The following is a 57,671-nucleotide window of genomic DNA, read 5'->3' as shown; positions in this document are numbered from 1 at the left end:
GATGGCCAATAAACTCAGCTTCTCCCTCAACCCGGAGGCAAACCCGACTTACAATGTAAACGGATTTGAATTCGGATTCGGTGACGAGGCAGTACTCAGTGCATCATCAGGAAATACCGTTTCAGTAACAATTTCTGCCGGCCTCGACAAGACAAACATTGCTCCGGAAGTCGTTCGCGTATGGATGAAAACTTACGTCCAGAAACCGACAGACCAGGCTGCCGTCAAGAGTGATTTGATTACCCTTGGAAAAGAAGTTGTAAAATTTGAAAAATACAATGATGACTTTGCCGGATTTATGGATAAGCTTCACGAAACTCCTGAAAATCCTGCAACTACAATAACAACCGGCGGTGCAAACTGGGTTCTTATCTATGATTATTCACTCAACAACTCAAGAAGCAGCTCTGTAAGCACAAAAACATTCAGCGTAACCCTTCCTGACGGAATCGAACTTTCAAAATACTACATCCTCGGCGTAACAGGTTGCGATATCGAAGACCTTGAATTCGCACAGAACACAGTTTACGGATTTGAGGGAAATACAGCCGGCGTTCCTCCGACAATCGACATCGAAACTCCAGACAACCTTTCAGTCTGGGCTAACTTTGCCGCTCCTTCATTCTCAGGAACAGCAAGTCTTTCAACAAAATCTCTTTACGTCTCAGAACTTACAGCAAGCCTCAGCATCATCGAAGACGGCTCAACAAAGAAAAATATCGGAGAATTTACCGATACAATCACATGCAAAATCGAAAATGATGAAAAGGTCTGGTCTACTTCTGCTGCCCAGGCCCTCACATATGATAAAACAGAAGACAAATGGCATCTTGATGCATCAAAACTTCCGGGGCTGCTTGAAGTCTACGGGAAGGAAGCTCCTAAAGGCGTCTTGTGGCTTGCAACACTTAAAGTCTCTGGAAAATCTTCTTCCGGCCATACAGGCGAAAAAACTCTGAGCGTCAAGATTGATACAGTCGCACCTGTAGTCAGCATTTCTTCTGTAACACCGACAGTTCTCGGCTCTGAATACTTCGGTGACAGCGACACGAACACTTACCTCAACGGCGAAATTTCAATCAAGGGCAATATTTCTGATACAAACCTTCTTGAAACTGAAGCTGCCGTAACTTATGACGTTCTTGCAAGCATTGGTGACGAGGAACCTGTTTCAATTCTCGCTGATTTGATTGCAAACAAAGAAGATGTGGGAGCTGATTTCGACGGCAAACTCGGCAGCGTCTATTCTATAAACGAAAGCTTTGACACAAGGGCGATTTCAAAATTCTTCCATGATTTTAAAGAAAAAGGCGAAGATGAAAAGATTAAGATTGAAGTCGTTGTAACCGCAACCGACAAGGCCGGCAACAAGGGCAGCTATTCTTCAAGCCTTCTCAATGGCGGCAAGAATTTCGTAATTTACCAGGAAACTGACCGCCCGAAGATTGAACTGGGTAACGCAGAACTGTCAATTACAAAGGCTGAAAATGTAAAAGTCAACCACAACCTCTTCGGCACAACAAGCAACAACAAACTCACGGTAAATTTCTCTGATGATGACAGCATCGCTGAATATGAAGTTTATGTTTACGATGAAAAAGGCGAGCTGGTCAAAGAAACAGAAGTTTCTGCCCAGACAGACAACGTAAAGGCAAATCCATACAAATACTATCCAGGAAAGACAACAGCCGCTTTGAGCTACGTCCTTCCTTCAAAAGAAGCAAAATATCAGGTTGAAATCAAAGCCCGCGATTACCTTACAACAGGCCTGAACACAAATCCTTATGGAGAAAAATCAGTCGGCAAATTCTTCGTCGCCGTTGATTCTGGTGCACCGGAGGTAGAGATTTCAAAACCGGATTTGAACAGTTTCCAGAGCGGTTCAATTCAAGTCAGCGGAAGTGTTTCAAAAGCAGTTGATTTGAAAGGAACTCTGGTAGAAAACAGCCAGAATGCAGCTGCTCCAAAGACTTTTGAAATTAAGTCTTCTGAAATGACAAAAGATGGAGACTCATACACTTGGAAATGGGAGAATACGGTCGCAAATGACGGCGCATATTCTATTAAAGTAGATGTAACGGATATTTACGGTCAGACAGCCGCAAAAACACGCGCATTCAAAGTTGATACAAAGTCTCCTGAAATTAAAGCGACAACAACATCAGTTGATAATAATAATAGACTCGTTCCTCTCGATGAAATGGAATACATCACCCTTAAAGCTGATGTTACGGATGGTGCGGATTCTTCAAGCGTTGCAGGCATTTCAGTTGTAAAATATCTCCTTACAAAAGATAAATTCTCAGCAGATGCCCTCAAAGATGAAAACATCGCCCAGATAAAATCAGCCTTTGAAGGCAATGACTGGACTCAGATGAACCAGGGTGGCACTGTTGAGGCAACAAACGTCACAAGCTTCAATGCCAGCGTGCCAGTCAAAACATTTGCAACAGATAAAAATTATTTCGACGGCGAAGCATATGTCTATGTAGCAACAGAAGATAACGTAGGAAACTTCAAGATTTCGGAAGATCCGGTCGTGCTTAATTTTGATGAAAAGGCTCCAAAAATCGTAGTAGTTGATTTTGACGGTTCAACAGAAATCGAAACAAACGGAATCGGAAAAGCAACAACTCCAGATCAGAAACTCACTGTAAAAGTTGAAGATACAAACGTAGATAAATTAGAGTCTGGTGATGTCAAACTCGCGGTTGGCGGTGCAACAGAACTTGCAGGCGGCAAGGGCAAGTCATTCGTTGTAACTCCGGCATGGGAAGGATTCCTGGTCAACGGTGAGACAAAATACGAAGATACAAAGACTGCCACATTCACTGCAACTGACACACATTCTCGAAAATCAACAAAAACCGTTATTTTGAAGTGTGATACTTATGCACCTCGCGTAGTCCTCACACGAAAAACTGGTGATACATTCTCAAATTCAAGTTCAATTGAATTGACGGGAACAATCGAAGATAAAAACATTTCCGGCACTTCTGAATACTTTAAGCTTTATCTCGTTCCGCCGGCTTCAACATCATTTGATGTAAAAGAAGGTCTCGTAACATTCGTAAAAAATGGTGAAAAATACGAATTTACGGCAAACATCACAGGCCTCAACGACACAGAGTACAACATCGCAATTATTGCCAAGGATTCATTCGGAAACGAAGCAAAATATTCAACAGATGCTTCAAAAACAACTGCAAAAACAGGCAGCAACACGGATTTGGTCACAAAAATCGACGGCGGTTCAATCTCAATCGACTCGCTTGCGCCAAGTTCTAATATTAAGCTTGACACCAATGGAAAACTTCTTGATCGTCAGAAAGCATCTGTTACAAATGCTAATCCTCACGCTCTCGACTTCGGAAGCACATATTACACAGATAATACATTCATTCTTAAAGGAACAATCACAGAGACGAACCTTATCGAGAATGCGGCACAGGCTGGTGGCTTCCCAGGAACAAAAGAGCCAACCCTCACAATTTCAAAAGAAGGTGTGTTGGAAGCTGAGTTGACACCTTCAAATGACGGGCCATTTATTCTTGGTGCAAATGACGGCAACGGCAAATATGAATGGTCATACACTCCAAACTATGATGAGGACGGCTCAAAAGATGCCCTTTACGAATATACACTCACTGTTTGGGATAAATCAAAACAGAGTTTCTCAAAATCTGTAACAGTAACTCTTGATACAAAAAAACCGGAACTTGCATTCACAAGCCCAAGTGAAAACGAAAGCTTTGAAAGTAACCCGGCAGCAAAAGTCGCATATTCTGATGACGGTGTTGGAATCAAGGAATATACTTACAAACTCTTCAGCATTTCGGATGATGGAACAGAAAATGAAAAAACAATTGAAACAAATGCAATCACAAACGGAAGCGCAACTGGTTCTGTTAATTTGACAAGTGCTGTAGGCTCTACAGAAGGTTCTTACAAAATTACTGCACAGGTAGAAGATTATCTTGGTCATAAATCAGAGCTTGTTGAGAGAAACTTCTATCTTGATACCAGCAAGCCAACAGTTGATGAAAAAGCCATTGGATCTAGCGGTCTTACAACAAACGCAGGAACAATCACTTTGACAGGTGTTGTTTATGATACGAACGCTTTGTATCAGAATGGTGCAACTGGTACTGTAAAAATCTCTGGCACATGGAACGGTCAGAATCGCAGTGTAAATGTAACTGTAACACCTAAAGCAGAAACTGTTGACGGAAAATCTTATACAGCAAAACAGTACGCTACATGGACATATACATTCAACACTGCAAATTACAAAGGTCCAAATAATGAAAGTGCCAATACATCTGTAGAAAACTATCTCCCAGACGGCACGTATAACTTTGCAATTATCGCAACCGATACAGCGGGCAAAACAAACCAGATTAGCCGAACTGTAACTGTTGATACTGTTGCACCGAAGTTTGGAACTGGAGTGGCTTCGGATTCAAACACTACAAATGTTGCGCCATACGTTTCAACTACATCTGTAACATCAGACTCAGAAAAATGGTACAAGACAAACGAACTCAGATTCGCAGGAACTGCAACTGATACATTTGACGGTGTAGCAGGTACGGGTATTAAGGAAGTTTATTACGAGACTTCAACAGACGGCTCAAGCTGGACAAGGGGTGATTATTTTGCAGGAACTTCTTCATGGGCTGGTACTGTTCAGAATCTCGTCCATAATTCAACTCAGGTTCGTGTTGTTGTAGTTGATAACGCAGGAAACAAAACTGAATCTGACCCATTAGGAAAATTCAACATTGATATGGTTGCGCCGACTTCAACTATTGTTCTTACACCAGCTTCTGGTGGAAAACTGCTTGATTCTGCAAAGAATACAGGGGCAAGCGTTGTTTTTGGAAAGACATATTACACTGACAGTACGTTTACTCTCGGCGGTACAATCACAGAGGAGAATATTGATCCAAACAATCCTCCAAAACTCACTGTGTCAAAAGACGGAGCTGCGACAACCACTGTAAACTTTACAACTGATGTAACTACAGCTGGTGCATGGACTTACACAATTCCAGACTTTGCTGCAAATAATGCTGATGACGGACAGTATGTATACACACTCACAGTCAATGATAAAATTGGAAGTGACCATGAATTCAAGGAATCTATAACCGTCATTGTGGATACAAAGACACCAGATGCGTCTATTACTGCTCCTGGTGATGGTGATCAGTTCTTGGCAACTAATCTTCCTGTAGCAAAAATTGCATATTCTGATGATGGCGTTGGAATTGATACGTCAAGCTCAACTGCAATCAAATATATTGTAAAAAATATCACTGACTCTTCGAATGTTACTGATGTACCAGGAACAAATTACTCTGTAAATAACAGAAGTGCGACTGGTCAGGCTACATTTAACAGCTCATTCAATGCAGAGGGTTCGTTCACAGTTTATGCCGAGGTAGAAGATTATCTCGGACATAAAGCACAAACAGAAACTCGTACGTTCTATTATGATGTTGCCCCACCGACACTTACAGAAACAAAGGTCGGCTCAAACGGAATCACAACAAACGGTCTCGAGGCAACTGGCGGAACAGGTACTGAATCTGCTAGAAAGTTCACATTGGAAGGAACTGTTTCTGATTCTAACGCACTTTATGACAACGGAACTTATCATTCAACTGGAGATAATGTAATTGTAATCTCTACAAATGAAAAACTGTCTAATGGAACGACACGAACTCGTACATGGAATATTCAACTTGAATCTGGTTCTACAAAGAAATCTGGAAACTGGAAAAAAGACTTCATTATCGGTTCTGGAGAAGGTGTCGATACAGATGCAGAGAATTATCTCCCGGATGGAACTTACACGTTCTCAATCAAGGCAACCGATGTTGCTGGCAAGACTACAATTGAAGCACGTACTGTAAAGGTTGATACAGTTGCACCACAGTTTGGTGAAGAAGAGCCTTCTGAGACAAATACAACTAACGTCAAACCTCATGTTTCAACAAAGGTTAGTGATGCTGACTGGTATAAGACAAACAGCCTGCGTTTTGAAGGAACCGCTAGTGATAATGGTGGAACTGGAATTGAAAAAGTTTACTATCAGATAGGTACAAAAAATGATAGTGGTTCTTATACTTGGGGTGATGAAACAGCCTTTGCGGGTACAGAAACTTGGGCAGGAACAGTCGATAATCTCAAATCACAGAAGTCAATGATTCGTATTGTTGTAATCGATAATGCCAAAAATAAATCTGTGGTAAAAGAACTCGGCCCATGGAAGATTGATATGACAGAGCCAACCCTCACTTCTGGTTCAGTTGAAGTTAACAATGCAAAAGTTTCTGAAGAAAATCCATTCTACTCAAAGGGTGCAAAAGATGGTGCTTCTGCGGTCAATCCTGTTGTTACATTTAAGGTAAGTGATGAGGAAAATGGCAGTGGCATTGCAAAAGTTGACGTTCATCTCTACAGCAAGGCAACAGATACAACTGCTGCTGATGTAATTCATATTACAGATGTCGCTGCTGATGGTTCTTGCACGGCAGGAATTCCTGCAACATATATTACAAAATCAGGAACTGCATACGCACGAATCTACGACAATGCGGGCAATGCTACTGACGTGAATTTGTTCGCGCTCACTTATGATACTACGGATCCAAAGATTATTAGCCCAGTTCTTGAAGAAAAGACTGCAAACTTCAAGGCTTATAAGACTAAGGATAATAACGGAAAAGAATTCTACTATGTAAATAATAGCGATGGTCACAAATTCACTCTTTCTGGTGTTGCGACTGACAACCTTGGTCTCAATAAAATCACGCTTTCTATTACAGACGGCACAAAAACACTTGATACTGTCGAAATTGTTGATAATCCTGCAACAGCAAACAAAGATGAGCTTGCCGATTGGGTATTCGACAACATTGATTTGCACACATTGTCTGGTGATAATACAAAGGTAACACTCACATTGTACGACAAAGCTGGCAATAAAGCTGAATCAATTATCTCAATCAAGTACGACACAGATGTTCCAGCCGCACTCCATGAACTTGATGGTTCTGGAAAAGACTACACATTCCGAATTGGTGACGGTATTGGCGGAAAGTATTCTCCGGGAACTTACGGAAACAATACAACAATCATGATTCGCGGATACTTCACTGAACCTCTCAGTGGTCTTTCAATGCTCTATTACAAAGTTTTGCAGACTCAGCCGACCCAAGATTATGCAGATACATTCCTTGCTAATTACACAGACGGTTCAACAGGATTCGCTGCACTTTCTTCTGAGAAGGAAGCAACTGTTTCTAGTAGTGCTTCTGGTGATAAAACTGTTAAATCAAACTTCGAGACAACAGTCTCTTCATTCCAAGAGGGCAAAAACTACCTTCTCCTCGTGGCTGTAGATAACGTTGGTAACGCTGCTTTGGATACGGTTTCAGTTGGAACTGGTACAGATGCTGTTACAGGTTGTTACTCAATCAACGTAGATGTAAAAGCTCCAGAAGCAGAAGCAAGCGATATGAATGCTCACCTCACGAACGGTGAATCAGACATCGTGATTACAGGAACTGCAAAAGATAATCCTTCTGACGGTGCTTCTGGTATCAAGTCGATTGTGGTTTCTTTGACTATTGATGAACAACACAAATATAAGAGTTCAGATAAAAATCCGAAAATCACAGTTGAGCCAAATCCAGCTGTTACAACGACAACAGATGCTTCAATTGCTAACTGGAAGGCAACAATCAGTAAAGATTTGTTCGCTGATGAAGACCTCACTTCTGGTAACTTCACTGTATATGCAACAGTTACTGATAACGCAGGAGAAGTGAAGAGCAATTCACAGACTTCAAACATCGGCACAATCACTGTGGATAAGAAGCTTAAGAAAGTTATTCTCAACGCTCCAGCGGATGCTGACAAAACAACATCTGTCCGTGAAATCAATGGAATCATTGATTTGACTGGTACGGTCGAAGATGATAACCCATTGTCAAATACAGCAATCGTTGGAATTCAGTATGTTGCGGCTCCGCTTGATGCTCAGAATAAGGCAAGGGCTTTTGCAGATTTGTCAGATGCTGAAAAATCTGCGCTCGCATGGACAACCCTCACAAATAGTGAGAAAACCGCCGTACATGGCGATATGACAAATCTTTCTCTTTCTGGCAACTACACCTTTAGTATCAAGAACTTCGATACAACAAAGATTGAGCCTTTGAACGACGTTGCTTACTACATCCGTGCAAAGGCACAGGACAAGGCTGGCAACATCGGATATTCTGAAGCAATTCCTGTGACAATTTCTCAGGATTCAGACCGACCTGTAATCAAGCTCACGAACCTCACTGATCTGGGAGCTGGTTCAAGTCCAAGATTCGTTCTTAAATATGGAACAAAATCTCAGGTCATCGCCACAGTTGATGATGACGATGGAATTGCTGAAGTCTACTTCTCTGAGACTAGCTACACTGGGGCTACTGGACAAACAGCTCCAAGCACAGATGTGTCTGACTACTCTGAGACAAACGGTACTGTCACATTCACACCTGTTACTGCTAATACGAATGCCATTAGTCCTGATAATAAGAATGGCGATGGACCAAAAGGCTTCTATATATATGTGAAAGATAAGGCTGACAATGTCTTCTACACAATGTATGACACACAAAACGGAACGAACTATCTCAAGGTTCCGAAAGTCAAGATTGGTAATTACCATGAAAACTCTGCTGATGCGGAACCGTTCGCATATCAGTCAGACTCAACTTCTCCGGCTGTAGATGATATTCGTGGTCTTGCATTCAAAGCTGGAGCAAGTGCAACTACTGCAGGTGATGTTAACGGCGGCCTTAACAATACTTCAAAACAGTACACTGAATATGAAGCCGTAAATACAAGTTACATTCTTGGTGGAACAGAACGACAGTGGGCACAGTTCCAGGTTGTCGCAAACGATGCCAGCGGAATTGCAGGCATCGCAATGGAAATCACATACACCAAGAAAGATGGTACGAAAGTAACAAAAACTTTCAGTTCTCATAACGACTTCAAGATTGATGCAAACACAACAGTTACTGCGGCTGACAACTTTAAAGGTTCTGGTAATAACGCAACTTGGACAACCGATAAAGTCTCATTCGCCGATGCAAAGTCTGACAGCGTTGCAATTAAAGTCGTTCCGTATGACAAGCTCGGCTTGGTTGGTAACGGAAACGTCACTCTCATGGTGGACAATACTCCACCGACAATCAAAGTCACCAGCCCTGCAAGCGGCGAAGAAAAAACTGGTTCTGTTTCATTCACTGGTACTGCATTCGACGATGGAAATGCTGGCACGGAGGAAATCTTCTGGCTTATTCCAAAGCAGAGTGACATTCCTGATGCTACTGTTGCAGAAGCTACAAAACTTGAAACGCTCAAAGCTTTGACATGGAATGGTGGTAGTTCGGCTATGCCAATTAAAGCAACCGTCACATCTTGGCAGTTTGACTTTGATGGAAAGTACGATGTCGCTACATCTAATACTACAACTCATGTTTATAAAGCCGGCAATCCGATGCTTGATGTCTATGATTCCGATGTTTATGCTAAGACAATTACAGACGGAGTTTATACATTGCCAATTTACTTCCTTGCAATTGATAAGCTCGGAAACTACGACATTAAGACAGATTATGTGATTCTCCATAACCCGGACGGCGACCGACCAAAAGTTGTGTTCACTTATCCGACAGTTTCTTACTATGATAAGAAAGCTGGTAGTACAACTGAAACAGAAAAATATGTTACCCTTGGCGGAACAATTCGTGCAACAGGTAGTGCGGAGATTCCTTCAAACACGACTACGGTCAAGAATGTTTATATTCAGATTGGTGACCTGAATGCAGATGGAACTGGAACTTTTGCGGCTTCTAAGGCTGCTGCACAAGCGACAATGACATCTTATGGTTTCGCTATTGTTGACGCTTACACTGTAATCAACGCAATAAAGGGAACTGAATATACTTCTTCATCTACATTCTCTGATGGTGACCTTAAGGCACTCGGTTTTGCTTCTAAAACGGATTTGGATGCTTGGTGGGGTATTCAGACCAACGGAACTGCTTCTTGGAATATTCCTCTAAATGCAGACGGAAAAATGAACCCTCCAGAGGCAACCGGAACGACTACGGAAACGACAAACAATATCTCTATTCGAGCTTGTGGTATAAATGCCGATGGAAAAATGGGTGCATGGACTCAGCAAGACAATGTGATTGGAATTCATATTGATAATGCCGCTCCGTCACTTTCTGCAAATGTAGAGCAGTTTGCACCTGCTATTACAAGTGCGACAACGTCTGAAGCGTTAAAAGCTTTGACCCCAAGTGTAAGTCAGAACTATGAGTCTGACATGTACTTGCGCGGCCAGTGGTATCTTGTCGTTAAAGCTCTTGATGCTTCTGATATTAATACATTGAAGGTAAACGGTCTTGACCCAACATACAAATTTGCTGTGTCTGAATCTGTTAATGGTAAGACTAAAAAAGGATATAAGATTTTTATTCCTATTGACAAGTCTGGTGATTCTGCTTCTTACAAAGTAACAGCGATAGACTCGGATGCAACAAGCCATACTGCAGAACAGACATTCTCGTTTAAGATTGATAACAAGGCTCCTTCATTGGAAAGCATCACTGCAAACGGTGCTGAATTCTCTGCTATTAATATCGTTCAGAACTCAAACTACAAGTTTACTGTTGCTGGAAAATCAACTGACGAAGGTTCTGGAGTTGAGCGTGTTGTATTCTATTACATGCGAAAGCTTGGAACAACGCCAATAAAGAGCACGACAAATGCAAATGATGTTGTTATTAACCCGATGATTCAGCCTTCTGGTGATGATTATAGTGGTGCTAAAGTTTCTATTAATGCTGGTGATATTGAAGTCTTGACTCTTACTCAGCCAAGCGAAACTGCTGGTGGCACAGCTTCAACTTATGATTTGTACGCACGCAAAGTAAGCGGAACTGCAACTACAACGACATTCAAAGGCACATTTGATGCTCATGTACGTGTTGGCGGATTGATTACTTTCGACAAGACTATCTTCCGAAGAATCACAGCTAAAAGCTCAACAGCAGTTACATTCGAGCCTGCTCTTACAAGTGCACCAACAGAAACTGAAACTGTTACAGCATACTTCCCGATTGCTCAGGTAATCGACAACTCTGCTACAGAAAAGACATCAAGTGACAGCGAAAATCCGTTCACATTCGAAAAGGGTGATGACGGAGACTTGATGCCAGAATCATTCTCAAAGACTTCTTCAACTTGGACTTGGGATGCTTCAATCCATTCTGACAACTTGCCGGACGGTCCGATTTCTCTTGTAATCCTCGCATTCGATGAGGCTGGCAACGTCAGCGGAACGACAATCAACACAAGCGTATCAAACAACGCTCCACGTGTTGCAAAACTCTTCCTCGCAACCGACTTGAACAACAACAAAAAATTCGAGGAAGAAGAATTTGAGGAATACAGCATCATTGGTGCAGAGGGCAAAGAGAAGGATAACTATGTCCTTGATTTCGATGCTACGGATTCAAAGGGCAAGAAAAAGTTCTCAGCAGGAAAATTCACTGCAAAGAACAAGCTTGCCGTAGTTCCTGAAATCGTGGGCGGTAACAAGTCAATCATGCTCGTTGCAAAGAAAGAAGCGGACGATGCAAGTACAGCAACTGCTCGCGCAGCAGCTGCCGGCACTCAGATTAATTCAATCGCAAGCGGTACTTCAGCCGGAACCACGGTAGAAGAGACGACAACATACTCTGCAAGCATCGCAAAAACAGACAAGGATGCCGCTTCAGCTTACTCAATCACAGCCCCAAGCTTCGCAGCCTCTGCCGCCGACAACAAGTTCTACGCATACGTGCTTGAGAACAGCGTGCTCACAGGCAAAACCGCCTACGCAGAAGCTGACGACGGTGATGGAAAGGCACTTTCATTTACGTTCTGGGACGAGACCGAGGAGACTACCCAGGGAACTGACTCACAGAAAGCCGTTGTGCTCGTCAAGGGATTCAGCTACGACCTCACCGACGGCAAATCACCGACTGTCGTTGTCAATCCGTTCTACTGGCAGTCGCTCACATCGAACTCAATTTATGGCTCAGATGTTCAAGATGCGGTTTCTTCTGTAAACGATCTTCAAGGTCATATCGAACTTGAAGATGATTTGCCGGATACATTTACAACATCTGGTACTGGTATAAATGACCTTGACCCGAAAGTCTCTGGAAAGATTACATTCACAGGTACGGCTTATGACGAGCACTCACTTGCTTCTATCAGCTTTACGTTTGGAAAAGGCGAAACAACAACGCTCAGCGGAACAATCGCAACCTATGGCTATGATGAGGAACAAGGAATCTCTACTTGGAAGCTTTATGATGGCAACAGCACAAAATCTATCTCGGCTAACGGTTATGAAGCAAGCGTCTCAGTCGTATCGACAAATGCGAAGGGCGAGAAAGTTGACACCTACGGCGTATTTGATGATAAAGTCTACTTCGGTCAGAAAGGACACAAAATCTACTGGACTCTGAGCATCGACACCGAAAAAGTCAGCAAAAAAGCTGATACGGACATGACTCTTACAGTCCTTGCGACAGACCTTGCTGGCAATACGACAGAGATTTCTGGCGAGAATGTAATCCAAGCTCCAACTACGAGCGGAGGTTACATACCAGGTCAGGAACTTACAACAACCGTCAAGTATACCGTAACTGACGGAACAACGAACTATCCTGTTTACAAGATGGATGTTGTTCCATACGTCAAAAGTATTACGACATCTTTGACATCACTTAGACGAAATAATCCAAGTGTTTTCACTCGTTCAGCACGCGGTCATTATGCTGTTCGTTCGAATGAAACAGTAACTTTGAATGGATTCAATTTGGGAACAAACACCTCTGTGCAGATTTCAACGCTTCAGAAATCTGGTATCTATAATCCAAAGGTAAATGAAATCGAAGCAATCAATAACCATAATGCAAACGACAGTCATGGTGTATACGCAAAAACTGTTAATCTTGCAGAAAAACCAAGTGGCGATAAAACTGTATATGCAAATTACTACAACCGCCAGCCAAACGGAGATAACAATAATTTGCTCACTGATGATATTTGGTTTGATATTTGGGAATTTGATAATGAGGCAGCAAAACCTACAAGCTTCCATATTACAGATGCAGTTATGAAGATTAATCCTCGAAACAATATGATTGGATTTGCGTTTGCGAACGGACAATTCTTGTATTGTATGCCAAACTGGAATACTTCATATACAACCTGGCAGAGTAGCTTTGAACAGTATCGTTCTGTAGGTCTTGCATATGATTCTGCTGGATATTCGTATGGAGTAGCTTCTGGTGGAGATAATAATACACACCAGGCGGATTTGTTCAATTTTATGACTTCTAAATTTGGAGTTGGAACTAGTTCTGGTAAAACAGGATCTACTGGTGGTGATAAATCATTACGAGTAGAATCTATCGGTCAGATGTATGATGATGGTGATGGAGTTAAAGAGAACCCTGGTACTGATGAATTATATGTAGATAAAGACAGAATTCAAAGTCCATCAATTGCTACATCACGTCCTGGTACTGGCACAACGAATATTTATCTGGCGTATTATGATAATATTAATGATGAACTTCGATTCCGAAGTGGCTCACTTGGAGACCCAAATACGGAAGGAGGAACTAGAGGAAAAACAAACATTGGAACAATTACAGACAGCTTCACTGGCAATGAATTAAACATTGGAAGCTCTGGTGCAAAGGATTATAACTATGGTTTCTATGATCCAAGCAAAGCTCAGATTGTTGCAAATAAATCTGGACAAGGTTTGCTTGGCAGTGCCGGTAATTATGTTTCTATTGGTGTAGTAAAGAAAATTAATCAAAATGGACAGACCACCAATGACGATGTTATCGTAATGGTTTGGTATGACCAGTGGCATCGTAAATTATGCTTTGCATATAATGATACACCTCTTACTGAAAGGACTGGAGTCAGTATGGCTGGATGGACAAAAGGACCTGATATTTTGGATGTCGGCGGTACATACTGTAATCTTGCAGTTGATGCAGACAATGGAATACACATAGCTGCATATAGTGAAAGTGATTTGAAATATGCATATCTTTCAAATTATAAAGACGGAACTCCAGACGTATGCACTGTAGATTCTTACGATATTGTTGGAACAAATCTTACAATCGATGTCGCAAAAACAGGAAGTCAAAATATTCCGTACATTGGATATTATGCAACTTCACAATGCCTTCCTAAATATGCATACCTTGTTTCTGATAGTATTCAATCTGGTTCAGATAGTGTAGATTGTTTCACAGGTAAATGGGAAATTACATATTTACCATCTGACACTTCAACAAGATCTGTTCCAGAAGAAAGAATCAATGTTGGTGTATTCAAAACAGCAGCTGGAGCAAGAACTTATTCAACGACTAATAAAGCTGCTCCAACAAATGGTAATACCAACATAGGTACAAAAGATTCAGGTAAGGGTAATGGTACTTGTTATGGAAATGGTACAGACAACCCTGTATTGGGCTACGTAGTAAAGAACAGTAGTAATTCTAGCTACATAGAAACTGCACAAATGAAATAGTGCAAACAGATAAAACAAGAAATCCCCGAAAGGCTGTATGCTTTTCGGGGATTTCTTGTCATTGAGGGAATATTTTCCCTCAATGAGTGATTTTACTTGCGCATTGCAGTTTCAATGTAGCCGATTGAACCTTTTGTAATTGCATAACCAACAACGACTTCGGATGTGCCATTTGGCTTAATCGTACTTCCGTCTGCGGTTGGAGCAACTGCCGTTGCGGTAGAAGCTGGAGTATAGTTTATAACCCCATTAGCTCTATTTTTCCATACTGCAATCTGAATGTTGTCATTTCGAACTTTTGATGTTGTTGGCAACAAAGAAACTTCCCATGAACCAGTAAACAAGTTCGTATCAGTATCAGCTCCATTTGGAACAATTGGAGCTGTTTTGTTAATTCCATCTGGAAGATATGCAAATTTTGGCATTGATCTCATACCTTCTGCATAATAACTGATGTATGGAATTACATTTCCTGTAGCTGTTTTTCTACCTACATCAAGTTCAAGATTTGAACCAATCTGTGAATAAGAATCTACAGTTGCCTTATAAATAGTCTCAGAATTATAACCTGGCATATAAGCATATTTCAAATCTGAATTAATTTCATCAAAACATGCAATATGAATACCACCAACTGAGTCTGCCTTGATTTTACAATATGCACCAGCATCTTCAAAGATAACCTTCGGTTTTGACCACTTATTGGCTACAGCATCAGAATTTGCATCGGTATCATCTTTTGTTCCATAGCGGTACATATAATTCAAGTTTGTACCATCATACCAAACAACCACGACAATATCAGTGTTAATGCCAGTTCCAGGAATTGCATCAATTGAAACATATTCTCCAGAAACATTTCCTGTACTTCCACCAGCAATTAAACTATAGTAATCAGCATGGGCATCAAAAGCTCCGTGCAAATTATATGAATTATTTGTATCATCAGAAACTGCATCGTTGCTACCCTTCTTTTTAGAGTCATTAATTTGACCGAATTGAGTGAAATTAGCAGTTCCATCACCTGTGGATCGAGTAAGTGCATTAATTTCTCCGTACCTGAATCTTATCTGCTCGCTATTAGTATCACAATATGCAATATAGACTCTTGGGAAACCTGATTCTGCTGACGCCGTAGCAATGGAAACATCGGAAAAACGTTCCTGATCAAGTGTACCAGCACCACCTATTGAATCCAAAGCAACTTGAGTTCTTCTTTGGAAGTTTCCATAAGATTGATCCTTATAATCAGCATCATTTCTGTTACCGCCTCTTCCTTTATGCCCAAACGCACTATTCGTATAATTCATACGTCCTGCATAATTGCTATTAGGTTCCGTATCCAGACCTACAGCAATTGTATGTGCATATCCAGAATAGTCATAAGCCATTGCAATTCCATTGTAGTCTGCATAGTTCTTTTGCCACAACTCAAATGAATTTGTCTGGCTTGGCATACAGAAATGTGCAGGGCCACTTGCAAATGCGAAACCTACAACATTATTACTTGGATTTATACGCATAATAGGCTCTTTTATCTTACCTTTATTTCCTTGTGCACCGTCCTTGAATTCCCATATATCGAAATAGACATCATCCGTGAGCGTAAGGTTTGTCGTGTTATTTGGCTGACGGTTGTACATGTTCGCAACCTTTGTCTTTTCAGCAAGACCTTCTACGCTTACATTATATGCACCATGAGAACCGTTATTGTTCTTGTTGTTGATGCTTTCGATGCTGTTGACAGTATGTACGTATTCACGAGTTGTCAAACCAGAAATTGTCGTTTCGTTCAACGTAAAGTCAGCATTGTCTTCGGCAAGATTGAAGCCCTTCAATGTAACGGAATTTTCGCTACTTGAAATTGGGTAATGACCTCTTGCAGTACGTGAGTAAATCTCAGGATTAGTTTTATCGTTTCCTGCAAGTTTTGTCACAACCGACGTAATATATGGCACAACGTCCATCTTGTAAATCGGATAGTTCGTTGTTCCGTCAGTTACGCTGTACTTGACGGTTGTTGAAAGCTCCTGGCCTGGGATGTAGCCAGTGCTCTTATCCGGTGCTTGAACTTCATTTTCTCCAGCTGTATTTGTACCGCTTGTCTTTGTCGTGTTGGCTGCAAGGTCTTCTGCGATTACTGTAAGTGTGACCTCCTTATCAGCAATTTTTGTGATTTTTGCAGTGTTTATGCTCAGAGTCCAGTAAACCTTGTGACCTTTCTGTCCAAAGAAGGCTGTATCTTCGTAAACTCCGTAAGTTGCAGAGTTTCCTTTTGAGTCTTTTTCAGCATCTTCAATTGTAACTTCATAGCCATCATCTGCCATTTTTGCATCAGATTTTACCCAAGCACTTGTCGCTGTGTCATAATGAGCAAGTTCTTCGTTCGTAAATTTATCACCAAATGTGAAGGTGATTTTACTCAAAGAATGCTCGTCGTAAGCAGTACCAGTGAACGTGATTTTACCAGAGACTTTCGGGTCGCCGTCGTATACAAAGTTTTTCTTGGTTGAGTCGGTCTCTGCCTCGTTATTCTTGTAAGCGTCAGTTTCCTTCCAATCTGATTCAAGCTCGATGTGTCCCTGCAATTCTGAGATTGAAGAGACTGAGTAAGAATCTCCGGTCTTTGCGCCAGAACCATAGATTGAGTTGCTGTTCAAGCCCTTCCAGTAGAACGGATTGACAACGACAGTCGGTGATTTGCCGTCGGTGAGGTCGTAGCTGAATCCCTTGACGAGCACAACGGCTTTCTGTGAGTCAGTTCCCTGGGTAGTCTCCTCGGTCTCGTCCCAGAACGTAAATGAAAGTGCCTTTCCATCACCGTCGTCTGCTTCTGCGAAGGCGGTTTTGCCTGTGAGAACGCTGTTCTCAAGCACGTATGCGTAGAACTTGTTGTCGGCGGCAGAGGCTGCGAAGCTTGGGGCTGTGATTGAGTAAGCTGAAGCGGCATCCTTGTCTGTTTTTGCGATGCTTGCAGAGTATGTTGTCGTCTCTTCTACCGTGGTTCCGGCTGAAGTGCCGCTTGCGATTGAATTAATCTGAGTGCCGGCAGCTGCTGCGCGAGCAGTTGCTGTTGGTAGAATTTAATTGTTTGAAGAAAATAAATTTTTATATCAATGAAACGCCCCGAAAAGCAAAGCTTTTCGGGGCGATTTTTTTTGTCCAGTGGAATTTTGGTTCTGCAAAAATCTATTTTGTAACGCCGGCGGCCTCGCGTTCTAGCTCTTCTTTTAGGGCGAGAACTTGCTCTAATGGGAGTGAACAACAGTCCGCGATTTCTTTTTCAGAAAGTTTATTCAGAGAAAGCAAATTCTTCGCGTTGGCTATGGCAGTTTCTTGTACGCCTCGCTTAATGCCATTTTTTAAGCCACGTTTCAAGCCTTCTGCAAGAGCGATTTTTCTAGCTTCGGCCGCTCTTTCTTTTCCATATTCTTCTATAATCCTACACATAGTTCTGACTCCTTCTGTTTCTTGCTTGTGGTAGCGAACTTTTTCGGCTAGCTAGTTACTGACAATGGCCGCTTCGCATTCAAGCTCCTCTTTGAGGGCAAGAACTTGCTCCAGGGGGAGTGTTGTGATTTGTGAAGCCTGTTCGGGAGCAAGTCCGAGTTTTAAGGCATTCCTAGCGTTGGCGATGGCAGTTTCGTGAACTCCACGCTTCAATCCTTCTGCTCTGCCAAATGCTTCTCTCTCTTTTCCGTATTCCTCAACAATCCTACACATAGTTCTGACTCCTTCTGTTTCTTGCTTGTGGTAGCGAACCTTTTCCGCTAGTTCGCTGTAATTCATTTCATCGGCATTGGGCGTACAAAAATCGTGCATCAATTTGCCGAGCGCGTCATCACCACGATATCTTCCATTCACGTAAATTATATTACACCCGTCGTCAAATGGCAAATACATGGATTCGGTTGAGGTCACTTCAACCGTTCTTTTGATTTTGTAGAACGGTTGCCCTAGTCCGTAATAATCATTCTCGGTTATGAAGATGATATACGTTTCTGGAAGCTGTGTGAAGTCTTCTTTCTTTTTGAGACTGTGGCTGTCGAGCATAGCCTGATTGTAACGAACCCGCTTGGACGACGCCCCTTCATCCGCCCTTTGAACCTCGACGTTGTACACTTTGCCTTGCGTGTCCTCAGCGAGAATATCCAGCCGGACAGAACGCCCGAAAAGGTTCCGTTTTTCTTTCTGAGTCGTGACTTTCTTAACGCGAAGATCGTCACGGTTAAGAAGGATCCGCAGAAGAAATTCCGTGATTTCGTTGTCCCCGTCGAATACTACAGTCATGAAGTCATCGTCCATGAGGCGCATTGCTTGGATTCTTGCGAGCATTGCCGGATCGATTGTGTCCAAAAAACTTGGCATGTTTTCCTTACCTCCATACCTATTTATTTCCTTTAAAAGTGCGTTTTCGGCAATGCAAATTCAAATTTGTCAGAAAAATCCAAAAAAAAATTAAGAAATAAACTGAGAAGCTCTTTTTTTTACAGAAAATCCCGCCCAGCCGTGGAACCCCGAAGTTCTGGAGCGAACGAAGAGAGCGGAAGAATGAGCGTGAGCGAAGGGTGGAAGGGCGCAAGGAAGTGGATTTGCGCCAATATCGCAGGCACCTCAAAGAAATCGTAACGCTCACATCTGACAACACAAATAACGGCGTAACAGGTTTGACAATGCGCGACACCCTGGTTGCAGCATTTGAGCTCGTAAGTGCTGCAATTGATGATCTTTCAACTGGTACAGGAAAAGGATACCCTGTTGTAGCTTATTACGATGCAACTAACTCTAGACTTAAGGTTGTGTGTGCTTCTGCACAAAAACCAAATGTAGCTGCAAACTGGACGCGACTTGATACAGGTAAGACTTGTTCTGGTGAAGTCAGCATGAAGGTTGACGGTGCAAACAGCGTCAAATATGCTTACCGTACAGTTGCTCCTGCCGGTGATACAGTTCACGAAAACCGCTGGGATTTCATGATTATCCCGGCACTCGGAACTGGTCACTACGCACTCAAGGAGAATAAGGTTTCTATTGAGTCAAGCAATAACTGGAGTTCAACAACAGCTTCAGTCCTGCAGAATCAGCTGGATACAACACAGCCAAAAACTGCAACTCCGGCAACTGTTGATTCAGTTCTTGCATATAAGACTTCAAAGGCTTACGAAACAGCTTACCTGAAGAAAGAGTAGGCAAGTGAAAGTCTAAACACCACAGCCCGCATGCACGACATCTTTTGTACATGCGGGCTGTTTTTTTGTAAGAAAGTTCACTTAAACAATCACCGCCACATTATTTGACGGCAATTTCATCCTTGACTTCCTCTTTGAGTGCCAGCACCTGTTCCAGCGGCAGGGAACAACACTTTGCAATTTTCTCTGGGGATAAATCGGTTTCACTGAGCAAGTTCTTCGCGTTAGCAATGGCGTTCTGTCGTTCACCTTCGATTTTACCTTCACTTCGACCAATCGCTCTGCCGTCGTCATAGCCATCCTCGTAGCCTTCGGCACGGCGGTTACGGTCATAGTCTTCCTGATTGAATTCTGTGAGAAGGTTTCCGACAATATTCATCCGCTGCTCCTTAAAGTATCCGTCTAGAAAATTGCCTTTAATGGCAAAGTCCACGGCCTCGTTGATTGCGTCTTCCGGCTTCATTCTTTTGTCCAGATTCGTCTTTACCCGGTCAACGAAGACACAATAATGATACAACGACTCGCACTTTTTTTGAAGACATTCGTTGTGATTTTTGTTGATGTTGATTACGGTTGCCGTCCATTCGAACTCTCTGCTCTCATCTTTTACTTCGAACAAATCGGAAAGCCTGTATTTTACGATATCGTCTTGTTCCTGCTGACCGTTGTAGAATACAACAAACTTCGGCGAAGGAATCTTGATTCTCGCCCGGCCGAAAATGTCCAGATTCTGCTTTGCGACTTCCTTCTGATAAAGCTGGGAGAAGTAAATCAGTCCCCTGAGCGGCATGTTGGGATTGACCGTAGACTGTTGCTCGAAGAGGTGCATCTCCGAGTTTATCAGGAAGGACAGGTCGTTCTTCATGGTGACGTAGATGACATCATCAATCGTGGTGATTTCGAGAGCTGAAATGTCGGTGTAGTTTTTGTCACTAAGCGCGTTGTAAAGCGAGAGAAGCCAGCGTTTGCTCCGATCATCCTTGCCACTGTAAATCGAGCGGAAGAGCGTATCCCGGAAAGTCCTTTTCGTTGCGTCAATGCCCGGCAAGTTTACTGTTTTTGCCGTCTTATCCTTTACTCTCGTTCGATTATTCTTAATTGCCTTTGTTTTCTTTTTCATAAAAACTCCTTTGAATTAATATGTGTAAGCTCTTTTTTCTTACACATATTAATTGCCAAAATTTTTGCGTTTTCGGCAATGCAAAATGAAAGAAGTCAGAAAATTCCAAAAAAATTTGAAAATGGCGGCAAATTATTCAAAAACACCACAGCCCGCATGCACGACAATCTATCGTACATGCGGGCTGTTTTTTTGTAAGAACGTTCACTTAAACAATCACCGCCACATTATTTGACGTCAATTTCATCCTTGACTTCCTCTTTTAGAGCCAGTACCTGTTTCAGTGGAAGGGCAACAGCTTGAGCAATTTGCTCTGGAGTGCCAAGATTCATCCGAAGCAAATTCTTCGCGTTGGCAATGGCAGTATTTAGCGCTCCTTCCTTGCGGCCACGTTCCAGACCTTTTTGTTCATGAGCAATATAACCCGAGCGGATGTCGCGTTCACGGCCTTCAATTTGCCCCTGGATTATCCATCGCCAGCGTTCCTGGCTTAGTTTGCTTAGCGTAGTTTCTGCTGCCATGATGCCCTCCTCACTTTTTACAAGTCGGTTCAACAAATCCTTCTTTTCCGGATTATCCGCTTCCTTTAAGAATTTACACCACTTTACGATGCTTGGCAAGTTTTCCTCAGCGTTTTCTTCATTTAGAGGCGGAATCTTGGAAAGCTCGATGAAAATTATGTTCAGCGTGTCTGAAAGTCTTGCTCCATCCTTAATGTCCGTCATCGTGTAGTGATGGATTGCTTCATCTTTGTCTTTATCATATTTGAAGTTTAAAACGGAAATCTGATAGGCCTTTGGAACCTTGCTCCAATCATCACCGACTTCAAGCGTTGAACTTACAAGCCGGGAGACGTAATATTCCGCCCGCTTTCCGTAGTCATATTCCCTGTCAAAGCCCTGAAGTTCAATCTGTGCGTTTTCGCCGTCATCAAAAGTGCAGTTGATGTCGTAGCTGATGCCGCGCTGTTCCGCGTATTCTTTCGCCGGTTCGTTTTCAATGACCTTGACCTTTGTAACTTGCCGCCCAATCGCCGCTGTCAGGAAAGATTTTAGAGCCTTTCGCGAATCTTCGGTCGGCTGAGTAAAAATCGCCTTGAAGTTGGGATCAAGACGAGGATTCAATAGTTTTGTAATTTTCTTTTTCATAAAAACTCCTTTTGAATAAATATGTGTAAGCTCTTTTTCCTTACACATATTAATTGCCAAAATTTTTTCGTTTTCGGCAATGTAAAAGCAAAAAAGTCAAAAAATTTAACAAATTTCTTAAAATTTTATGAATTTTTTAAGAAAAAGCTTTAAGATTCGTTAAAGTATTAGATATAATGTTTCGATAAGGAAATACCCGAAAATGTTTCTTCTTTGCTGGAGGTTAATATGAAAAGGAACTTTATATCTTATTTCATCTTTGTTTTCATTATTATTTCTTTGGGGGCACTTCTTTCATCTTGTGGTGAAGAATCTGGTCTGGGCAGCGCGATTGATACGAAAGCTCCGGTTCTTTCTATTGATTACCCGAAAGCTTCTGGTTCTGCAATCCGGGACAGCTTTATCCTGGCCGGTTCTGTTTCTGATGATAAGTCTATTTCTTACATCACTGTTTCCGTAAAAAGTCTTGATGACGGTGGCAAAATTTCTGAAAAATATTTTGCTGATTATGACATTTCTAAAAACCGCTGGTGGATTGACGTCAATAAATATGATTCCGGCAATCAATTCTATCACAACGGCTGGCAATATCCTGACGGAAAATACGAATTCAGTGTCACGGCCTTTGATAATGCCGGCAATAATTCCGGAACTTACTCAAAAACTTTTGAAATCGACAACACTCCGCCTCTTTTCATCATTTCAAATCCGGGCGTCATAAAAAAGACCGGCCTGAGTCCTTCAGCTTACGGTTCGATTTTTACGATTGACGGCACGATTTCTGACAATCACACGATTACTTACATGGACGTAAAGATTTTCGATGCTGACGGTGTTTGCGTTTCATCAGAATCCTACGAGGGCTCAAATATTCCTTTCTACCGCGAGGAAGACATTGCGACTGCCGGCGGTACCAGCGTTCAGATTGCCCAGTACGGAAATCAGGCTTCAAACAGCCGCTATTCCCAGCTTCATCCCCTTGAAACCGGCACCGAATATTACTATGCCGAAATCAAGCTGACTGACTCTACTAAGGTTTACAAAAATCCCTGGGATGACGGTTCGCGAAATGCCGCTACTAAAGAGGCTGACGAGCTTGGAAATTCAACTTCTTCCCTCTATCTTTACGACGATGTTTATTCTTCCCTGATCAGCAGCAAAAAGGGGCTTGGTCTCAGTGCCTCAAATCTCAAGGATATTATCTCCGGCGTTTATGACGGTGATTTGGACCGTGATGAAATTCTTGCCATGCTTGAAGAAAAAAGATACGACACTTCTGATTCAAGTGGCACGGAACCCATGGCAAACAAGCTTGCTTTCTCACTCAACCCGGAGGCAAATCCGACTTACATTGTAAACGGCTTTGAATTCGGTTTTAATCCCGACGATCCCCTTCAGTCTGCCTCAACCGGAAACACTGTTTCTGTAACAATTTCTGCTGGTCTCGACGGAACAAACATCGCTCCTGAAAACGTGCGTGTATGGATGAAGACTTTGTCTTCCCGCCCTTCAGATCCCGAGCCGATAAAGGCCGACCTGAATCAGCTTGAAAAGGAAGTTGAAGCCCTTGAGCGGGAAGAAACTGAATTCATGGATGCCATTCACCAGACTGAAGAAAATCCTGCGACAAAAATCAGCATAAACGGCGACTCATGGAAACTTATCTACGATTATTCACTCAATAACTCAAAGGGAAATTCCGTAGTCACAAAAACTTTCAGCGTTACCCTGCCGGAAGGAATCGAAATGTCAAAATACTACATTCTTGGCATAAGCGGCTACGATATCGATGACGTTGAATTCTCCCAGAAAGTTGTCTATGGCTTTGAGGGAAACACGGCGGGCATTCCTCCGATTATATCTTTTGAGAGCCCGCGAAACCTTTCTGTCTGGCCTGACTTTGAAAAGCCGGAATTCCAGGGTACAGCCGTAATTTCATCATCGGCGCTTTATATCACTGAGCTTTCCGCAGAAGTTAGAATCACTGACGAATCAAGTAACGCCCTCATCGGGGAATATAGCGACAAAATAAGCTGCATGATTGAAAACGAAGCAAAAATCTGGACGGAGTCTGAAACTAAGGCTTTGACCTGGAACTCTTCGGAAGAAAAATGGCATCTTGATGCGGCAAAATTCACCGGCTTAATCGAAAAATTCAATCAGGCTGAGCAGACTGGCCTTCACTGGCTTGCAACCGTTAAAATCACAGGAAAATCTTCCTCAGCCCATGAAGGCGAAGCAGTTCAGAGCATTCACATCGACACGGTAAAGCCAAAAGTCGTCATTTCTTCGATTAATCCAAGCGTAATCGGCCAGGACTATTTCGGAGCCGGGGATTCAAACATCTACCTCAACGGCAAAATCACAATCGTGGGCAACGTCGAGGACCTGAATCTTTCTGATGACGAGGATGCGGTTTCCTATGATATTCTCGCAAGCATTGGAGATTCTCAGCCCCGCTCAATCCTTTCGGAACTTATTGCAAAAAAAAAGGAACTTGGACTTGATGACACTTCTCAGGACGGAAATTTTGACGGAAAACTGGGAAAAGTCTTCTCAATCAACATTCCGATAGATACGAACATAATCACAAAATTTTTCGGCGACAGCGACCAGAAGATTCAGACTGAATTTGTCGTGACTGCAAAAGACAAGGCCGGAAACGTGGGAACTTATTCCTCAAAACTGCTGAATTCGACTTCTGAAAATCCAGAAGGAAAGAATTTCGTGATTCATCAGGAGACTAACCGCCCAAAAATCACGCTTGGAAATGCGGATTGCGACATCACTGAGGAAAGCGGCATCGAGGAAGGAAAAAACCTCTTCGGAATCACCAACAATAACAGGCTTCAGATTGCCGTTTCTGACGATGATTCTATTGTCGATTACGAGATTTTCATCTGGAAGGCGGGAAGCCAGCAGCCGGAAAAACCTGCAAAAACTGAAATGCCGGCCAAAACTTCGGACTCAATCAATTATGTCCTGCCGACTGAACCTGGAACTTACAACGTAAAGATTGTCGCCAGGGACTTCATCCGTTCTGAGACAAACGGCGACGAAAACAATGCGACCGGAATCAATGTCACAGGTCCTTTCGCCATCGGTGTAGATTCAGGTGCTCCGGTTTTGCGGGTCACGGCCCCTTCAAACAATTCTTGGATTTCTGCTAATACTGACATTGCCCTTGCCGGTACTGTTTCAAAGCTGGTCGGACTGACCGTTTCTGGCTATGTTTATAGCGTGATTGATGGCCAGCGGGTAAAAGCCTGTGAAGTCATGGATATTGCCATCGACGAAAATGAAAACGCCGACAAGACTTATTCCTTCACTGGAAAATTCAAGCTTCCAGAAGGTGCCTACGGAAAATATCTTCTTCACATCGAGGCAAAAGACATTTACAAGCAGGAGTCTCACGTTGACCTCGATATCGGCGTTGATAAAAGCGCTCCAGCCTGGGTTGAAGATTACGAAAAATCTCCTTTCATGGTAAATAAAAAGCCTTATTCCCACACGGAAGGGGAGGGCGGCCACAGCTGGTATAATGCGGAATCCCTTTTGTTCTCAGGCGCCTGGAAAGAGCCTCAGTCTGAGAGTGGAATCGAATCCGTTTATTGGAAGGTGGTAAAAGCCGGTGAAGAGGACGTCGCTCCTTCAAAAGTTTCCGACTTCCAGAATTCTTTTGTGACCAAGCGGGATGAAGAAAGCGACTTTGAAACTTTCGCGCAAAACCTGGGGGAATTCATCGTAAATAATGATGAAGATGGAAATGCCCGGCCAAACATCGTTTACATGATGGCTTCAGATATTGCCGGAAATCACAGCGAGGTCAAGAAATTCTACATCTATATTGATTCTGAGTCTCCTTCCTTTGAATCAGACAGAACCGGCACCCAGTATTCAAACAAAAAGCTGCCGATTGAAGTGACTGGAAGTGCAACTGATGATGCGGCTGGTCTTGCTTCGGTCAAGCTTACGATTTTCGAGGACAATACTTCAAAGCCTCTTAAAATTTCAGAAGACGTAAGTGAAATTTCTGCAACTATTACGTCCGCAAGCGGTGCAAGTGACGTAAACCGAAAAAAATGGACGGCGACAATTCCTCAGGCCTTCCTTGCAACGCTTCAGGAAAAGCCTTACGCCGTAAAAGCGACGATTCTGGACAAGGCCGGAAACAAATCAGCCTCAACGATTTTCAGAATTGATGTTGATGCGGTTGATCCGGAAGTAAAAAATATTTCACTTTCCGACGAATCTGAGGTCTACTCTGTCTTTAGGACGACAGAAAACGAGGCTCCGGTCTTCTATGCCCATAACGGAGATAATTTCTCATTGACTGGTTCCGTTCAGGATGCAAAGGCCGGAATTGAATCAATCAAAATCTATGCCGACTTAAACCTGAACGATGCAAATCCTGTCCCGATAAAGACTGTGACGGCCCTTCCGGTTTATAACCTCGACCTTTCTTCTTCAAAATACCCCGGAGATTCAGTCAAGCTGACCTTAGTGGCTACAGACCATGCGGGCAACGAAAAGAGACATGAACTTTCCGTAAAATTCGACAACATTGCCCCAAAAGGAATTCACGCAATCGATGCAAACCGAAAGGACCTCTTCTTCAGGATTGGCGAGCTTGCAAACGATGACATTTCTTCTTCAGATGCACTCTGGAATGACGATCTGGACAAGGACGTAGGCGGCAAATATTCTGACGGAACCTACGGAAACGCAAGCACGGTCAAAATCCGCGGTGCTTTCCGGGAAAACGGCAGCGGTCTTGCAATGATTTACTACAGGCTGATTTCCGGCGAGCGGGGAAATGCCGCAATCCGCTCAGAAGCTGACTCCTTTATTGCAAATTACAAGGAACTTGCAGACGGATACTTTGCACCACTGGCTAAGGAAAAATATGAGGAAAAGAGGGTATTCTATACCCCGAAAGCAGACGGAAAACTCACGAACGAGGACGACGATGAAATTGAATTCAACGAGTCAAATACTGATTATGAGAATTTCGCAAAAGACTTCGCAAGCCTCGGAGCCGGCAAAAAATCTTATGCCACGGTTACAGCCAATTATGACAACGTAATTTCAGGCTTCGCTGTCGGCAAAAACTACCTCTTCCTTGTGGCCGTTGACAATGTTGGAAACGCCCTTCTCGACGGAATAAAGCTTAAGGATAATTCGGCTGATGCTCAAAACGGATATCTCATGCACCCGGATATTTCAATCAACGTGGACAATCAGGTTCCTCTTGCCAGCCGAACGAAAGCTGAGGGGGAGGCCGACATCTTCTACACCAACAAGGAAGCCGGCTCAAAAATCACAATCACCGGAATTGCCTCTGACGCAGATGCCGGACTTAGAAGCATAGTCATCAAAAACGGAGAAAAGGAAATCTCTGAAAAAGACGGCGAATACGGAAAAATCGAGATTACTTCTCCTGCAAATGCAAAATCTGGCGACAAAAACTGGAGCTGGAAGGCTGAAATCAAGGCCGACAAATTCTTTGCAGACTCCCCGGACGGCTCGACATCAATTTCGGCAATCGTAACTGATGATGCAGGCGTGGGTAACTCACAGACCGTAAACCTTGCGACCCTCATCATCGATACGGATGATCCGACAGTCAGTCTGGACACGCCAAAAGATGCTGAGCCTTCAACAAGCGACATAATTGAAATCAACGGCGAGATGACTCTTTCTGGAAGCGTAAAGGACGGAAACACCCTGCCCGAAAACGATTCTGACGAAAAGAGCAATACGATTAAGCATCTTCGCTACGCAAAATTTGATGCAAAACCTTCTGCGCCTCCTGCAAATGACAGCACTTCTTGGCAGGAAAGCTCTGGACTTACAATTAAGGGTAGCTACACATTCACCGCGTCAGGCTTTAACACGACTTCCTATGAGGACGAAAAATTCTACTACATTCAGGCTGTGGGCGAGGACAAATCAGGCAACACGGGCTATTCTCCGGCCCTGCTCGTAAAAATTTCCCAGGACACTGACCGGCCGAAAGTTAAAATCAACAACCTCAATCCAAACGGTTCATCTTACATCCTCAAGTACGGAAGCAATGCCCAGGTAACGGGAACAATCACGGACGATGACTCAACAAATTCTTCGACAATCAAAAAACTCTTCATCACGGAAAGCGAATACACAGGAAGCGGAAGCGAACCCATAAATCTTGCAAACAGCACCGGAGACTTTACTTTCCAGCCTTCAGACACGGAAGACGGAGTAAAATCCTTCTACATTTATATAGAAGATAATGAAGGGGGAAAATTCTACACGACGGCGACAGCGGCAACAGGCAGACCGAATGTCGGAAATCCAAAGATTTATGTAAAGGGCTCTGCCGCCAGCGAAAGCGTAAATAAGGAAAAATTTACTTACAGTTCGGACGGAACCAACCCTGTCGTTAAGCTGGGCGAAGGACTTCCTTACGCGACAGAAACTTCAGACGTCGCAAAGGACGACAGCGGAAATGAATTTGCCTTAACGACGAGCGCAAAAGCGACCTCTAATGCAACCTTGAATGCAAGCTTCAATGCGGGCGGAAACTCAAGAAGGTTCGTAAAATTGTATTTCACGGCCTGGGATGCGAGCGGAATCGCAGGAATGACCGTCGAACTCAAAAAAGAAGACGAGACTTCAATCATCAAGCTGACTACGGCAGCAAAAATCGGTGATTTGGAAATGACTGACTGCACTTTAAGCGGCACTTTCACGCCATCTTCTTCGGGAGAGAGCGACGCAAGCTGGAGTACGGACTTTATCGACCTTGAAAATGCCGGAACCGGTCAGCTTTCAGTTTCTGTAACCCCTTATGACAATGCCGCCCTCTCAGGAAACGGAGCATTCCAGATAAATGTTGACAATACGGCTCCGACAATCGAAATCCGCTCTCCGACTTCCGGCGATGAAGTTTCCGGCTCAGTCTCAATTGCAGGAACGGCAAGCGACACGGGAATTGCCGGCAGCAAGGACATTCAGTGGCTTGTTCCAACTGTAGACGAGCTAAACACCTACAATTCAAAAACTACAGACAAGGACAAGCTTGATTACCTCAAGAGTCTCAGCTGGAAGGGCGGAAGCTCAGCCCTTGCCCATGCATCTTCCGTAACGGCCTGGCAGTTTGACTTCGACGGAAACAAAAATGACAAGTTCGACTCTTATGATTCAGAAACATACGCCGGAGAAAACATTACCAGCGACGGAGTTTACACGCTCCCGGTCTTCTTCCTTGCGACTGACGATTTGGACAACTGCTCGGCAAAAACAGACTTTGTCATCAGGCACAACCCGGACGCAGACAAACCGAAACTTGAATTCTCTTACCCGAATAAAGAAAATTACGTCTCAGAAACGGAAAGATATGCAGTCCTGGGTGGAACTATTCGCGCTACAGGCTCGGCAGAAATTCCTTCCCGAACGACTACGGTCAATTCAATCTACTTCCAGATTGCAGATGAAAATGCCCTCTTCACAGGAAAGGCGGAGGCATCAGTAGAAGGAACAGATTCTTACAAGGCACAAAATTATTATCATTACACGGTCGTAAGTGCTTATGATGTTCTCAGGGAAGTCACCGGAAATCAGTCGATAACTTCTTCAACTGAAATCAGCGAGGACCACTTAAAGGCATACGGCTTCAAGTCAAATGACGATCTCAAGAATTGGTGGGGAATCAAGGCCAGCGGAACCGGTGCATGGAACATCAAGCTCAACGAAAATGGTGAGCTGAATCCAGATAGCGGAACAAGAAATATTACAATCCGTGCCTGCGGTGTAAACGCTGAGGGCAAATTCGGTGCATGGACAAGCGGAGACAACCTGATTGCAATTCACATCGACAATAAGGCTCCTGTAATCTCTGCTGAAATCGACAAATACGGTGACGGAAGCTCAGCAATTTCGGCCTGTCCTTCAGTCGCCCCTGCATCAAGCAAAGTTTATGAAGCTGACATGTACCTCAAAGGATGCTGGACTCTTGTCGCGAGCCTGCTCGATGATACTTCGGTTAAGGATTATACAGTCTTCAAAAACGGCACTTCTCTCTCAAAAGGCAGCGACTTCTTTGTTAAAGAAGGTATTTCCAATTCTGATAACTCAAAGAAGGGAGTCAGACTTTACATTCCGATTCCAAAAGATTCTGCTAACGTCAAAATCAAAATCAACGCAACTGATGAGGAACACAGCGCCTCACAGGAATTCAGCTTCAATATTGATGAAATTGCCCCGACTTTGGACAGTCTTTCTGGAAACGGCACCCTCTTCAAAAAAGCTGACGGCACAAGCGATTTCTCTTCAATCGAAAATTCCGACTACAGGTTCACGATTGCAGGCTCTTCCATGGATGAAGGTTCCGGCCTGGAAAATGTCGTCTTCTATTACATGCGAAAAAATGAAGTGACTAGAACGACTGGAACATTCTCGAAAGAAGTGGTCATGGATCCAATGATTACGAGCGGAACTGATGATTCCAAAGTTGAGATGGAAAATCTTGAAAAACTTGAATTTACTCAGGGAAGTGAAAAATTCTATCTTTACGCAAAAGAATATACTGGAAGTGCCTCGGCAGAAACCTTTACGGCGGCTTCTCTTGCAGCTGATTCTTATGTGAGGGTAGGCGGCCTCATTCAGATTGACGGCGTACTCCGAAGAATCACTAAAATCAACTCAAGTACAGTTACCTTTACACCGTCTCTGGCTGCGGCAAAAGAAAGCATATCTGCATATTTCCCGATTGCCCAGGTAATTGACAACAGCGCAACCGAAAAACTTAGAAGCTATGCAGGCACTTCTTTTGATTTTGAGAAAGGCGATGACGGCGACGGAATGCCTGAATCATTCTCAAAAATTGGAAAGACCTGGACCTGGGACGCAACAATTCACTCGGACAATATGCCGGACGGTCCTATCAGCCTTGTAATCCTCGCTTTCGACAAAGCCGGAAACGTAGCCGGTCAGACTGTCAACACGAATATTACGAATAATGCACCGCGCCTTGCAAAACTCTTCCTCTCAACCGACTTGAACGACAACAATGACTTTGAGACAAACGAGTTCGAGGAATACAGCGTCATCGGAAAGACAGGACTTGCTCAGTCAAGCTATACAATTGATTTTGCAAATTTTGGAAATGAATTTGGAGCAGGTCCTTTCACAGCAAAGAACAAACTTGCCGTCGTCCCGGAAATCGTGGGCGGAAACAAGACAATCAGGCTGGTCGCAAAGAAGGATGCCTCAAATGAAGATGCAGTAAGTGGAAGCGGCTCGGATCTCCTTGCTTCAATTGCAGGCAAAAAAGCGACCGGCACTTCCGCAACAAGCCTCACGAATGTGGCCGAAAGCCAGAAATATAAAATCTCGGCCGACAAATTCTGCGCAAGTGCAAAAAACAACAATTTCTACGCCTATGTCCTCGAAAACAGCCAGCTCACAGGCATCACGAACTTTGATGAAAACAAAGAAACTGATGACGGCCGGACAGAAAATGAGAAAGGGGATGGTTCAGACAAGAATTTCTCATTTACATTCTGGGATGAAACCGAAGAAACCAGCCCAGGCTATGATTCTCAGAAAGCCATTGTCCTTGTCAAGGGATTTACATTCGACCTCACTGACGGAACAAAGCCGACGGTTGTAGTGAACCCATTCTACTGGCAGAACCTCAATTCAAATTCTATCTATGATTCTTCCGCTGCAGAAAAAGTGGGTGACCTGAAGGGACACATCGAACTTGAGAATGACATCAAAGGTATTTCCGCAATAACTTCTTCCCTTGGAGATGATCCAAAAGTTTCGGGAAAAATCACGTTTACAGGAACCGCCTACGACGAACATTCCCTGGCTTCCCTCAAATTCTCATTCGGCAATGGAAGTGTAACGCCTTTCAATAATGAAGTAATCGCTACTTACAAGAACGAAAATTCCGTCTGGGAGCTTTACGACGGCACTTCTTCTAAATCGATAGATAGTGACGGCTACGAAGCAAAAATTGAAGTCGTCAAAACTGAAAACGGCAGGACAATTGATACCTACGGAGTATTCGACGACAAAGTCTACTTCGGCCAGAAAGGCCACAAAATTTTCTGGACACTGAGCATCAACACGGAGAAAGTGAGTACCGTGGCTGCTAAGGACATGGTTCTTACAGTTACAGCAATAGACCGGGCGGGTAACGTCAGTGATGAAACAAAACTTTCCGCTCCGACAGTCAGTGAAAACTATATTCCGGGGCAGGAACTTTCTAATATTGTTACATATAAAGTAGACGATGGCGAGACAAACAAGCCGATTTACCAGATGGACGTTGTTCCTTACATCACGAAGGTTTCTACAAAATTAGCTTCTCTAAAAGCCAATAATCCTAGCGTGTATGCCCGGACTGCAAAAGGTCATTATCCTGTTAAAAATGATGAGACCATGGAATTTACTGGATTTAACCTGGGAACTAACACAAGCCTTGCGATTTCAAGTCTCGCGACCTCCGGCAAATACAATCTTACAGTAAATGAAATTCCGGCCCTCAATAACTTAAACAACAACAATTCTAAGGGTGCTTACGTTTATTCAGAGACAATTGGAATTACAGGAAATACGACAGCCTATAACAACTACTACAACCGACAGCCGAACGGGGACAACAACAATTTGCTGACGGATGATGTGGTAATTGACATCTGGCAGTTCAAGGATGCTGGTATCTCTCAGACTTCTGGTTACATCACTGAGCCAATAATGAAGATTAACCCTAAGAACGGTATGCTGAACTTCGGATTTAACTCAGGCCCTGCAAACTACTGTATGGCAAACGGACAGGACACCTCTTACACAACTTGGGTAGGAAACTTTGCCCGCTTCACTAGCTGTGGATTTACCGTTGATGAAAACGGAAATACTCATGGCATTACCGTTGGTCTGGATACAAATCCGGGAGATAATGGTAGTGCAGGACGTCTTGCATATATGACAAGTTTATGGGGTAAAGGTGAATTGGCTACATCAGGTAACTATGAGGGATTACATGAATCTCGTATTGATAATATCGGAGCTCCGTCTGGAACATACAACGGTGTAAACTTCTCTGGGTTCGTTTTCTTGGAAGACAGATTTGCGTCACCTTCACTTACAACGACCGTTCATGGAAGTGATACTTATGTATTCCTTGCATACTATGATGATTTGAATGCTGAAATTCGATTTAAATGGGGAAACCTGACTAATGCCACGGTAGGTGCATATACTGATAGGGGATATACATTTGATCAATTTGCAGATCAAATGAATTGGGGCTTGGACTGGAATTCTCATAAAGCATTTGATTCAAATTCAAAGCCTGAATATTTCAGCACTATAGCGTCTCCAAGCATGACAGCAAAAGCCGGAACCTATGTTTCTATTGATGTAATTAAGGGAACGACTGTTTCTGATGATGTAATTGTCGCAACCTGGTATGATGCGAGTGTAAATTCCTGGTGGTACAGTTACAAGAAGAGTCCGTGCAATGATAATGATTTAGGTTCTACTACAGGTGACGGTTATTGGGCTACACCTGTTTCGCTTAGGGCTGATGCCGGAGAAAATTGTCAGATTGCGGTTGATAAAGCTGGAGGTATCCATATTGCATCTTATGACGGAGCCAAAGCGGATTTGCTGTATGCTTATCTTTCAAGTTATGATGATAATACTCCTCAGGTCGTGACAGTTGATGCCTACGCATTTACAGGAACTAACATCAGGCTGGACACGGCAGTTTCTGCTGATGGAAAATATGTGATTCCTTACATCGGCTACTACATGAGTTCTACGCAGAAGCCTAAAATGGCATGTCTTGAGAATGTGATTTCTGCTTCTTCTGAAAAAGTAAAAAGGGAAGCTGTGACTCTCAGTGCTGGTGTTGATGTTTCTACTGAAGCCGTTACAGGATTGTGGGAGTCTACGATTATTCCTACAACAAGTCGTTTTGCAGATAACTACGGCTACAGCTATGTAAACATAGGCTTGTATAAGGATGCTGATGGCAAGGCTCAAAATATGACTGGAACTGATGAGGCCTATACTAATAATTCGGGACTTAAAAGCACAAATACCGCAAAAATCTACGGTAACGGCACTGCAAACCCAGTCTTAGGCTATGCGACACGTATTGGAACTCGCGGTCATATCGAAACCGCCCAGATGAAGTAAACTCTCCCGTCTCAGCCGGCTTTCCAATGATTGCACGGCTGGGGCTAGAGAATTTTCTTTAGAAATTTAGTTTTTAATTCTTGCTGCGATTTCAGCGGCAATGGCTGTTTTCTGCTGCTTTGTGAGGTAGGCTTCGTTGCTCAGGCCTGGAAGCGGAACTGTTGTGGCTGCTATCCAGTAGCGGGCGTCGTCGGACTGCTTGTCCGGTGTGCGGCACTGGGCGAGAACCGGGGCGAGTCCTGTTGCCCGGCTCAGTGATTCCTGATATTCCGGGGTTACGAGGGCTGCAAGAAGGGCCTCAGTTTTTGGCGATTTCAGCATTGGAACGGCGTAGTAAGTCTTGCCTGTGAAAATTCTTGAATTGGCTCCATGCTCAGAAGGGAAATAAATCGAAGTGTAGCGCGAGATTGTTTTTTGTGCGCAGGCCCGGTGATTTTCCAGTGTCATGAACAAAACGCTTGAAAGGCGGCTTGAAGCAAAGGCCTCGACATCGTTCTGCTGGAGTGAGAAAGTTCCCGGATGGATGAAACCGAATTTGTACCAAGATTTGAGCTGTTTTACGCTGGTTGCAAGCGGTGAATCCGGTTCGTCACAGAGTTTGATTGCGGCCCGAACAGGATTGTCCGTCGTCTGAATGATTTTTGCAGCCGCATTGTAAGATTCAGTGCCGTCGATTGATTCTGCCATGGCTCCCATAAGGTCCAAAAGCAAATCCGGGTTGCCGCCAGCGAAAATCATCGGCGATTCCTTTTTGCGTTTCTGCTCACGCATGAATTTTTCTACATCGTTCCATGTGTTAATGTACTTTGTATTTGAACTCTGGAATTCTGCCAGGTCAACGTCAACTTCGAAATGGCTTGAAAGAATCGGAAGGGCTGTGATTTTGCCGTCATTGACCTGAACACCAGCCCTCATTGAAGAAGTCATGCCCGGTGTCAAATCTATCGGAAGGGCTGCCTTGCCGGAAGCCTTGTCTACGGCCGTTTTAACCGGGAAGCCTGAGCCTGTGATGATGATGTTAGGCTTTTTGGTGAGGGGAATCTGTTCCTTGAGGGACTTTTCGGCGTTGTATTCAACGTAAAATACCTGAAGATTCTGGGCTGAAGCGGCCTTGTTTATGACCTCAGTGATGCCCTGTCGTTGTTTTTCTTCTATTTTATAGAATGCGATTGTGAAATTCTTTGAGGGCTTGAAGAGGATTACGGCACCCGCAATCAGCAGTAAGAGGAGGGCTGAAGATGCTGCAATCAATATTTTTTTATTTTTTGGACTGATACTTTTTTTTGATTTTTTGGTTTCCTTTAAGTTTTTCATTCTTCTATTATTAAACAAAAATTCTTAGAATTCAAGCCATGAATATGTGAATTCGTACCACAAAAATTCCGATAGTCTAGATATGCGCATTTTATTTTCAATTTTTCTTTTATTTTCATTTACTTCTTGTATGGCCACTGCTAAGGCTGATGACAACTCGATTTATAAACTGCCCGAAATTTCTCCTGAGTCCCAAAGTGATTCCCCGTCATCTGGATTCATTCTTGCGGGAAGTGAAAGCGGATTGTACAAGATAAACGCAAATAAGACCGCAATTCCCCTCTGGCAGGGCGGAAAAGTTTCAAAAATTGTACGCGCCGATGACAAAAAATCTGGAAAAACACGCTGGTATCTCCTTTCAAACGAGGGAATTCTTTCTTCTGATGATTTGGAGTCATTTGAATTCAAAAACGAAGGACTCCCATTCCTTACAATTAAACAGTGGGACGGAACGAAGGCAACTTTCATAAAACAGCCCGCGCAACTTAAAGATTTGTCCGTTCACCCGACCAATCCTGACATCCTCGTCACCGCAACAAAAGATGACGTTTACATAACTTACAACGGCGGAGTCAACTGGAAATGCCTGGGCTCAACTTCTGCCTCAACTTCAGGAATCAAGGCTGTCGCAGTCTGTGACATGAACAGGCCCAACACTGGAAAAGCGGCCGTTACAAACGCAGACGGAAGCGTAACTCCTGCCGAAGCCCCGCAGACTGATCTGGTCGTTTTCATGGCCCACACGATTTTCGGTTTCTCTTACTGCAAGCCCATCTCAAAAAAAGTCACATGGAAGGACTGCAACGGCGGCTTCGAGAACATGAAGACCCAGACTTACCCGGACGAAATTGCTGACATCCTGCCTGTGGTTTTCTCTGATGAAAACGGTTTTCCTGTCACTGAAGTTTTCGTTTCTCAGTCTTACTTGCCGAGAATTTACCGCTTTGACTGGAAACGCGACCGCGGAGAACTCCTTTTTGCTGGAAGCGAGCCTCTGGAAACAATCGACTCTCTTTTCTGGGATGGAAGCCGCCTCTTGTACACTAAGACTGGTGAAATTTCAGCTTACAATCCTGTTACAAAGACTACTGACATACTTCCACCTGAATATGATAAATGGAAGCCTTGCTTTAACGCCCTCGGAAAATCCGACACTCTTTACACGGCATGGATTCCTTCTGCTGATGAAAAAAATCCCGGCCTCACTCTCGGTGAACTCTGGCTCTTGTATCCTAACGACGTGAACAATAAATACGCCTCAAAGGCTCTTGACCGAAAGGCTGTCTATGTTCAGGCCCACAAACTGATGACTGAAAAGGGAATCAATCAGTACAAAAAAATCATCAGGGACAACAAGCTTGACGCCATGGTTATCGACATGAAGGACGACTACGGCGGAATCCGGTTTGACCCTAAAGACCCTCTGATTCAGAAAAAGGGCTATATTTCACGCTACAAAATCGACATCGATACATTCGTGCCTGCAATGAAGGAGCAGGGAATCTATCTTGTTGCACGAATCGTTACATTCAAAGATAAAAATCTCGCCGGCTACGACAAAAAACAGTACGCAGTCTGGGACAAGACCCTCAACCGCCCATGGATGGGAATTCAGGGCTGGGAAAAAGTCAAGGACGAAGAAGGAAACGAGACCGGCGAAACTAAAACCCTCTATTATGACGAGGCCTGGGTTGACCCGTATTCGCCGGAAGTCTGGGAATACAACGTTCACATTGCTCAGGAACTGATTGCCCGCGGCTTCGACGAGATTCAGTTTGACTACATCCGCTTCCCGACTGACGGAAAGAACATGGCAAACGCCCAGTTCCGCTGGCGAAGTGAGGGTATGGACAAGGAAAGCGCCCTGGTTTCATTCCTGCGCTATGTCCGTGCAAACATTGACGCTCCGATTGGAATCGACATTTACGGCGCAAACGGCTGGTACCGCTCAGGCACCCGAACAGGCCAGGACGTTGAGCTTCTTGCTGAATATGTTGACGTCGTCTGCCCGATGTTCTATCCGAGCCACTTCGAGCAGTCTTTCTTGAATTATGCTCCTGCAAGCGAAAGACCTTACCGCGTCTACTACTATGGAACTTACAGAAATACAGTAATCGGCCGCAACAAGCTGATTATCCGCCCTTGGGTTCAGGCCTTCTACCTCAACGTAAGCTATGACCGGGCCTGGTACAACAAGAATTATGTAACCCAGCAGGTTTACGGAGTCCGTGACAGCGTTAACCGGGGCTACATGTACTGGAACGGAATGTGCCGCTATGACGACATTTCTCCGGATGTGGGCGATGAAAAATATCCGGGCCCATCGTATGAAGCCGATGCGAAATACAAAAAACCGGCTCTCTCAGGCGGCTCAAAGACAGACGAGCTTCTGATGAACGACGGCCAGACCCGCACCACAAAGACAAGTGACACTGCCGCCTGGGATTCAATTCGTGCGCAGGAGGAGCGGGAACGCATGAAGGAAAAAAGCGGCTTTCCCAAGCTGAGTGACATCTCAAAGCTCTGGCAGGCCTACAGCGAAAGTTAGGAAAAGATGACGAATTTAAAATACACACCCGAAGAACCGATTGCGGCCATTGCGACAGCCCTTGCGCCCGCAGCCCTTGGAATCGTCCGTTGTTCGGGAAAAAACAGTATCGAACTTCTCTCAAAAATCTTCTCAAGGCCAAAAGCCCTGCTTGAAGCAGCCGGAAATACAATCGTCTACGGCTGGATTTTTGACGGAAAGAGCAAAATCGATGAAGTTTTGCTTTCTGTTTTCCGTGCTCCCAAGTCTTTTACCGGCGAGGACATGGTTGAAATTTCCTGCCACGGTGGCGTTCATGTCGTGCAGGCTGTTTATAATCTTCTATTAAATAGTGGTTTTCGCGCGGCTGAGAAGGGCGAATTTACTTTCCGAGCCTACATCAACGGCAAGGCTGATTTGACTAAGGCCGAGGCTGTCCGAGAAATCATCGACTCAAAAACTGATGTCAGCCAGAGCCGGGCTGCCGGTCGACTGGCCGGAAACCTTTACGAGACGATTGACGGCGTTAAAAAGCACATTGTTGATACTCTTGCGGCTATTGAAGTTGAGATTGAATATCCAGAGGACGAAGAGACTATTGCAGATTCTTTCGACTCTACCGAGCTTAAAAAAGCCGAGTCCGTCTTACAGGAACTTGCCGCATCCTGGAAAAGCGAGAAAATCTATCAGGATGGAGCCAGAGTTGTCCTCTGCGGCCGGACAAATGCCGGAAAATCTTCTTTATTTAACGCGCTTCTCAAGGAAGACCGGGCAATTGTCAGCGACATCGAGGGAACTACCCGAGACTTTATCGAAAGCTGGATTGACTTTGCAGGAATTCCGGCTCGTCTTTTTGACACGGCGGGCCTTCGCGAGACTAGCGATGTGATTGAGGCCGTCGGCGTTGAGCGCACCCGTGATTTGAGTGAAGACGCTGATTTGATTCTCTATCTTGTTGACTCAAAATCCGGCCTGAATGATGAGGATAAATCTTTCATTCAGGCTCATATTTCCCGAACTGACTCAAAAATTCCCCTTATTCTTGTCTGGAATAAATGTGATTTGTCAGAAAATACTGATTCTTCATTCGATGTGCCTCAGGTCCGCATTTCTGCCAAAAAAGGAATTGGGCTTGGAAGCTTGAGCGAGTCTGTCCGTTCTGCCCTTTCTGCGGGCGGAAGTTCAGAGAGGAACAGCACGGGACTTGGCTCAGAGAGGCAGAAAATTTCAGTGGAAAAGGCTTTGGAGAGCGTACGCCATGCACTTTCGCTCACCGAAGATTATGCTTTGGACGCGGTTGTCCAGGATTTGGAGGATTCTTTGGACGCGCTTGGAGAGGTCACCGGTGATGTTACACCAGATGATGTTCTTGGTTCAATTTTCTCTCACTTCTGTGTTGGAAAATAAAATGAATCTCCAAAATATCTAAAAAAAACGAAAAGATTTAAAAATAGAGGGTAGCAGGCAAAGGACTTTAAAACATAAGTTGCGAAATCATATTTTGTCTGTTAGAATAGAATTATCTGTACAAAGAGGATGATTGTTGTGGCTATTATCAAAAAATACCAAAAATTAATGGCGGTTTTTGTTTGTGCATTTTGTACTTTCTCAGCGCTTGCACAGTCAACTGATGATGTCGGTGCCGTCTATAAAAAGATAGATATGGCAATCGCATCAAAGTCTGCCGATTCGATTGCCAAAATTCTCAACGAGAATAAATCGTCTGCCGATTACCCGTTAATCGAAAATTACACTCTCAAAAAGACAAGACAGCTTATCATCACCGATAACCTGGAGCTTGCCCGTCAGACTTCCCTTGCCGTAATTGACAACAATATCGAAAACTTCGATGCGGTCGAGCTTTATTCTTACATTGACAAGGCTATCTTGAATCAGCAGGCTGCAAATCAGGCTGCTGAAAACCGCAAGCGCCTTGAAGAAGAACGTATTGCCGCCCGCAACGCAAAATCAAAGCAAAAACTTGAAAACCGAGGCAACTATCAGGTTGTCAGCACTGCTTCAGGTCAGGAAGTTTACGTCAACGAACAGCAAGCTTCTTTCTCTTCACTTCTGTGGACTGTTAAGATTGGCCTTGCAGACTTCATTTATCAGAAGACTGCCGATCCTGATTATTCAAGCCTCAAATACGGTCTTGCAATCGGAGCAAATGTCTTCAAGCCTTCAGAACGTCTGATTCTTGGCTGTGATTTCTTTGCTGATGCCCACATTGTCACACTCATGAGTTCTGGCGGCAACCCGGAGGCAAAGGCCGCTGCCCAAAAAACTCAAATCGACAGTGACAATCCTCAGGAATTCTTCATGTCTGCCCGCATCGTTCCGGAGATTGCTTTTGCAGATTTAAGTAAAAACCTCTTCCTGCGTGCCGGTCTTGCAGCCCATCTGCTTGCTTCAAATGACAAGGCAATTACAGGTTCAACAAGCACCTTCTTCTCACCAGTCCTGGGTGTCGCCCTTGACAATCTTCATCTTGGTGAGGCTCAGCTCAGGGCTTTCTGTGATTATGATGCAGGTTCCCTTTTCTATAATGACATTAATATGGCTATGGAATTTGGCGGCTCTATTTTGCTCCCAATGGCTGTTAACGACAAAACAAAGTTCGGTCTGGAACTTGGCGTGCAGGATTTGCTTCTTATGAGAAATGCTGCCGAAGACGGAAGTCACGGTGGCGGAATGGAAAACCGCGTAAAATTCACATTTGCAATTGGAGTAGGAAATGTTACAAAATAAAATGCTTCTTAAAAAATCTATTTTGGGAGTCCTTCTTTGCATTTTTGCGGCTGGGCTCATCTTTGCTCAGGCGTCTGCCAGTTCATCAGATTTGACAAAACGCTTCCTTCAAAAAGCAGATGACCAGTATTCGGCCATGCAGTACGAGGATGCTTTTAAAACAATAAACGCAGCCCTTAAGCTTTCTGAAAAGGATGAAATTCCAGGCAACGTATATCTTCTTGCAACTCAGATTTACACAAAGCTGCTTGCCAAAATGACAAAAACAAAGGATTACACATATTTCAATGACGTAATTATGAATTTGCAGACCTATCCAAAAATCAATGATGATCCGCAGATTCAAAAATATATCCGCGTGATTCAGCAGCAGCAGGCTGACATGAAGGATGCCGCCCGCGATGCCAAAACCCGCGAAATGATGCAGGATATTTCTGCAAAACAGCAGGCTCAGCAGCAGGAAATGGTTGAAAGCCTCACTGCAAGCACGCAGGAAAACAACCAGAAAATGCTCGAGTCTTTCTCTGACAAAATGAATGAAAGCACAGAGAGCATCGTTTCAAAAATGTCTGAGCAGAATTCAACTTTGATTCAGGGCGTTACAGACACAATGACTACAACCCTCGACTCAATGGACAAGCGTTCAAACAAAACGATTTGGATTATTGCCATTGGTGCAGGCGTTATCTTCGTAATCGTATTCATTCTCGTCTTCCTCGGAATCCGTGCTTCTGCCCGCTCTTCTGCAATCCAGGCTGAGCAGCTTGATTCAACACTCAAACTTATCGCCGGAATGCAGCAGACAAACAATCAGCTTCTTCTTGGTGGCGTCACTGATTTTGGCGGCATGGGCTTAAAGTCTGCCGGAAGTTCCCGCTGGGGCGTTGATGCCCTTCCAGCTCCGGAAATGACGGACGAAGAAAAGTCAGAACTCAAGCAGCTTGTTATTGACTGTGAAAAACTTGGTTCAGAAATCGATGCCGTTACAAAGCGCAAGAACAACTCAAAGAACGTCAGCGAGCTTGTTTACAAACTTGCAATGCAGCTCGGCCTCAACCAGAATTCTTCTATGATTTACTTTGCAGCCTCAATGGTCTATGACGCAGGTTTCCTTGCAATCCCTCAGGAACTTCTTGAAGCAGAAAACCTGACCGACGAGCAGCGACTCCAGCTCAGGGAGCATGTAAATCTTTATGAGCAGTATCTCGGATTTGTTCCGCGTAAATACTGGGAAATCTTCGAGGAAGCCGCACTTTATCACCATGAAAACACTGACGGTTCAGGCTACAAGGGGCTTTTGGGTGCAGACATTCCTCAGATTGCACGGCTTATTCACGTTGCAGAAAGCTACAACTCACTTATCAGCCGCCGCAATTACAAACAGATTATGGATAAAGAGACAGCAATCCAGGAACTTGAAGCGAAGCCAAATCTTTATGACGTTGATGTAGTCAAGGTTTTGGACGCTATTGTATAGTTAAAAAATGGAGCGTGATGTCTAAAAGTGGTTACCCATGTCCGGCATTCTGCTGGCGTGGGTATCTTTTTTTTAAACAAATTTGTATAATACGTGCTACTGTAAAATGTTATTTGAGGTGAATTTATGTGTGGAATTGTAGGATATGTTGGTTCAAAACAGGTAACTCCTGTCCTTATCAACGGACTCAAAAAACTTGAATATCGCGGTTATGATTCTGCCGGCGTTGCAGTTATGTCGGACTCTAGCGATGAAATCCTTGTAAAAAAATCAAAGGGTGCCCTTAAATTTCTCGTTGAAAAAATCACTGATGAAGTCGTAAAGACTTCAAAAGATATGAGCGATGCCCAGGCCGAAAAGCGTCTTGGAGAACTTATCGAAAAAACCGGCACTATCATTAAAGGTAATGTCGGAATTGGTCACACCCGCTGGGCGACACACGGCGAGCCGAGTGACTTGAACTCTCATCCGCACACAAATGTTTCTGGTACGATTGCCGTAGTTCATAACGGAATCATCGAAAACTATGCAAAACTCAAGGCCTGGCTTCAGGATCAGGGCGTTGTTTTCAAGAGCCAGACTGACACCGAAGTAATCGCCCACCTTATCAATTACTTCTACGAAAAAACTGGTGAAATCTTTAAGGCTGTCCTTGAAACTTTGCACCGTCTCGAAGGAAGCTACGCTCTCGGCGTTCTCTGCACAAAATATCCTGACCGGCTTATCGCTGCCCGAAAGGAAAGTCCTCTTATCGTAGGCTTGGGAAGGGGCGAGAATTTCATCGCTTCTGACGTTCCAGCTGTTCTTGAATACACACGCGACGTTTACTACCTCAATCAGAACGAGCTTGCAGTCCTTTACAATGACCATGTTGATTTGTTCGACTCAGACGGAAACAAGGTCGTACGCGAGCCTTCTCATGTTGAATGGGATATGGCAAGTGCTGAAAAGGGCGGTTATGCTCACTTCATGCTCAAGGAAATCCATGAGCAGCCAAAGGCTTTGACAGACACACTTCGTCCACGCCTTATATTTGACGGCGACAAAGCAAAGGACATTCAGTTTGACGAAATCGACTTTGGCGAAGACTGGAAGCAGGCAGGCCGCATCGTAATCACAGCGTGTGGTACGGCTTATCACGCCGGTGTCGTAGCAAAATATGCATTCGAAAAATTTGCACGCATTCCTGTTGCCGTTGATGTTGCATCAGAATTCCGCTACAGAAATCCAATCCTCAACAAAAATGACATTTTCATCGTAATCTCTCAGTCTGGCGAAACAGCTGACACCCTTGCAGCCCTCCGTCTTGCAAAAGCGGCTGGAGCAAAAGTCATTGCAATTACAAACTGTGTAGGTTCAACTGTAAGCCGTGAGGCAGACGAAGTAATTTACACCTGGGCTGGCCCTGAAATTGCCGTAGCATCAACAAAGGCTTATACAACCCAGCTCATGTGCCTCTATCTCCTTGCAATCAAACTTGGAAAGGAGCGCGGTTCACTTTCTGCTCAGCAATACTCAAGATTGCTTTCTGAAATCGCCGCAATTCCAGAAAAGGCACAGCAGATTCTTGATAATCAGAGTGAAATCCAGAAATTTGCAAGCCAGCAGTTCAATAAATCAAAAATTTTCTATATCGGCCGTCTTTTCGACTCGGCTTCATCACTCGAAAGTGCCCTCAAGCTCAAGGAAGTCAGCTACATGCATTGTGAGGCTTTTGCCGCTGGTGAGCTCAAGCACGGACCTATTGCCCTTGTAGATCCTGATACACTCGTAGTCGCAATCGCAACAGAGCCTGAGCTTTACGAAAAACTTGCTTCAAACATCGTTGAGGTTAAGAGCCGCGGTGCCACAACAATGGCTATCACTCTCGACAAAAAAGGCGCATTCGACAACTGCTGTGATTCTGTAATCACAATCCCGGATTCTGAGCCAGCCCTTGCTTCAATGCTTTCAATCATTCCGGCCCAGCTTTTCGCATATTATTGTTCTATCTTGCGCGGTAACGATCCTGACAAGCCTCGTAACCTTGCTAAATCTGTAACGGTTGAGTAATCCGAACATGAATTACATCCATGTAATTCATGTTCGCACGAGAAAATTCTGTTCACCTAAAGGCAAACAGAATTTTCTCTCTTTGCTTAAACCCGGCATCCATGCCGGACATTTTAATGGAGTCATTATGAGAATTTTATGTCTTGGTGACAGCATAATGCAGTACAATGACTTCTCCACCTTTCCTCAGACGGGATGGGTGCAGGAGCTTGCCCGCTTTTTCCCTGTAAGTACTCTCTGGCTCAATTTTGCCAGGAACGGACGGAGCACAAAGTCTTTCATTGATGAAGGCCGCTTTATGCGAGTCATGGCCGAGGCAGAAGATGGGGACTTTGCCCTGATTCAGTTTGCCCACAATGACGAAAAGGACGACCCGCTCCGCCACACAGGCTCAGAAAGGGGCGGTGCCTTCCGTAAGAATCTTTCATATTTTGTGCGTGAACTTAAGGGGCGGGGAGTGCGACCTGTCCTTTTAACGCCGATGGCCCGCCGCATGTTCGAGGGAACTTCCGCAAAGGACAGCCACGGAGAATATGCCCCAGCAATTATTGAGACTGCCGCAGAAGAAAATATTCCCTGCATCGACATGAACGCCCTCACGCTTGATTTCCTCAATAAAACAGGATTTGAGGCAAGCCGCCGTTATTACATGAACTTTGACGCAGGCCTTTATGAAAATTTCCCGGAAGGGCGTGAGGACAACAGCCATCTTCGCCCGGATGGAGCCAACGCCTATTCAAAAATCGCTGCCGGTGAAATCAAGAAGATTGCAGAAACTTTCCCTGAGTACAAGGAACTGTCTGATTCCTGCATGTGCGGTACTGAAAGCCCCTTTATGGAAGTTGAGGCTGAAAATAGCGAAATTGATGACGAATACACGGTTTTTCAGAAATAACCGTAGACTTCTTAATTTATAATTGACCCGAATGCCGAATTTCTGATATAATAAATGCACTTCCTTGTTGAAGTTCGGGCCATTAGCTCAGCGGTTAGAGCAGAGGACTCATAATCCTTTGGTCCTTGGTTCAAATCCAAGATGGCCCAGTGTTTTCGCAACGAAGTGAGAAAACACGTGTAAATCACTTCCAATAGGCCAAACGAGCGAAGCGCTGTACGGCCCAAATCCCATTTTGCTTTTGCAGAATGGGATTTTTTTATCTCCAGAAGATGCTCCACAAAAAGAGCCAGATAAAGCAAATTACTGTAATCATCTTGAGGCCTGTGCCGAGCAAGAATCCCTTGAATGCACCGAATGCTGCCTTTAAAGCCCGGCCTGCATCAGAAGAATCGTGAATCATTTCGCCGATGAAGGCTCCAACGAAGGGGGCGATAAGAATGAAAAGCGGCCCCAAAAAGAATGAGGCGAGAAGTCCAATCGTGCAGCCCCAAGTCGCCGCCTTGCTTCCGCCCGCCTTTTTTGTCATCAGCGAAGGGAAAACATTGTCGATTACGGTGACGAATACTGCGGCGATTCCTGTTGCTATCAAAATCCAGACTTCAAGATTTGAGTAATTCGAAAAATGAGCGGCGAGTAATCCTGCCCATGCAATCGGTGGCCCCGGCAAAACCGGAAGAACTGTGCCGACAAGCCCTACCAGAAGCAGGACTCCGGCTAAAATTGCGAAAAAAAGCGTAGGATCAAAGTGCACGGGCTTCCTCCTTTAAAATTACAAATCCCACCACTGTGCGGCAGACTGGTCAGCGAGCTGAATCAAAAGTACGAGGGGATTTTGAAGAAGATTTGAGTAGTTGTATGTTTCCATGGGAGCAAGGTCAGAAAATCCCATGTGGCATTTGATTGCTTCGATTACATTTCGCCTTTTAAGCTGCGATGGCATTGATTCGAGAAGAAGAAGAACTGACTCGCCTGCGTGGCCGAGGTTTCGCAAATCCGACTTTGTCTTGTAGTAAGGCTCGTATTTCCAGTTTCCGTTGAAATCCTTTGTCTTTTTGCTTTCGGTTGCGTAGGCTCCGGCCTTGCAGAAATCATGGGCGATTCCCGAAATGAAGACATCCTGGGCCGTGAAGTCAAATTTGCCGCTTCGTTTTGAAAGGGCGAAGTTTTCTGCGAATGAAACCGCAAAGCGCAGGGCCTGGACAGCGACCATGAGTGAATGAGCCGCCAAGCCGCCCTTTACGTTGCCGTGAAATCTTGTGCTTGCAGGGCTTGTCCAAAAATCGTGAGCTTCCATCCATTCTTTGAGGGCGGAAAGCTCTGTTTTGTCTTCGATGACATAATCTGCCATTTCAAGCACGGTTTCCTTTACGGCTTCCGGAGAGAAAGTTCCGTCATTATGAACAGCCTGCTTTTTGTCAAAAATTGCAAGAAGTTCTTCGGTCTGTGATTTTAATTTTTCCATTTAATTACAAAAAAGAGGGAAGTCCCCTTTGTAAAGGTTTCTTTCCCTCTTTTGCTAAACTCCTATTTCTATTTTACAGTGTTGCGATAGTGCGCTCGATTCGCTCAAGGGCACGCTCTTTTCCAAGAACTGCGATTGAACCGATGAGCGGTGGAGAAACGCGGCTTCCTGTAACAGCCATGCGAACCGGCATCATGAAGTCACCGAGTTTAATTCCAAGCTCTTCTGCCTTTGCCTTTGCGAAAGCTTCAGCGCCCTCGTGGTCAAGCTCGAATACCTTTGAAACGAATTCTTTTGCGTTTTCAAGAACTTCCTTAGTCTTTGCCTGGTCGAGCTTTTTCGGAATCAACTGCTCAACAGGTGGAACTGCCGGCTCTGTGAACATGAAGTGAACCATTTCAGCTGCTTCTGTGAGGAACTTGAGTCGCTCCTGAATGAGTGGCATGAGGCCGAGAAGAGTCTTTTTGACATCTGCGCTTGTCATGTTCATGCTCTTGTCTACGCAGTACGGCTCTCCGTCTTCGCCCATTGCAACGCCTGAGAACTCAGGTCCAACATTTGGTTTTGGCTGCGGGTTTTCAGGATTGATTTCGAGAGTTGCGTCGCCTGTGCCTGTGATGAATGGAAGAGTCCATTTGTAGAGCTCTTCTGTTGAAAGCTGGCGGATATAATTTGCGTTGTAGAATTCGAGTTTTTTGTAGTCGAATACAGCCGGAGCCTTGTTGAGGTGCTCAAGCTTGAATCGCTCTGCAAGTTCGTCCAAAGTGTAGAAGTCACGGCCTTCCTCGTAAGAACAGCCGAGTAGGGCAACGTAGTTTACGATAGCCTGTGGCAAATATCCTCGTGCGCGGAATTCGTTGAGAGATGTTGAACCGTGGCGTTTTGAAAGCTTTTTGCCGTCTGCGCCGTTTACCATTGGAAGGTGGCAGAATTCAGGATGCTCCCAGCCGAATGAGCGGTACATCTGTACGTGGAGCGGTGTAGAAGGAATCCATTCCTGAGCGCGCATTACGTGGCTGACCTTCATCAAGTGGTCGTCAACGATGTTTGCAAGGTGATAGGTCGGGAATCCGTCGCTCTTCAAGAGAACCGGGTCCGGAGAAATGTCTTCGTTTTTCCAAGTGATGTCGCCGAGAAGGTGGTCGTGGAAAGTTGTCTCACCCTCGAGAGGGACTTTGAGGCGGATTACATAAGGCTTTCCTGCGTCCAGGTTTGCCTTTACTTCCTCTGGTGTAAGGTGACGGCAGTTTCGGTCGTAGCCAGGTGCCATTTTGTTTTCGGTCTGGATTTTTTTGATTCGCTCAAGACGCTCTGAGTCACAGAAGCAGTAGTAAGCCTCGCCTTTTTCGACAAGTTCCTGAGCATATTTTTTGTAAAGCTCAAATCGCTCTGACTGAACGTAAGGACCGTATTCGCCGCCCTTTTCGCCGCCCTCGTCCCATTCGATTCCGAGCCAAGCCATTGTGTCATAAAGGTTCTTGACGTATTTTTCGTCGTAGCGTGTGCGGTCTGTGTCTTCGAGACGGAGAATGAATTTACCGCCCTGGCTTCGTGCATAAAGATAGTTGAAAAGTGCTGTACGAACGCCACCGATGTGCTGCATACCTGTTGGACTTGGAGCATAGCGTACTCGAACTTCGTTAGACATATTTTTCCTCCGCAAGTAAATTTTTCGAGTTTCGGAACGAAACTCGTTGAAAAAATCTGAACTTGTTCAGATTTTTTATAACTTCTGACATAAAAAATCCTCTAATAAATTAAAAATATCCTAACTATTATAATGAATTGAAGATTTATATTCCACAGAAAATTAGAATTTAAAAATATGAAAATAAACTGTATCTTTTTTGCTATCCGTGTTATACTGAAAGTATCTTATAGGAGTTTATATGTTCAAGAAATTAACAGCTATCTTTATTTCTCTCTTTATTGTTTCATCAATTGCATTTGCTCAAGAAAAGAATCAAACAAAAATCAAAGGTGTTGATGATGATAATTACATGTGGTATGAGTTCAAGGCCAAGCGATTGGGCAAAACCTTCAAATTCTTCGCCTTCAAAAATGACACTCAGCGCGACAACCGTACAATCCAGCTTTTCAAAAAATCAGGCTGGGGCATGGGACCAAACGAAACAATCACTGAGTTTTACAATTTTAACGGCGGCGAAATCACAAAGACCTGGGACGAGCAGCTTAAGCCTGCAATGAAGGAAAACGGCTACAAATACGCATTCACCACTTACCGCACCACGGACAAGGACGAAACAACCGTTTACCTCTACACCTTCTACTACGATCCCGACACAGACCAGCTCCACATGCTGAGGTCAGTAAAATAAAAAAAGGGGAGAAGTCTCTCCTAGTGAGCGGCTCTGCGTAGCAGTGCAAAAACACTTGATAAGTGTTTTTAGCGAATCTCCCTAGTCACACTTCGTTGTGCCGCACCCCATTCTCCTAAGGGGCAACATGCCCCTTAAAATCCCCAGAGTGCAGTACCTTATATTATCCCAGCATAACCCTGTCGTTTAAATCGCCTGCCGCACTGAATTTTGCCAGCAAGTCTTCAACTTTAAGGTTCTTCTTTTCTTCTCCACGGACATCATAAATGATATTGCCCTTCATCATCATGATGAGGCGGTTGCCGTACTGTATTGCGTGCTTCATGTTGTGTGTTACCATGAAGGCTGTGAGCTTGTCCTGGGCTATGAATTTTTCGGTAAGCTCAAGGACTTTTGCCGCTGTTTTTGGATCAAGGGCGGCTGTGTGCTCGTCGAGCAAAAGAAGCTCCGGCTTTTTAAGGGTTGCCATGAGCAGGGTAAGGGCCTGTCGCTGACCTCCGGAAAGAAGTCCGACTTTGCTTGTGAGCCGCGATTCAAGGCCCAGGTCCAGCATGGCCAGCTTTTCACGGTAAAGTTCCTTTTCTTCTTTTTTGATGCCCCATTTGAGGGTGCGGGTGTTGCCGCGGCGGAGAGCCATTGCAAGGTTTTCTTCGATTTCCATGTTTGCCGCAGTTCCTGTGAGAGGGTCCTGGAAAACGCGACCAAGGAAAGCCGCTCTTTTGTATTCAGGCATGTCTGTGACGTCACGGCCGTTGAGCTTGATTGTGCCTGTGTCGCAAGAGTGAACTCCCGCAATCAGATTGAGAAGTGTTGATTTTCCTGCACCGTTTCCGCCGATGATTGTTACAAAATCACCGTCCTCAAGAGTGAGGTTTATGTCATTGAGGGCCTGCTTTTCAGTAATGGTTCCCGGATTAAAAATCTTTGATACGTGTGATATTTCAAGCATTTTTCATTTCCTACTTTTTATGGCAATTATTTTGCGAATGCCCTTTTGTGTGCAACTTTCTGTTTGGCAACTGGAATTGCAAGAGCAATGACAACGATGATTGCCGTGAGCAGCTTGAGGTCAGAAGATTTGAGACCGAGCTGAAGGACAATCGCAATAATCAGGCGGTAAACAACCGAGCCCAGCAAAATTGAAAGCAAAGTGACGTAGAATGAGAAGCGTTTGTTGAACCAGGCGAAAATGCTCTCGCCCAAGATGATTGAAGCCAGACCGATTACGATTGCACCTGTTCCCATGCCGACGTCGCCGTAACCCTGCTGCTGTGCAACGAGGGCTCCTGAAATTGCAATCAGGCCGTTTGAAAGCATGAGGCCCATGAGCTTCATTTTGTCTGTATCAACGCCCATTGCCCGGACCATCTTTTCGTTGTTGCCGGTTGCGCGGAGACATGAACCGATTTCTGTTCCCATGAACCAGTAGAGGAAAACGATAAGTGCGATTCCAAAAATAACTCCGACGATGAAAGAAGCTACGTTTGGAGTGATTCCCAACTGGTCCTGCATTTTTGTCATTATTGTGTCGATTCCCAGAAGAGGTGTGTTTGATCGACCCATGATGCGGATATTAATAGAATAAAGTGCAATCATTGAAAGGATTCCGGCCAGAATTTCATGAATCTTGAGCTTTGTGTGCATGATTCCAGTTGCGAAGCCGGCGATTAAACCTGTTAAAAAGGAAATAAAGACTGCAAGAAGGGGATTTACGCCCTTTGTGACCAGAATTGCGCATGTTGAGCCGCCGAGTGCAAAAGAGCCGTCGCAGGTCATGTCAGCAATGTTAAGGATTCGGAAAGTGAGATAAACGCCCAGGGTCATGATTCCCCAGAGCAAGCCTTGTGCCACAGCTCCCTGTGCAGCACCAAAAATACTTAAGATGTTCATAATAGCAGATATTATAGCACAAATTTCAGAAAATTGCTATATATAGAAACTTGATTCGGGCTATTCGTCTGTATCTGAGCCTTCTACTTTTGTTTCAGCGTTTTCAAGGTCTTCCGGGCCTGCATCTTCAAGCTCTTCGACGTTGTCATCAAATGAGTCTTCGTGGTCTTCATCCTCGACATATTCGCTGACATTCTTGCGCTTGACGATAATGACCGTGAGGTCGTCTTCAAAGCCCCGGTATTCGGTGAATTCATCCAGCTTTTCCATGATGAGGCCGAGGATTTCGTTTGAGGATTTTGCGTGATGCTTCTTTACGATTTCTTTTATTGCCTTGAGTCCGAACTGCTCCTGCTTTGAATTTGTAGATTCCGTGAGTCCGTCCGTGTAAAGCAGGAGAATATCGCCGGTTGCCATGAAGAAATTTGAGCGGGCAAAGGAAACCGTGATTCCCTTCATGCCGATTGCGCCGTAATGCTGCTTGCCGTCATTTCCCTTTAATTCATAGACTTCGTTGTCAGAAACGCTGTATTTGAGCGGATAAGGATGTCCAGCGTTTCCAAGCTCGACCTTGCACCTGGCAGGATTTTCGCTGTCATCAAAGCGGCACAAAACGCCAGTCATGTAATTTTCGATGTCGCCCTTTTCCGCAAGAATCAGGTTGTTTATCTTGTTGAGGATTTTATCGACCGGTTCCTTGCGCCTGAAGCCTGTCTGGAAGACCCTGGAAATAATGTTTTTGGAAAGCATGGTGACGAGACTTGCAGAAAGACCGTGACCGGAAACATCGAAGAGGGTAATTCCGTTGAGGGTGTCGTTGAAACTGTAGTAATCGTAGAAATCGCCTGAAACCTTGGCCTGGGGTGAATAGCAGACTGAAATTTCCCAGCCGCGGAAGTGCCTGTTGGGCTTGGGAAGGAATTTGCGCTGAACGATGGAAGCCATTTCCAGATCCATGTCAGAGCGGTGCTTGTCCTTTTCAAGACGTTCGTTCAAGTCTGAAAGCTCGTTGTTTGCGTATTGCAAATCTGACGTTCGGGCCGCAACTTCTTCCTTGAGGTGATTTGAAAGCCTTTCGTTCTTTTTGTAGATTGAGGCAAACCTGAAGGCCAGCATGACGATGAAAATCACGATGGAAATCTGCCAGCCGAAAATTGAGAAATAAGTGTAGGTTCGTGTGTTGTCAGTCAGCCTGAGCGTTAAGTCAACTACGATTGTTGAAGATAATGGAAGGAAGCCTGTCGCAAAATAAAGGGCAGCCATCCGTTTTTCCTTGCCCAAAAATTCCTTTATAACCGCAACGGCTCCAATCAGTCCCTGCATTGCAAGAAGGACAATCATGAGCGGGAAAATTTCAATAAGGAAGTCATAGGTCGGGGCAAAAAGCGTAAGCAGAACCTGAAGGGCAAGTATTGACCAGCGGAGAATATTGACTTTGAGAGGCGGTTTTATAGATAAAAAGTTGATTGCGAAGAGGGTCGCGAAGAAAACCATGAAATAGGGCGGCATACAGAGGGTAAGCTTGATGAATGGAACGTATGGAAGCCCGCCGTTTGTGTAGGCTGGCAGCTCAGTCGCAAAAAATGGAATGAGGAAGATTGAAGTGAAGAAATTGACGAAAGCAAAATCCCTGAATTCCTTGAAAGCCTTGAGATTGAGGTAAAAACTCAGATATAGGATGAAGGTGAGGAATAAAATTCCAACGAGGAACATGTAAATGCGTGTGTGATGGAAATTTATTGACTCAAAATTCGGGTAGGCGTATCTTGCAGGCTGTACGAAAGAATCTGCTGAAATGCCGCTCCTGCCCTGGGCGTAAATCTTTATGAGGATTATGTTTTTGCCTTCCTGTTTGAGGATGTTGAGCGGGAAACTGAAAAAGTGGGCCTTGAAGAGAGTGGACTGTTCGTGAGGCGGAAAGGCACCGTATTGAGAGATAAAGACTCCGTTGCAGAAAACCTGCTCGGCAAAGCGGAGGTGGGGGATTACCAGACCCAGCGGCTGATTTTTGAACTGGGGCGGAATTTCAAATTCGGCCCGGACCCAAACGTAGTGCTCGCCCTTGCCGAGAGTGTGCCTGAGGTTGTGGACGCATTTGTCTTCGAGCCGCTTGAAGTTTGCGGCGTTCTTCATGGCGTCACCTAAATTTGAATCAGCATCTGACTCCCAGTAATGAAAAGTGTCGCCGATGTAAATTCTTGGTGTGTCATTGTGGCCGCATGAAAAGAAAAGTGCGGAACTTAGTGCGAGAAGAAGATAAAAAAGCCTGTTTGCGAAAAATTTAAAAGTCCGCATAATCCTATTTTAGCATAATGCCGGGATATTTTAAATATTATATTTCAATCTTTATTTAATTTTTCGAATTTAATTTTTGCTTTGCCAGCCATTCAAAAAGACTTAAGTTTCCGTCCCTGCAGTCATTGTTGAGGACGTAAATCCAGCTCCAGTGTCCGGGGTATTCGTAGGGAAGACCGTATTCATCATCGTCTTTTTTGGCATCTGGATTCAGAAGATATTTTCCGCTCAAATCGACGACGTTACGGAATTCCGAATAGTGAACGTTTTCGGCGTTGGCCTGGTTGAGCCGGACGATTGTCGGAATTGAGTTGTCTTCCGGGTTTACAGAATCGTCGTTGAGGGCGTAAGTGAACCAGAGGGGCTTTTTTGCCAGAATTTCGATTTTGCTGGGATTGATTTTTGAATCAAGATAGTATTCGCAGATTGGAAAGGCGGCCGCAAAAAGCTGGGGCTCTTCAATCATCATGTTCATGGTCATGTAGCCGCCAGCCGAACAGCCGCCGACGTAAATCCTGTCCCTGTCAATCTGAGGATGATTTTCCAGATATATATATAGAAGATTTTTGACAGGTTCCGTGTAATAGGAGACAGCCGCAAACTGGACTTTGTCCTTCCTGGGCTTTTCCTTTTCCAGAGAGAGTTTTTTGAGCAGCTTGTTGATTGGTTTTTTAACCTTGTTTGCAGGGGCGTCCTTGTCCACCGGAGCCCAGACCCTTGCGTTTCCCGGGCCTTTTTCTGTGGTTTCAAGCCAGCCTGTGGGGCATTGGGGAGCGAGGATTGCACAGCCGTTTGGAAAGCTGCCCTGGATTTTTTCTTCGGCAAGGGCAGTTGTTTTTGTTCCGAAGAGAACCTGATAGATGTTGCTGCCGCTTTCACCCATTCCGTGGAACCAGAGAATCAGGGGAATTTTTTCTGAAGATTCTGCTTGGGGAATGTAGCTTGCGTAATTGAGCAGGACTTTTTCTTCCTGAGATTTTTGATCGGACTTGCTTTCTTGCTCTGCCGGGAAAGTGTATTCGAATTCGTCTGTTTCGAATTTTGCAGCGCTTTCGTTGACAAATCCCTTGAGGTTTTGAATTGAAATTCCCAGCTTTTTGTTTGAGATTTTGTAGCCGTAGTATGGCTTGAAGCGGGAACTGAATGAAATTGAAACGAAGGGATTGGAATTTTCGGCAAGGGGATGAACGTCTGTCAAAAGGGTGATGAAATTTGATGGCGAAGTGATTCTGTTTCCCTGGGAATCTGATGCGAATGCGTCCGTGACCGGAAGAAAGCCCTTTTCCATGCCGACGTTTGTCTTTTTAGGGTAGAGGATCTGATTTACTTTAAAATCCCTGGCGGCAATAGCCTGGGGGGAAACCAGGTGGCCTGTATTGATTGTAATCCTGTCGATGCAGGCTCCCCAGTCATAAGAGCCGACGTGGACGACGCTCTGGCCGGATGCCGCTTCAAGGCTGGAATGAAAGTCCTGTGAAAAGAGGGTAAAAGTTGAAGCAAAGAAAAACAATATTATAGAAAGAAAACGCAGCATGTTTTTATTTTAGCAGAGAAAAGATTGAAAAAGCAAGAAATTCGGGGGCTTACCTATGCTTTTACACCTTTAATAAAATTGAAAAAAATATTATAATCTTTCACAAATCGAACTTTTAAGGAGCGATACAATGACACTTGATGAAATCAAAAACCCTAAAATCAAAGCATGGGTCGAAGAATGTGTTAAAATGTGTGAACCAGACAACGTTTACGTTTGTGACGGTTCAACTGAAGAGTATGACCGATTGATGAAGAAATGCGTCGATGCAGGTCTCGCTACTCCACTTGCTAAAAAGCCTAACAGCTTCTTGTTCCGTTCACTTCCAAGCGACGTAGCTCGCGTTGAGGGACGAACATTCATTTCTTCTGTTAAACAGGAAGATGCAGGTCCAACAAACAACTGGATTGACCCGGTTGAACTCAAAGCAACAATGAAGGGCTTGTACAAGGGCTGTATGCATGGCCGCACAATGTACGTAATTCCATTCTGCATGGGTCCACTCGGTTCACCAATCTCTAAGAACGGTATCGAGCTTACTGACTCAGAGTACGTTGTCCTCAACATGGACATCATGACTCGCGCAGGCAAAAAAGTTCTCGACATCATCGGTACAGACGGTGAATTCGTTCCTTGTTTGCACTCAGTTGGTAAACCACTCAACAACGGCGAAAAAGACAACGGCATCTGGCCTTGTGCAGACGTTGAGCACAAATACATCTCTCAGTTCCCAGAAGAGCACCTCATCTGGTCTTACGGTTCAGGATACGGCGGAAACGCTTTGCTCGGCAAAAAATGTTTCGCTCTCCGAATCGCTACTGTATTGGCTCGTGAAGAGGGCTGGCTCGCTGAGCATATGCTCATCCTCAAACTTACAAACCCAGAGGGCAAAGTTAAATACGTTACTGGCGCATTCCCATCAGCTTGTGGTAAAACAAACTTGGCTATGCTTATCCCAACAATCCCAGGCTGGAAAGTTGAGACAATCGGTGACGATATCGCATGGATGAAATTCGGCAAAGACGGCCGCTTGTATGCTATCAACCCAGAGGCAGGTTTCTTCGGTGTTGCTCCAGGAACATCTGCTGAGTCTAACAAAAACGCTCTTATCTCTGCTTCAAAGAACACTATCTTCACAAACTGTGCTCTTACTGAGGACGGAGACGTTTGGTGGGAACAGATTGGTTACCCAGCAAAGGGCAAACTCGTTGACTGGAAAGGCCAGACACGCGACGCTCTTCCAAAAGACAAATCACCAAAAGGCGAGGAATTCGCTCATCCAAACGCACGCTTTACAGCACCTGCAAAACAGTGTCCATGTATCGCTCCAGAGTGGGAAAACCCAGAGGGTGTTCCAATCTCTGCTATCCTCTTCGGTGGACGCCGTCCATCAACTGTACCTCTCGTACACCAGAGCCGCAACTGGAACCACGGTGTATTCCTTGGTTCTATCGTTGGTTCAGAAATCACAGCAGCATCTACAATCGATGCTTCACAGGTTGGTAAAATCCGCCGTGACCCATTCGCTATTCTCCCATTCTGTGGATACAACATGGGCGACTACTTCCAGCACTGGGTTGACGTTGGTGCAAAAGCTGACCAGGACAAATTGCCAAAGATTTTCTACGTTAACTGGTTCCGCAAGGACGAGAACAACGCAGATCTTCCTGGTGGATTCATGTGGCCAGGCTACGGCGACAACTCACGCGTTCTCGCATGGATTTTCGACCGCTGCGACGGAAAAGACAACTATGTTGACACACCAATCGGCTTCATGCCAAAAGAGGGTGCTATCAACACAGACGGATTGGCTGACTACTACAAAAAGACTCTCCCACAGATTCTCAACGTGGACAAAGAGGGCTGGTTGAAGGAAGTTAAAGACATCCGTGAGAACCACTATCCAAAATTCGGCAAACACTTGCCAAAAGAGCTCACAGCCTGCTTGGATGATCTCGAAGCACGTCTTTCAAAATAAGCTTGCTTGAGCAAATAAGTCTAACATAGACTGATATTTCCCGTCCGTGATTTTCATGGGCGGGATTTTTTTTGTCCGTTGATATTTCTTTTGATTTTTCCGATAATTAAAGTATGACAAAGACTTATGATATTGATTTAGATGATGAACTTGTTGAGCGTGCAGGCGAGATTTTTGAGAATCTGGGCACGGATATCGACACGGCTATAAAAATATTTTTGAAGCAGGCTGTTTTGCGCAAGGGCTTTCCTTTTGAACTTGTGATTCCAGATGAAGCTGAAAGTCCCTGCCAGCCGGAAAGTGCTCCTGCTGATGAGGAAGACCTTCACGGTGGTATCAGCGAGGAAGAAGAATTTGCCGCCGCTACAGTAACGGCTACAGCAGAGACCGTGAGCGTGCCTCCGGTTCCGCCTGAGATTGCGGCCCGGGTTGCGGCAAACGAAGCCCTTGTCGCTGAAATGCGCAACGAAATCGGCAGCAAGGAAGTAATCCCCGAATTCGATGAAAACGAAGACGACGGCACCAGTGGAAACTACGAGCAGGCAGAAAGTCAGCCTGCCCCAGCTCCAGCCGCAGAAGAAGCCCCGGCAGAAAGCGAAAGCCCTGCCGCCGTTGATGAAGCCGACGAAGAAGACGAAGACGAAAGCACCCCGGAAAACCTCTTCGACTCCTGGGACGTCGGAAACGAAGAAGAAATCGGCTGTAAGTAGGACAAAAGCAAAACAGGTTTCGGTGCATGTTTAAAAGCTCACCGTGCATGTGATTGGCAGGTGGTCCGAGTAGCCCCTGCCATTCCAAATCTGGTAG

Annotated in this window: 26 protein-coding genes and 1 tRNA gene (2 of these 27 cut by a window edge); 13 read left to right on the top strand and 14 right to left on the bottom strand. The window is 44.5% G+C overall.

All coding sequences use genetic code 11. The features are described 5' to 3' along the window. Positions 1 to 14,695, top strand: the 3' portion of a protein-coding gene (locus HNP76_RS13300) for an RHS repeat domain-containing protein (protein ID WP_184661355.1). 1,085 nt of this gene lie to the left of the window's left edge; the window shows 14,695 of its 15,780 coding nt (coding positions 1,086-15,780); the start codon falls outside the window, past its left edge; the stop codon is at positions 14,693 to 14,695. A 92-nt stretch (positions 14,696 to 14,787) separates the two neighbouring features. On the opposite strand, the gene HNP76_RS13295 is transcribed toward HNP76_RS13300, so the two are convergent. The 3 genes from HNP76_RS13295 to HNP76_RS13285 all read right to left on the bottom strand — a co-directional run bounded on the left by HNP76_RS13295 (position 14,788) and on the right by HNP76_RS13285 (position 19,063). After that, the gene (locus tag HNP76_RS13295; protein WP_184661353.1) at positions 14,788 to 17,571 is read right to left on the bottom strand and encodes a hypothetical protein; all 2,784 of its coding nucleotides are present in this window, start codon (positions 17,569 to 17,571) and stop codon (positions 14,788 to 14,790) included. Between the two features lie 313 nt (positions 17,572 to 17,884). Further along, positions 17,885 to 18,145 (bottom strand): hypothetical protein, encoded by a 261-nt coding sequence (locus HNP76_RS13290; RefSeq protein ID WP_184661351.1) that lies wholly within the window; start codon positions 18,143 to 18,145, stop codon positions 17,885 to 17,887. A gap of 51 nt (positions 18,146 to 18,196) precedes the next feature. Beyond that, entirely contained in the window at positions 18,197 to 19,063 is an 867-nt protein-coding gene (locus HNP76_RS13285) for a PD-(D/E)XK nuclease family transposase (RefSeq protein ID WP_246462699.1), read from the bottom strand. A gap of 200 nt (positions 19,064 to 19,263) precedes the next feature. On the opposite strand from HNP76_RS13285, the gene HNP76_RS13280 reads away from it, so the two are divergent. Further along, a complete protein-coding gene (locus HNP76_RS13280) occupies positions 19,264 to 19,884 on the top strand; it encodes a hypothetical protein (protein WP_184661349.1) in 621 nt (206 codons plus the stop codon). Between the two features lie 100 nt (positions 19,885 to 19,984). Here the strand turns inward: HNP76_RS13280 and HNP76_RS13275 are convergent, their stop codons facing one another. Beyond that, positions 19,985 to 21,004, bottom strand: a complete 1,020-nt coding sequence (locus HNP76_RS13275) for an RpnC/YadD family protein (RefSeq protein ID WP_184661347.1) — start codon at positions 21,002 to 21,004, stop codon at positions 19,985 to 19,987. Between the two features lie 227 nt (positions 21,005 to 21,231). Next, positions 21,232 to 22,152: an Rpn family recombination-promoting nuclease/putative transposase gene (locus HNP76_RS13270; RefSeq protein ID WP_184661342.1), complete on the bottom strand. Its 921-nt coding sequence runs from the start codon at positions 22,150 to 22,152 to the stop codon at positions 21,232 to 21,234. 228 nt (positions 22,153 to 22,380) lie between these two features. Between HNP76_RS13270 and HNP76_RS13265 the strand changes: the two genes are divergently transcribed. Beyond that, a complete protein-coding gene (locus tag HNP76_RS13265; RefSeq protein WP_184661340.1) occupies positions 22,381 to 34,350 on the top strand; it encodes an Ig-like domain repeat protein in 11,970 nt (3,989 codons plus the stop codon). Positions 34,351 to 34,416: 66 nt separating this feature from the next. Here the strand turns inward: HNP76_RS13265 and HNP76_RS13260 are convergent, their stop codons facing one another. Beyond that, positions 34,417 to 35,664 carry a hypothetical protein gene (locus HNP76_RS13260; protein WP_184661338.1) on the bottom strand — a complete coding sequence of 416 codons (1,248 nt, stop codon included), beginning with the start codon at positions 35,662 to 35,664 and terminating at the stop codon, positions 34,417 to 34,419. A 130-nt stretch (positions 35,665 to 35,794) separates the two neighbouring features. On the opposite strand from HNP76_RS13260, the gene HNP76_RS13255 reads away from it, so the two are divergent. The 7 genes from HNP76_RS13255 (at position 35,795) to HNP76_RS13225 (ending at position 45,512) form a co-directional block, all read left to right on the top strand. Further along, the gene (locus HNP76_RS13255) at positions 35,795 to 38,212 is read left to right on the top strand and encodes a putative glycoside hydrolase (protein ID WP_184661336.1); all 2,418 of its coding nucleotides are present in this window, start codon (positions 35,795 to 35,797) and stop codon (positions 38,210 to 38,212) included. Positions 38,213 to 38,218: 6 nt separating this feature from the next. Further along, positions 38,219 to 39,598, top strand: a complete 1,380-nt coding sequence (gene mnmE, locus HNP76_RS13250) for a tRNA uridine-5-carboxymethylaminomethyl(34) synthesis GTPase MnmE (protein WP_184661334.1) — start codon at positions 38,219 to 38,221, stop codon at positions 39,596 to 39,598. Between the two features lie 138 nt (positions 39,599 to 39,736). After that, on the top strand, positions 39,737 to 40,939 hold the full coding sequence (locus HNP76_RS13245; protein WP_184661333.1) for a hypothetical protein: 1,203 nt from the start codon (positions 39,737 to 39,739) through the stop codon (positions 40,937 to 40,939). Further along, the gene (locus tag HNP76_RS13240; protein WP_184661331.1) at positions 40,926 to 42,416 is read left to right on the top strand and encodes an HD-GYP domain-containing protein; all 1,491 of its coding nucleotides are present in this window, start codon (positions 40,926 to 40,928) and stop codon (positions 42,414 to 42,416) included. The genes HNP76_RS13245 and HNP76_RS13240 overlap by 14 nt, the downstream gene beginning before the upstream one ends. 126 nt (positions 42,417 to 42,542) lie before the next feature. Beyond that, positions 42,543 to 44,468: a glutamine--fructose-6-phosphate transaminase (isomerizing) gene (gene glmS / locus HNP76_RS13235; protein WP_184661329.1), complete on the top strand. Its 1,926-nt coding sequence runs from the start codon at positions 42,543 to 42,545 to the stop codon at positions 44,466 to 44,468. Between the two features lie 127 nt (positions 44,469 to 44,595). Then, positions 44,596 to 45,363, top strand: a complete 768-nt coding sequence (locus tag HNP76_RS13230) for a rhamnogalacturonan acetylesterase (RefSeq protein WP_184661327.1) — start codon at positions 44,596 to 44,598, stop codon at positions 45,361 to 45,363. Between the two features lie 76 nt (positions 45,364 to 45,439). Then, positions 45,440 to 45,512: transfer RNA gene (locus tag HNP76_RS13225), tRNA-Ile, on the top strand. Between the two features lie 110 nt (positions 45,513 to 45,622). On the opposite strand, the gene HNP76_RS13220 is transcribed toward HNP76_RS13225, so the two are convergent. From HNP76_RS13220 to gltX, 3 genes are all read right to left on the bottom strand, one after another. After that, positions 45,623 to 46,117: a DUF456 domain-containing protein gene (locus HNP76_RS13220; RefSeq protein ID WP_184661326.1), complete on the bottom strand. Its 495-nt coding sequence runs from the start codon at positions 46,115 to 46,117 to the stop codon at positions 45,623 to 45,625. An 18-nt stretch (positions 46,118 to 46,135) separates the two neighbouring features. Beyond that, positions 46,136 to 46,828: a hypothetical protein gene (locus tag HNP76_RS13215; RefSeq protein ID WP_184661324.1), complete on the bottom strand. Its 693-nt coding sequence runs from the start codon at positions 46,826 to 46,828 to the stop codon at positions 46,136 to 46,138. Between the two features lie 73 nt (positions 46,829 to 46,901). Next, complete coding sequence (gene gltX / locus HNP76_RS13210) at positions 46,902 to 48,476, bottom strand: glutamate--tRNA ligase (RefSeq protein WP_184661322.1); 1,575 nt, start codon at positions 48,474 to 48,476, stop codon at positions 46,902 to 46,904. Positions 48,477 to 48,717: 241 nt separating this feature from the next. Between gltX and HNP76_RS13205 the strand changes: the two genes are divergently transcribed. Continuing rightward, the gene (locus HNP76_RS13205) at positions 48,718 to 49,167 is read left to right on the top strand and encodes a hypothetical protein (protein WP_184661320.1); all 450 of its coding nucleotides are present in this window, start codon (positions 48,718 to 48,720) and stop codon (positions 49,165 to 49,167) included. 163 nt (positions 49,168 to 49,330) lie between these two features. Here the strand turns inward: HNP76_RS13205 and HNP76_RS13200 are convergent, their stop codons facing one another. The 4 genes from HNP76_RS13200 to HNP76_RS13185 are packed head-to-tail and all read right to left on the bottom strand — an operon-like array spanning position 49,331 to position 54,886. Further along, positions 49,331 to 50,116 (bottom strand): ABC transporter ATP-binding protein, encoded by a 786-nt coding sequence (locus HNP76_RS13200; RefSeq protein WP_184661318.1) that lies wholly within the window; start codon positions 50,114 to 50,116, stop codon positions 49,331 to 49,333. Between the two features lie 26 nt (positions 50,117 to 50,142). Further along, positions 50,143 to 51,057 carry an ABC transporter permease gene (locus HNP76_RS13195; RefSeq protein WP_184661316.1) on the bottom strand — a complete coding sequence of 305 codons (915 nt, stop codon included), beginning with the start codon at positions 51,055 to 51,057 and terminating at the stop codon, positions 50,143 to 50,145. Positions 51,058 to 51,117: 60 nt separating this feature from the next. Then, positions 51,118 to 53,352, bottom strand: coding sequence for a SpoIIE family protein phosphatase (locus HNP76_RS13190; protein ID WP_184661314.1), 2,235 nt, complete (start codon positions 53,350 to 53,352; stop codon positions 51,118 to 51,120). Between the two features lie 55 nt (positions 53,353 to 53,407). Continuing rightward, entirely contained in the window at positions 53,408 to 54,886 is a 1,479-nt protein-coding gene (locus HNP76_RS13185; RefSeq protein ID WP_184661312.1) for a prolyl oligopeptidase family serine peptidase, read from the bottom strand. A gap of 130 nt (positions 54,887 to 55,016) precedes the next feature. Between HNP76_RS13185 and HNP76_RS13180 the strand changes: the two genes are divergently transcribed. Then, the gene (locus tag HNP76_RS13180) at positions 55,017 to 56,864 is read left to right on the top strand and encodes a phosphoenolpyruvate carboxykinase (GTP) (protein ID WP_184661310.1); all 1,848 of its coding nucleotides are present in this window, start codon (positions 55,017 to 55,019) and stop codon (positions 56,862 to 56,864) included. A gap of 113 nt (positions 56,865 to 56,977) precedes the next feature. Next, on the top strand, positions 56,978 to 57,574 hold the full coding sequence (locus tag HNP76_RS13175) for a type II toxin-antitoxin system RelB/DinJ family antitoxin (protein WP_184661308.1): 597 nt from the start codon (positions 56,978 to 56,980) through the stop codon (positions 57,572 to 57,574). Between the two features lie 30 nt (positions 57,575 to 57,604). Here the strand turns inward: HNP76_RS13175 and HNP76_RS13170 are convergent, their stop codons facing one another. Beyond that, a protein-coding gene (locus HNP76_RS13170) for an endonuclease/exonuclease/phosphatase family protein (RefSeq protein WP_184661306.1) crosses the window boundary here: on the bottom strand, positions 57,605 to 57,671 show its end. Its footprint extends 812 nt past the window's final position; the window shows 67 of its 879 coding nt (coding positions 813-879); the start codon falls outside the window, past its right edge; its stop codon occupies positions 57,605 to 57,607.

Origin of the sequence: Treponema ruminis (genome assembly GCF_014201975.1) — a bacterium.
Classification (GTDB): domain Bacteria; phylum Spirochaetota; class Spirochaetia; order Treponematales; family Treponemataceae; genus Treponema_D; species Treponema_D ruminis.
The sequence above is the reverse complement of the archived record's forward strand: the minus strand, read 5'-3'. Positions and strand labels throughout refer to the sequence as shown.

Excerpts from the sequence above, each read along its gene's own strand:
- HNP76_RS13290 (WP_184661351.1), bottom strand. The coding sequence starts at position 18,145 with ATGTGTAGGATTATAGAAGAATATGGAAAAGAAAGAGCGGCCGAAGCT.
- HNP76_RS13285 (WP_246462699.1), bottom strand. The coding sequence starts at position 19,063 with ATGCCAAGTTTTTTGGACACAATCGATCCGGCAATGCTCGCAAGAATC.
- HNP76_RS13275 (WP_184661347.1), bottom strand. The coding sequence starts at position 21,004 with ATGAAAAAGAAAACAAAGGCAATTAAGAATAATCGAACGAGAGTAAAG.
- HNP76_RS13270 (WP_184661342.1), bottom strand. The coding sequence starts at position 22,152 with ATGAAAAAGAAAATTACAAAACTATTGAATCCTCGTCTTGATCCCAAC.
- HNP76_RS13265 (WP_184661340.1), top strand. The coding sequence starts at position 22,381 with ATGAAAAGGAACTTTATATCTTATTTCATCTTTGTTTTCATTATTATT.
- HNP76_RS13260 (WP_184661338.1), bottom strand. The coding sequence starts at position 35,664 with ATGAAAAACTTAAAGGAAACCAAAAAATCAAAAAAAAGTATCAGTCCA.
- HNP76_RS13255 (WP_184661336.1), top strand. The coding sequence starts at position 35,795 with ATGGCCACTGCTAAGGCTGATGACAACTCGATTTATAAACTGCCCGAA.
- mnmE (WP_184661334.1), top strand. The coding sequence starts at position 38,219 with ATGACGAATTTAAAATACACACCCGAAGAACCGATTGCGGCCATTGCG.
- HNP76_RS13240 (WP_184661331.1), top strand. The coding sequence starts at position 40,926 with ATGTTACAAAATAAAATGCTTCTTAAAAAATCTATTTTGGGAGTCCTT.
- glmS (WP_184661329.1), top strand. The coding sequence starts at position 42,543 with ATGTGTGGAATTGTAGGATATGTTGGTTCAAAACAGGTAACTCCTGTC.
- HNP76_RS13230 (WP_184661327.1), top strand. The coding sequence starts at position 44,596 with ATGAGAATTTTATGTCTTGGTGACAGCATAATGCAGTACAATGACTTC.
- HNP76_RS13215 (WP_184661324.1), bottom strand. The coding sequence starts at position 46,828 with ATGGAAAAATTAAAATCACAGACCGAAGAACTTCTTGCAATTTTTGAC.
- gltX (WP_184661322.1), bottom strand. The coding sequence starts at position 48,476 with ATGTCTAACGAAGTTCGAGTACGCTATGCTCCAAGTCCAACAGGTATG.
- HNP76_RS13205 (WP_184661320.1), top strand. The coding sequence starts at position 48,718 with ATGTTCAAGAAATTAACAGCTATCTTTATTTCTCTCTTTATTGTTTCA.
- HNP76_RS13200 (WP_184661318.1), bottom strand. The coding sequence starts at position 50,116 with ATGCTTGAAATATCACACGTATCAAAGATTTTTAATCCGGGAACCATT.
- HNP76_RS13195 (WP_184661316.1), bottom strand. The coding sequence starts at position 51,057 with ATGAACATCTTAAGTATTTTTGGTGCTGCACAGGGAGCTGTGGCACAA.
- HNP76_RS13190 (WP_184661314.1), bottom strand. The coding sequence starts at position 53,352 with ATGCGGACTTTTAAATTTTTCGCAAACAGGCTTTTTTATCTTCTTCTC.
- HNP76_RS13185 (WP_184661312.1), bottom strand. The coding sequence starts at position 54,886 with ATGCTGCGTTTTCTTTCTATAATATTGTTTTTCTTTGCTTCAACTTTT.
- HNP76_RS13180 (WP_184661310.1), top strand. The coding sequence starts at position 55,017 with ATGACACTTGATGAAATCAAAAACCCTAAAATCAAAGCATGGGTCGAA.
- HNP76_RS13175 (WP_184661308.1), top strand. The coding sequence starts at position 56,978 with ATGACAAAGACTTATGATATTGATTTAGATGATGAACTTGTTGAGCGT.